We start from the raw sequence: 57,334 nt of genomic DNA, 5'->3' as shown, positions 1-57,334 counted from the left end.
CCACCAGATCCATCAGCGCGCGATCGAGTGAGTCACGACCGGTTCTGGTGGCACGCGACTTCTGCCGCTTCTCGAGGTCCTTGAGCACTCCGGCCGAGCCACGCAGCGCACCCGCCGCACCCTTGCCGGTACCGCCTGCACCGAGAGCCGTCCGCAACTCCTCGGTCTCGGCCTCGTCGCGGGAGGCACTCATTTCCTTGGCCTCGTCCTCAGCGGCCTTCACCAGCTCCTCGGCCGCGAGGTACGCCTGATTGGGCCGGGCTGCAGCCGACGCCAGCGCCAGTGCACGTTTACGACGCGCCCGGGCGTCCTCGTCGGTGGCGAGACGGCGCGCTCTGCCCACGTGGCCGCCACTGATCGACGCGGCCCACTCTGCCGTCTCGGCGTCGAGCTTGTCGCGGGTCTGCAGGACCTGGGCGATCGCCGGCACCGTGGGTGTCACCAGCGAGACGTGCCGGCACCGCGAGCGCAGAGTCACCGAGATGTCCTGCGGATCGACCGACGGCGCACACAGAAGGAACACCGTCTTGGCCGGCGGCTCCTCGACGACCTTGAGCAGCACATTTCCGGCACCCTCGGTGAGCCGGTCGGCGTCCTCGACGACCACCACCTGCCACAGGCCAGTGCTGGGTCGACGCGAGGCGATGGAGACGATGTCGCGCATCTCCTTGGTGCTGATGCTCAATCCCTCGGGCACGACGCGTCGCACATCGCCGTGGGTACCGGCCATGGTCGTCGAGCAGGCCTGGCAGTGCCCGCACCCGGGAGTGCCCTCGGTGGTGCACTGCAAAGCCGCAGCGAAGCACAGGGCAGCGATGGAACGGCCGGATCCCGGTGGACCGGTGAACAGCCACGAATGCGTCATCGCCGACGAGTCGACGCCGGTGCGAGCGGCCACCGCAGCGGCCGTCAGATCGGCCTCGACATCTTCCTGACCGACCAATCGATCGAACACACCCGCCATGCACGCAACCCTAGTGGTTGGGGCCGACAACCCGAACCCGCGAACTCGAAGTTATGCATGGATACGGCACGGAAAACGTCCATAACTTCGAGCTCGGCGGCTACTCGGTGTCGGTCTTCTTCGCTGGTGCCTTCTTGGCCGGGGCCTTCTTCGCGGCAGTGGTCTTGGAGGCAGTGGCCTTGGTGGCCGTCTTCTTGGCAGCAGCTTTCTTTGCCGGAGCCTTCTTCGCTGCGGCCTTCTTGGCCGGAGCCTTCTTGGCGGCGGCCTTCTTCGCCGGTGCCTTCTTCTTCACCGGACCACGAGCGCGCCTGTCCGCCAACAACTCCGACGCACGATCGTCGGTGATCGACTCGACCTCGTCGTCCTTGCGCAGGCTGGCGTTGGTCTCGCCGTCGGTGACGTACGGCCCGAAGCGACCGTCCTTGATCACCATCGGCTTCTCACTGATCGGGTCGACGCCCAGCTCACGCAGCGGCGGCTTGGCTTCGCCCTGACGACCCCGACGCTTGGGCTCGGCGTAGATCTTCAACGCCTCTTCCAAGGTGACGGTGAACATCTGATCCTCGTCGGCGAGCGAGCGAGAGTCGGTGCCCTTCTTCAGGTACGGGCCGTAGCGACCGTTCTGCGCGAGGATCTCTTCCTTGGACTCCGGATCGACTCCGACGACGCGAGGCAGCGAGAGCAGCTTGAGCGCATCCTCGAGCGTGATGGTCGCCAGGTCCATGGACTTGAGCAGAGAACCGGTGCGCGGCTTGGGGCCGGTTGCCTTCTTCGCAGCCGCCTTCTTGGCCGGAGCTTTCTTGGCCGCCGCCTTCTTCACTGCGGTCTTGACGCCACCGCCACCGTCACCGTCGTTGCCGGACGGCACCGGGACGATATCGGGCTCGGGGGGCGTGGGTTCGGGTTCCGGCTCGGGCAGGATTTCGGTGACGTAGGGACCGAAACGGCCTTCCTTCGCGACGATGTCGTGACCGGTCAGCGGATCGACACCCAGCTTGCGCCCCTCTTGCGGTGTGGCGAACAGCTTTTCGGCGAAGTCGATCGTCAACTCGTCCGGTGGAAGATCGTCGGGCAGGTTGGCGCGCTGGCTGATCGGATCGCCGTCGGGATCATCGTCGCTGACGACCATGCGCTCGAGATACGGACCGTAACGGCCCACGCGCACATGGATTTCGCGACCCTCGGAGTCGTCGAACAGACGGATGGAGTTGATGGTGCGGGCGTCGATCTCTTCGAGATTCTGGCCGACCATCTTCTTCAGGCCACCGGAGCGAGCCACCGAGCCCTCGGCACCGGTGTCGCCGCCGAAGTAGAAGCTCTGCAGCCAATTGCCGCGTCGCTCACGGCCTCCCGCGATGGCGTCGAGGTCGTCCTCCATGCCTGCGGTGAAGTCGAAGTCCACCAGACGCCCGAAGTGAGCCTCCAGCAACGCAACCACCGAGAACGCCACCCACGACGGCACCAGCGCACTGCCGCGCTTGTAGACGTAACCGCGGTCGAGAATGGTCTTGATGATCGACGAATACGTCGACGGCCGACCGATGCCCAGCTCCTCGAGCGTCTTGATGAGCGACGCCTCGGTGAACCGCGCGGGCGGGTTGGTGGTGTGACCGTCGGGATCGAGCTGGGTGGCGGTGACGGCCTGGCCCTGAACCAGTGCGGGCAAACGGGATTCGGCATCGTCGGACTGTCCGCCGGCCTGATCGTCGACGCTCTCCACGTAGGCCTTGAGGAAGCCGGCGAACGTGATGGTGCGCCCCGAAGCGGAGAACGTGCACTCCTCGCCGGTTCCGGCCGTTCCGGTGATGCGCAGTGTCAGCGTGGTGCCGCGCACGTCGGCCATCTGCGACGCGACCGTGCGCTGCCAGATCAGCTCGTACAGGCGGAATTCGTCGGTCTGCAGGGCCGAGTGCAACTGACCGGGCGTCTGGAAGACATCACCGGACGGGCGGATGGCCTCGTGGGCCTCCTGCGCGTTCTTGACCTTGCGAGTGTACTGACGCGGCGACGGATGGACGTACTCCGGTCCGTAGAGCTCGGTCGCCTGGGTACGTGCCGCCGAGATCGCCGACGCGGACAGCGTCGTCGAGTCGGTACGCATGTAGGTGATGTAGCCGTTCTCGTACAGCCGCTGCGCGACACGCATGGTGCGCTCGGAGCTGAAGCGCAACTTGCGGGCGGCTTCCTGCTGCAGCGTCGACGTCATGAACGGCGGGTACGGCTTGCGGGTGTACGGCTTGTCCTCGGCGGACGCGACCGTCAGGTCGACGCCTTCGAGAGCCTCGGCGAGGCGTCGGGCACGCGGTTCGTCGAGGACGGTCACCGCATCGGACTTGAGCTTGCCGTCGGCCCCGAAGTCGCGACCGGCGGCGACGCGATTGCCGTCGACATTGACCAGGCGGGCTCCGAAGCTGCGCGGGGTGGCGTCGGCTCCAGCGTCGAGCGTGGCGGAGATGTCCCAGTACTCGGCACTGCGGAACGCCATCCGCTCGCGCTCGCGCTGGACGACGATGCGGGTGGCCACGGACTGCACTCGGCCTGCCGAGAGCTTCGGCATGACCTTCTTCCACAGCACCGGGCTGACCTCGTAGCCGTAGAGACGGTCGAGGATACGACGGGTCTCCTGGGCGTCGACGAGGTCTTGATCGAGGTCACGGGTATCGGCGGCGGCAGCGAGAATGGCCGGCTTGGTGATCTCGTGGAACACCATGCGTCGAACCGGGATCTTGGGGTTCAGGGTCTCGAGGAGATGCCAGGCGATGGCCTCACCCTCGCGGTCGGGGTCAGTGGCGAGATAGAGCTCGTCGGCGTCCTTGAGCAGGCTTTTCAGCTCTGCGACCTTGCCCTTCTTCTCGGGCGAGACGACGTACAGGGCCTCGAAGTCGTGGTCGACGTCCACGCCGAGACGTGCCCAGGGCTCACCCTTGTACTTGGCGGGAACGTCCGCGGCACCGCGGGGAAGGTCGCGAATATGGCCGACGGAGGCCTCGACGACGTAGTTGCTCCCGAGGTACGGGGCGATCTTCTTTGCCTTGGTCGGAGACTCGACGATGACCAGACGACGTGGCTCGGCGGAGCTGTCCCCCGTGCCGTTGTTACGTGCTGCCACCTTGCTGCCGAACCTTCCCTAGTGCGTTTTCACAGGCAGATTTGCCTGTCCCACTACTAACAGACTGACATACGTCGGCCAAATACTCGCAGATCAGTCACAGATCGGCCTACTCGGCGTGGGGCCAATTGGTACGTGCGTCCACGTTCTGTGGAGCCTCGCCGACGTTCTCGGTGAGCCGCAGCAGCCGGCGTCGACCGGTGATTCGGAGGCCCGGATTGGACCCACGCGTGCCGATCAGCGTCGGCGCGATGCCCGCGCGCATCAACGACTGAGCGAGAACGGCGTGAGTTTCCGGCGCGTGGGGATCCAGACCGAGCACGTACCGCTCCCCCTCCGCCTCGGGACGACCCGACGCGAGCACCCAGGCGCGCAGTTCGCGAGAACCCGGTACCCAACCGGGCGGGACGGCCTTGACGGCGCCCTTGGTCCACAGAGACGCCAATGCGGACAGTTCGGGCACCGACGCGGTACGCACCAGAGGCCTGTCCTCCTCCGATCGACCGAGCTCCGGCGTCAGACCGCATTGCTCGATGAGTTCGGCGATGGCATCCGCGCGCCACTGAGCGTCGACCACGACGGAAATTCGGGCCGCACCCGCCGAAGTGACGACATGGCCGGTGGCAGCCAGCAACCCACTGAGATCGGTCACCGCGGGCGGCAACGACTCAGCGGAGAAGAAGGACAGCTGGTTCACAGCATGGACATTAGGACATCGACGCCCGCGCTCACGGCTTTCGGCGCTCCCCGGTGGTTCGTGGAAACGAAACATCCCCCTTTTCGATCGGCCTTGTAGGACCGATGAAAAGGGGGATGACGGTTCTCGACTCCAAAGAGAAGAGAATCAGACTGCGCGAACGCCCGTGGCCTGAGGACCCTTGGTGCCCTGGCCGACCTCGAACTCGACGCGCTGGTTCTCCTCGAGGGTGCGGAAGCCGCTGCCCTGAATCTCGGAGTAATGAACGAAGACGTCAGCGGAGCCGTCTTCTGGTGCGATGAATCCAAAGCCCTTTTCGGCGTTGAACCACTTCACAGTTCCCTGTGCCATGCTTTTCCTTCTCTTTCTAACACCGGATTCGATGGAGCGCACTTTCGGTCCATCGGGCCGGTTCCGACCGCTGCACTTTCTACGAATCCCCCTCAGGATTCCCCCTGACGGACGAGCTCTTCCAGTACCGCGCCCGCAACATTAGATCCTGCGAGCGTAGAACGAACACAGAAGCTGCGACCGCGTCAAGTGAACCATGAACTCCGCGTTCGCAACAGTCGAAAGTCGACCGTTTTCGAACATTTTGTCCGTGTTGTAGAAACGGACAACATCCGACAAGCGAATTGCTGCTCCCACCAGGGCGCGAAGGAGCTGAGCAGGTCCCCGCTAGCATGGGGTTGTCGCGAACAGCCCGACGGCGCTTGTAGATCGAACGAATGCATGGAGGCCCGTGACCGAGAAGAATCCGCTGGGCGGTGCGGATGCCGGGAGCTACGGGCAGCGGTTGCTGGATCGAGTATCGGCGGGATCGCCTGCGAGCGAGAGCCCGTTGACCCACGTCGCCGAACTGCCGGCACGCGCCTCCCAGTTCTCCTCCTGGCCGTCGTGGGTGGGCCCGGAAGTGGTGCAGGTGATCACCTCTCGTGGGATCTCACAACCCTGGACGCATCAGGCACGTGCGGCAACACTCGCCGCCGAGGGCAGTCATGTGGTGCTCTCGACCAGCACCGCGTCGGGTAAGTCGCTGGCGTATCAACTCCCCATCCTCACGACGCTGTCCGCCGACGCCCGGGCCACCGCGCTGTATCTGGCCCCCACCAAGGCCCTCGGTGCCGATCAGCTGCGCACCACGATCTCGATCACCGACGAGTTGCGTTCGGTGTCAGACGAACTCGCCGAGGTGTTCCCGAGTGCGTACGACGGCGATACACCGATCGAGATTCGTCAGTGGGCCCGCGCGAATGCGCGCTGGATCTTCACCAATCCCGACATGCTGCATCTCGGCATCCTCGGCTCGCATGAGCGGTGGTCGCGATTCCTCCGCAACCTCCGCTACGTGGTGGTGGACGAATGCCATTACTACCGTGGCGTTTTCGGATCCAATGTCGCGCTCGTGCTCCGCAGGCTACGACGCCTGTGCGCACGGTACGGAGCATCGCCGGTGTTCGTTCTCGCCAGTGCCACGACCTCCGAACCGGGGCGGGCCGCGAGCCGCCTCATCGGCGCGCCGTGCGCGGAAGTCACCGAGGACGGATCCCCGCACGGAGCCCGCACCGTCGCCCTGTGGGAACCACCGCTGCTGAAAGAAATCACCGGCGAAAACGGCGCTCCGGTCAGGAAATCCGCAGGTGCGGAAGCGTCGCGCATCATGGCCGACCTCCTGGTGGAGGGCGCGCGAACTCTGGCATTCGTGCGGTCCCGGCGCGGAGCCGAGGTGACCGCGCTGGGGACCCAGAGAATTCTCGCCGACGTCGATCCGCAATTGATACGACGCGTCGCCGCCTATCGCGCAGGGTATTTGGCCGAGGATCGGCGCAAACTCGAATCCGATCTGTCCGACGGCACGTTGCTCGGCGTCGCCACCACCAATGCGCTCGAACTGGGCGTCGACATCGCCGGTTTGGACGCGGTGATCGTTGCCGGCTTCCCCGGCACCGTCGCGTCGTTCTGGCAGCAGGGCGGCCGGGCCGGTCGACGCGGGGAGGGCTCGCTACTGGTGCTCGTTGCGCGCGACGATCCACTCGACACATATCTGGTGCATCACCCGGCGGCTCTGTTGGACAAGCCCGTCGAGGCGACCGTCACCGACCCCACCAACCCGTACATCCTGGCTCCGCAATTGCTCTGCGCTGCAGTCGAACTGCCGATCACCCTCGTCGAGGCCGAGGAGCTGAGCGCAGAATCGGTGCTCGAGGAACTCGAACTGAAAGGCTATGTGCGCAAGCGTCCGCACGGGTGGTTCATCACTCCCGAGGGGCAGCAGCTCTCGCCCCACGGTGCGGTGAACATTCGCGGCGGCACCGGGGTGCAGGTGGCCATCGTCGACGGCGAGTCCGGTCGCATGCTCGGCACCGTCGACGGCGGCAGAGCGCCCGCCACCGCCCACCCGGGTGCCGTCCACATTCACCAGGGTGAGTCGTTCGTGGTCGACGACCTCGATCTCGATGCCGGCCTCGCACTGGTGCACGCCGAGCAGCCCGAGTGGAACACCTCGGCCCGCGAGATCACCGACATCTCGATCACCGCGGTGCACGAATCCGTCGACTACGGCGAGGTACGCGTCGCACTGGTGCAGGTCAACGTCACCCATCAGGTCGTCGGATATCTGCGACGCCTCCTCTCCGGCGAGGTACTCGACTCCATCGAACTCGACATGCCCGCACAGACACTCGACACCAGAGCCGTCATGTACACCATCACCCCGGAGTTGCTCGAGCACAGCGGAGTTCCGTACGAACGATTCCCCGGATCACTGCACGCGGCCGAGCACGCCGCCATCGGGCTGCTGCCCCTGGTGGCGACGTGCGATCGCTGGGACATCGGCGGAGTGTCGACGGCTCTGCACCCCGACACCGGCCTGCCTACAGTGTTCGTCTACGACGGATACGACGGCGGAGCAGGCTTCGCCGACCGCGGTCACGTGGCCATCGCCGATTGGCTCACGGCCACCAAAGACGCCATCGTCTCCTGCGAATGCCAGACTGGTTGCCCCTCCTGTGTGCAATCACCCAAATGCGGAAACGGCAACGATCCACTGGACAAAGACGGTGCTGTTCGAGTGTTGACGGCGGTACTGGCGGCCATCACTCGGGAGGGTTGAGTCCGGGGATTCCGATTCAGCGCCGGTCCAGTGATGGTCCAGTGCCGGTCCAGCGATGGGCGCAAACGCGCGCGCATTCGCTGAACGCGTGCAAAATCGGCTGCTGAACGGGGCTATATCGCGCGCATCTGACAAACGCGCGCGCATTCGCGGTCGCTGGGCGCAAGGCGCGAACTCACGGGCGCACAGCGGAATCCGTTACCTGCACAACGACATTCGTAGGTCCGCGGGTACGCGAACATGCGACAGCCGATGCTACGTCGGTTCCGGGCTGTTGCGAATGGACAGGGCCGCAGCGGACGACCGAATGTGTTGTTCGGCCGACTTCATTGCGAGCTCTGCGTCACCGGCTTCGACGGCCGCCAGAATCTGCCGGTGTTCGGTATTCAGCTTGTCGGCCAACGAGTCCCAATCCTCGATCTCCAAGAGCGCGGCGAGGATGGGCGCACGCATCGACTCCCGGATTGCTGCGGTGAGGGACGCGACGAAGTCGTTACCCGAGGCCTCGGCCAAGGCGATGTGAAAGTTCGTGTCGGCGTCGTTGAAGACCTCTCGGGTGACACCCCGCGCTGCCATGATGCCCACTTCGGCCCTCGCCTGCGCAAGCTTGGTCTGATCGGGGGCCACCGCGGCAAGGTGAACACTTGCCCGCTCGAGCGCAACTCGCGTGCTGATCAAGTCGTCGATCCGAAAATTGGTCAGCGCGACGTGCAGGCGAAGGAGACGTGTGAGCGCCGGCCGCGGCAGCGCCGCAACGAAGGTGCCGGCTCCGGGACCCGAACCCGGTGACGACCGGAGGATTCCACTGCTTTCGAGGACGCGCACGGCTTCACGGACCCCGGCCCGGCTGACGTCGAGCTGAGCTGCGAAGTCCCGCTCGGGCGGCAGCGGATCTCCGACGCGGAGATCGCCCGCCATGATGCGCTCCTCGATCGCGTCGATGACCAGTTCGTGCGCCCGTGCGCGCCGGACCGGCTTCCACGAAAGCGTTTCGTTCTGCGTCCGTCCAGCGTCGTCTGCCATAACGATCATCCAACCAGAAGTTGGTCTGTGCCTCGAGCCTCTTGACCCCATCGAGTGTGATCCATATCATTCGTTCTGTGGTCAGACCTCACATACCTTGAAGGTCTTGAATGGAGTAGCTGTGTACACACCCGATCTCGCACCGCTCGCGGACAGCATGGGATTGTCCGCAGCGGTGGCTTGCCTGCCGCTGTTGACGGTCTTCGTCACGCTCGGACTTCTTCGGTGGAAAGCCCACTTCGCCGGTCTGGCCGGGCTCGTCGTCGCATTGGCGGTGGCGGTTCTGGCCTACGACATGCCGGTGAACCTGGCCGGACTGTCGGCAACACAAGGCTTCGCCTTCGGGTTGTTTCCCATCGTGTGGATCGTGATCTGTGCGATCTGGTTGTACGAGTTGACCGTGACGAGCGGACGGTTCGACGACCTGCGCCGCATCATCGATGCCATCTCCGACGATCCGCGTATCCAGGCGATCATCATCGCGTTCGGCTTCGGCGGGCTACTCGAAGCCCTCGCCGGATTCGGTGCTCCCGTCGCCATCACCGGTGTCATGCTTCTGGCCATCGGTTTCGCTCCGATGCGCGCAGCCGTCGTCGTGTTGCTCGCCAACACCGCGCCGGTTGCCTTCGGTGCCATCGGCATTCCGATCCTCACCGCCGGAAACTTGACGGGAATCGACTACCACGAGATCGGCGCGTACGTGGGTCACCAGACCCCGTTCATCGCCCTGTTCGTACCGCTGTTCATCGCGTTCCTCACCGATGGCCGACGCGGCGTCGCCCAGACGTGGCCGGTCGCACTGGCCGTCGGTGTCGTGTTCGCCGTCGCGCAGTGGATCAGCGCAACCTGGATCTCGGTCGAGTTGACCGACATCATCGCCTCACTGGCGGGCATCGCCGCAGCAGTCGTGGTTCTGCGGTTCTGGAAGCCGACCGGATCCGATGAGGCGCGCGAACGCATCCTCCTGGCCCGAGATGCCGACCTCGATTCGGGGAGCTCCGGCACTGCGCCGATCACGCCTGCGCCGGTCGCCACCCGCACCATCGAGGCCGCGCCGCTGACGACCCAACGAGTGTGGCTCGCACTGTTCCCGTACCTGCTCGTCATCGCGGTGTTCTCCGTGGCCAAGCTGTGGTCCCCGGTCGCCGGGTTCCTCGCCTCGACCGACATCGCCGTACCGTGGCCCGGTCTCGACGGCAACATCCTCACCGCCGCCGGTTCCCCCGCAACCACCACCATCTACAAGTTCACCTGGCTGTCCACGCCGGGAACACTGCTCCTGATCTGCGGTGTCATCGTCGCCGCCGTCTACCGCGTCAGCGCTCCCGACGCCGCCCGGCTGTTCGGAAGCACCCTGATCAAACTGCGATTCTCCGCACTCACGGTGGGCGCGGTTCTGGCGCTCGCCTACGTGATGAACCAGTCGGGGCAGACCATCACCATCGGAACCTGGATTGCCGGCACCGGCGCATTCTTCGCCTACCTCTCCCCGATTCTCGGGTGGCTGGGAACCGCGGTCACCGGCTCGGACACCAGCGCGAACGCGTTGTTCGCGACGCTGCAGCAGACTGCAGCGATCAACGCCGGCATCGACCCCACCCTGCTGGTCGCCGCCAACACCTCGGGTGGTGTGGTGGGAAAGATGATCAGCCCGCAGAATCTCGCCATCGCTGCTTCCGCGGTGGGGTTGGTCGGGCGGGAGTCCGAAATTTTCCGAAAAGTCATCGGGTGGAGCCTCGGCCTGCTGCTTGCGATCTGTCTCCTGGTCGGACTCCAGAGTTCGGTACTGGCCTGGATGCTCCCCTGACCCGTCGTCCCCACCACTCACCACAATCAGCCCACAGAATCGAGAACGTGACATGCCCATCACCCGGCAGATGCCCAAAGCTACCGATTTGCGCGAGGTCCTCTCGTTCAAAAAGCCCGATCTGAACCTGCGTCGCCGACGCCTTAGCGCCGCACTCACCATCGACGATCTCCGCACCATCGCCCGACGCCGCACCCCACGCGCAGCGTTCGACTACACAGACGGTGCCGCCGACGCCGAGATTTCGCTCTCCCGGGCTCGTCAGGCCTTCCGTGACGTCGAATTCCACCCCTCGATCCTGCGGGACGTCTCTCACGTCGACACCTCGACGACGGTGTTCGGCGGGCCGTCCGCGCTGCCGTTCGGCATCGCTCCGACGGGATTCACTCGACTCATGCAGACCGAGGGTGAATACGCCGGTTCTGCCGCAGCCGGAGCTGCCGGAATCCCGTTCTGCCTCTCGACCCTGGGCACCACGTCGATCGAGGACGTCAAGGCCACCAACCCGAATGGGCGAAACTGGTTCCAGCTCTACGTCATGCGCAACCGCGACATCTCGTTCGGGCTGGTCGAACGCGCCGCGAAGGCAGGCTTCGACACCCTCCTGTTCACGGTCGACACGCCCGTCGCCGGGTCACGACTGCGCGACAAGCGCAACGGATTCTCCATCCCGCCGCAGTTGACCGCGTCGACGATCGCCAACGCCATCCCGCGGCCCTGGTGGTGGTGGGACTTCCTCACCACGGCCAAGCTCGAATTCGCGTCACTGTCCTCTACCGGCGGCACGGTCGGAGAGCTGCTCAATTCAGCGATGGATCCATCGATCTCGTTCGAGGATCTCGACGTCATCCGGGAGATCTGGCCTGGCAAGCTGGTCGTCAAAGGTGTTCAGTCGGTGGCGGATTCGGTCCGTCTCGCCGAACTGGGAGTCGACGGAATCATCCTGTCCAATCACGGAGGCCGACAACTCGATCGGGCCCCCGTTCCCTTCCACCTGCTGCCTCAGGTGGTGAGCGAAGTCGGCTCCGATTTCGAGGTCGCCGTCGACACGGGAATCATGCACGGTGCCGATATCGTCGCCTCCATCGCGATGGGAGCGTCGTTCACGCTCGTCGGCCGGGCCTACCTGTACGGCCTGATGGCCGGAGGGCGAGCCGGCGTCGACCGCATGATCGAGATCCTGCGCGAAGAGGTAGTGCGCACCATGCAACTGCTGCAGGTCAATTCACTCGCGGAGCTCACACCGGAGCACGTCACCCAACTCACTCGATTCGCTCCTCTACATTCCGGGGCCCGCACCTTCACGACGCGCTGACCGCTGTAGGCCGGGGTTCGTGGCCAGGGTTCGACGCAAACGCGCGCGCATTCGCTGAACGCTCGCGAAATCGCTGGCCAGACGAGGCGAATCCCCGCGCACCTGACCAACGCGCGCGCATTTGCGAATTCGGCCAGCGGGCGAGGCGGACCGGGGCGGGCAAGCGGTCCGATCCTCACCCCGGACCCGCCCGCGCCGAGGCGATGGCGTCGGACATTCCGAAGCGACCGAGGAATACCGGCTGCCCCACCGTCACGATCACGTCCCACTCGTCGATCGTGCACTCTCGCAACACGGTCCCCATTCGCCCCGCCAAACCCCGCGCCGTCTCACACGCATCGGCCACTCCACGATCGAGGGCCCCCGCCCCGGCCAGCGCCGCGAGATCGGCCGCCGACTGCGCCTGATGACGAGCACCCACCGCCGAGCCGACGTGCATCACCATCACCACGACAACGATCAAGGCCGACATCGCCAGCGCCGCCAACACCGTCGCGCCACCTTCGTCATCACGCAGCACCCTCCCGAAAGCGAGCCTCATTCCGCGGCAATCGGTTCCGCAGCAGCAACCGCCTCAGCAGACAACGTCAACCCAGGCAGCGGACTCGCCACTTCCACCCGCGCGACGAAGAACTCCCCGTCCTCGGTCACCGTGATGCGAGCCCCCTCCGGCGCGACCCTCTCCCCCACCGAGACAGCCCGGTTCGTATCCCCTCTGGCCGCCAACCGCGCTGCCTCCCTGGCCGCATCGACGCAGCCGATGTGCATCGTCACCGACACGATCGCCCCGATACACACCACGATCACCGCGACGATGGACGCGATCGCGAACGCCGCCTCCACCGTCACGGCACCGTCGTCATCGGTCAGGCTCAGACGGCTGTGTTCAGCGCTCGATCGATGATCCCCGTCAACGCCGTGACGATGCTGTCGCCGGTCACCACCGTGTACAGCACCGCCCCGAACGCCGCGGCCGCGATGGTCCCGATCGCGTACTCCGCGGTCGACATGCCATCGTCCTCCACGCCGAACAGAACGATTCGAGTCTTCAACTCCTGCAGTGCGTTCTCGATCATCTCGATTCCCCTCCCTGTTCTCCGATGCGGCAGTTCCGCAACGGAATTCTGTGTGCGCAGCGGTCACAGCAGACCGCCGCCCAGTACGTTGCCCGCCAGTCCGATCACCACGGGGATGATGCCGAGGCAGATGAAAGCGGGCAGAAAGCACAGGCCCAACGGCCCGCTGATCAGCACACCCGCGCGATCGGCCGCAGCGGCCGACGCGTCCTCGGCGCGAGTTCGTTGTGTCGCAGCGAGTTCCGTCATCGCCGACGCCATGGACGACCCGGCCCGGGCAGATCGGCGGGCCATCCTGGCCAGCGCCTCGGTCTCGGGATCCTGCGCGACGGCGTCCCACGCGGTCGCGGCGTCGGCACCGAGTTCGAGCAGATCGGCTGCCTTGCGGAGCGCGATACCGAACGAGGTCGGAGCGGAATGTGCTGCTGCCGCAGCGGCGGTCGATATCGGCAAGCCCGACCGCAGACAGGCGGCGAGCAGATCGAAGGTCGTGGCCACCGCGAGCGGGTCGGGTGTCGGCGTATCGACGGTGTCGGTGTCCGCCCGGCGCTCGGATGCCAGCCTGTGCAACCCACCCGAGACCGAGGGCAGCGTGATCGATGCCGTGGCCAGACACAGAACCGCCACCCACATCACGTCGTCACCTTGCCGGTGATCGCATCGGTCCACAGCAGGCCCGCACAGCCCAGCGCCGTGCCGATGAGCAGCAGCATTCCGCCGAGCCCACCGCCGAGCAGAATGTGCAGTGGATCGGCTCCCATCAGCTGACCGAGCGCGACTCCGAGAATCGGTAGACCGGCCAGCACCAGCGCGGTGGCACGGGCACCGGCGAGCGATGCGTCGGTTCGTTCGCGAAACCGTCGGCGTCCCAGCATGTCCTCGCGGACGGCGTCGAGCAGTTCGGCGAGCGCGAGCCCGTGCTCGTCTGCCACTCTCCACGCGGCGGCCAGCCGGCCGAGCTCGGCGTCCAACAACGAATCGGACGAGGCGATACCGTCCGCAGCCATGCCGCCCAGTCGGGAGCGCGATGCCGCACCGCGCAGTGCCGTCGACGCGATGCCGCCGCACTCGTCCGCCGCGACCGCGCTGGCCGTGGCCGGATGGGATCCGACGCGCAGCTCGCCGATGACCACCTCGACTCCGGTTGCGAGCCAGTTCAATTCGTCGGCACGCCGGTCACGTTCGAGTCGCCGGCGATTACGACGCCATCCGGTACCGCCCGCCACCGCTGCTGCGCTCACGGCCCAGATTCCGCCGAACCACCACGCCGCCCCTGCCGCAAACAGAACGCAGCATGCCGGCATCAGCCATCGCGGCGCGGACGAAGCCGCCCGTTCTTCACCAGGCAGCCGACGGAAACTACTCGGCCACAGGGCAACCGCGAGGGCGAGGACCATCACCGCCGCCGTCATCGGGCGTCACCGCAACGGCGGTCGAGCAGTTCGAGGAGCCGACCTTCGCCCGGCGTCGCGTCGGCAGTCACCGACCAGGCCGCCGCGATGTGCACTCGCCCGGCGCGATCGACGTCGACCACTCCGATCTCACGTAGTCGTCGAGTACCGTCGGAACTGCGGTGGACGTGCAACACCACTTGGACCGCAGCGGCGAGTTGGCTGTGCAACGCGTCTCGGCCCATTCCGCCCAGTGCCGCAAGGGCTTCGAGTCTGGCCGGTACCTCGGCCGGGGAGTTCGCGTGAATGGTTCCGGCTCCGCCGTCGTGACCTGTATTGAGAGCCGTCATCAAGTCGATGACCTCGGCCCCGCGCACTTCACCGACCACGAGCCGGTCCGGTCGCATTCGCAGAGCCTGACGCACCAGCTGCCGCACCGATACTTCACCCACGCCTTCGACATTGGGCGCGCGGGCTACCAGCCGGACCACGTGCGGATGTGCCGGGGCCAACTCGGCGGCATCCTCGACGCAGACGATCCGTTCGGCCGGATCCACCTCGCCCAACAGGGCGGCCAAGAGTGTGGTTTTTCCAGCGCCGGTACCGCCGACGACGAGAAATGCCAGGCGGCCGAATACGATTCGACGCAGCAGCTCGTACCCGTCTTCGGTCACGGCTCCCGATGCACGGAGCGCAGCTAGTCCCTGCGTCGCGGGTCGCAACACCCGAAGCGACACACACGTTCCTCCGCTCGCCACCGGTGCCAGCACCGCGTGCAGGCGGACTCCGAAGGCCCCCTGCCCGACGCCCGGCAATCGACCGTCGACCCAGGGCTGCGCGTCGTCCAAACGGCGGCCGGCCGACAACGCGAGTCGCTGCGCCAAACGACGTACGGCAGCCTCGTCGGCGAATCGGATGCCGGTGCGCTCGAGTCCGCGACCACGATCGATCCACACCTGATCCGGTGCGGTGACCAGCACATCGGTCACTCCGGGCTCGGACAGCAGCGGCTCCAACGGCCCCGCACCGGTCAGCTCGGTCTGCAGAACACGAAGGGCCGCAAGCATATCGGTGTCGCCGATCACCCCGCCTGCTTCCGCTCGAATCGCCGCGGCGACGGTCGCGGGAACCGGAGCATCGGCCGATGCCGCCAGGCGATCACGGACGCGGTCGAGCAGATCCGCGGTGACGACGGCGCTCATGCCGCCCACCGCTGACCACCGGGCTTGTGCGCGAACGTATCGAGCACAGCGTCGGCTGCCGCGGCCAGCGGCGAACGTCGGCCCAGCACCAGTCCTCCTCGTTCGAGGCGCTCGGCCAACGCGGGCTCGGCGCGCATCGAGGTCAGCAGCGGAAGACCGAGGGCGACGGCGATGTCGTCTGCCCTCAGCCCACCCGGCGCAGGCCCACGAACGACCAGGCCGACGTTGGCGTTTCGATCCACGACCTGCGCTGCCACCGCCTCAGCCGACGTCACGGCTCGCAGTTCGGCCGGAAGTACCAGCACGACGAGATCCGCCGCGGCGTACAGAGCGTCGGAGACGTCGCTCGGATGGCGCGGAGCGTCGCACACCACCAGATCTCCCGCTGCGCGTCCTGCATCGACCACAGCCGCCACTGCAACGGCCGAGAGTCCGACACCCCGGTCCTGGGATCGGCCGAGCGCCAGCACCGACAACCCGCCGCGGGAAGGCAGCGCCCCGTGCAGAGCGTCGCCGGAGACTCGGCCGCCTTCGACGACCAAGCCGGACCATCGCAGACCCGGAGCGTTCTCCCAGCCGAGTAACAGGTCGAGGCCGCTGCCGTACCGATCACCCTCGACGAGGAGGGCACGTCGGTCCGAGCGGCTGCTGCGGAGTCCGAGTGCGGCGGCGAATGTCGATGCGCCCGCGCCACCGCGAGCGCCGACCACGGCGATCACTCCACCGTCTCCCGACGGCACCGATGCGGGTTCGCCGAGTATGCGCACGAGTGCGTCTTCGTCCTGCGGCAGGGAGAGCACATGCTCGGCACCGAGCGATGTGGCGATGCGCCAGTCGTCGAGTGTCGGTTGCTCGTCCGTGACCAGAATGACGCGCGAGCGTCGCGAAAATCCGGACGCCAATGCCGTCTCTGCGGACTCGAAATCGACCAAAATTGTTCCGGGTCGGTCCCACATCGACCGTGCCGAACCGATACCGACCAGTAAGTTCTGCTCTTCCACAACACAATCCGCGGCCGCGGCTATTCGATAGACGTCCTCGCGGAGTCCGCGAAGTTCGATCGACATCGCCACAGTCGGGTGCGCGATTCGCTGTCGCGGGTCCGTTTCCATGCGCCAAGCCTGCGTGAGAATCTGCTCGAGGTGCGCGCGACTTGGCAAAATGTGGATAGATCGGGGCCTGTGGATGAATACCGGTACTGCTGTACCAGTTTTTGCCCCGACCCGGAAAAGAGGACGACCCTCGCCAGGGGGGGAGGAGGCGAGGGTCGTCTGGTTCAGCCCCGGGGGGTCGGGCTGAACACCGCCCGGAATGAACCGGGCTCATAGCAAATACTACACCCGTGGACTTCCTTGTTTGCAAGTTCAACCGTCGCTTTTTCTCGACGGTTTCGGACCGAGTCCGCCAGTGGCGCCGCGCAACATCCACCGGTCACCACCGGCCACTATGGTGACAAACGTGACCCAGAGCGCGAGCACCGACGACGCCCCGGCCGGCCGACGCGCAGCGCGCGTCGCGGCATTCTTCGACCTCGACAAGACGATCATCGCCAAGTCCAGCACGTTGGCATTCAGCAGACCGTTCTTCGACCAAGGACTCATCAACCGGCGCGCCGTTCTCAAGAGCAGCTACGCCCAGTTCCTGTTCCTGCTCTCCGGAGCCGATCACGACCAGATGGAGCGCATGCGCGCACACATCGCGAGCATGACCGCCGGCTGGGACGTCGAACAGGTACGAGCGGTCGTCGCCGAAACCCTGCACGACATCGTCGACCCCCTCGTGTTCGCCGAAGCCGCCGACCTGATCGCAGACCACAAGCTCCGCGGCCACGATGTGGTGATCGTGTCGGCGTCCGGCGACGAGATCGTGCACCCCATCGCAGAACTCCTGGGTGCCGATCACAGCATGGCCACCACGATGGTGACCGTGGACGGCAAGTACATCGGCAAAGTCGACTTCTACTGCTACGGCGAGGGCAAGGTCGACGCCATGAACTCCCTGGCCGCGCAACATGATTACGACTTGGCGTCGAGCTACGCGTACTCGGACTCGATCACCGACGTGCCGATGCTGCGCGCCGTCGGGCATCCCACGGCCGTCAACCCCGACCGAGCGCTGCGCAAGGAAGCCGCGTCCCGCGGCTGGCCGATCCTCACGTTCTCCAACCCGGTCTCGCTGCGATCACGGATCCAGACCCCGTCCGGCAAGACCGTAGCGGCAAGTGCGGCAGCAGGTTTCAGCGCTCTTGCGGCCGGCGCGATCACCTACGGACTGCTCCGAAGAAAAAGATGACGCTCAACCCCTTGATGTGAGGCGCGTCACGGGGTACAAATGACGTACGGAAGAACGGAAGGCCAAGATCGAATCGGAAGAGAAGATTCGCTCTCCCGACCGCCCTTCCCAGCACGGACACCAGGCACCCACGCGGAGCGGCCACCTAATGGCAGAAGCGCTGTGGGCCTGCGAGATTCGTCGATGATCAGCAAGAACCCTGCACCGGTTGCAGGGATGACCTCATCACCGTCGAACCCTCGCCGAGGCCACGTGGTTTTCCATCACAGCCCACCTGAGCACGCTTGGTAACCAGGCGCTCCGTGCTAACGGGCGGCGAAGTCGACGCAAGTCGGCATCGCCGCCCTTTTATGTGTGGGTTAGACCGCGGCTTCGGCAATCGAAGTCGCCTCTGCCGCACCGGCTTCGAAGGCTCCACAGCACAGGATCACCCAACTCCCGACGCCCGTCGCGGTGCCCTCGGCGAATCCGGTCGCGCCGTCCCGGTAGGCATTTGCTCGACGCATCCAGCTCACTTCCGGCACTCCGAGGTTGTGGGGGTCGAAGCCCGACGACGCCGCCACCAGTCTCGATGCAGCCCGCGCAACGATGCCGTCGGCCGATCCGAAAGCTTTGAGCGTCAACAACTCACCGTGCACCACCGCCGCGATCACCGGAGCGGGTGCAGAGGTTCCACCGGTCACGAGCTGAGCGAGCAGATCGAGTCGCTCGCCGACCCCCGAATCACCGCGCGGACGACCGAGCGCGGAAGCGTCGTCGACGAGATCTGCAGCTGCCAACAAGTGGAGTCGAGCCAGGGTCTGCAGCGGAGCGCGCTTCCACGTCGAGAGCGTGTTCTGCAGGGCGTCGCCATCGAGGGCGGCCGCGACTCGAAGCGCGCCTGCGAGTACGGGGTCGCCTTCTTCGCCCTCGCGGGGGAAATCCATCGACCCGCCCTCGAGTGACGAAGACGAGCGGGCCGCGCGGACCGCGGCCTCGGCCGCGGTGGCCGGCCAGCCACGACGGTTGGCCTTGTGTCGATGCACCGCGCCGAGAGCGTCACGCGCCCGTTCGGCGGAGTCGACAACTCCGGGCAATTCCAGCAGCGGGGCGAGGGGGTCCGTCACGACAGACGACGGTACCCCCTCCCCTCACCCCTACTTTGCCCCTGCCGCCAACAGCTCGGCGCGGGCCTGGCGACGCTTGGCCTGTTCGGCCGGATCGGGCACCGGGACGGCCGCGAGCAACCGCTTGGTGTACTCGTTGGTCGGACGACGCAGAATCTGATCCGTCGTACCGAACTCGGCGAGTTTGCCCTTGTTCAGCACCGCGATGCGCTTGGCCAGTACCTCCACCACAGCGAGGTCGTGGCTGATGAACAGGCACGCGAAGCCGTACTCACGCTGCAGTTCCTTGAACAGCTCGAGCACCTTGGCCTGCACCGACACGTCGAGTGCGGACGTCGGTTCGTCGGCCACCAGCAGCGTCGGCTCCAGGGCGAGCGCCCGGGCGATGCCGACGCGCTGACGCTGCCCACCGGACAACTGATGGGGGTAGCGGTTGCGCATGGTCCGCGACAGGTGAACCCGGTCGAGCAGTTCCTCGACCTTTCGATTTCGGTCTGCAGCACTGTGCTCGGTGTGCAACAGCATCGGCTCGGCAATGGACTGTCCGATCGGCCAGCGCGGGTTCAGCGACGAACCCGGATCCTGGAACACGATGCCGACCTTGCTTCGCACCGACCGCAGTTCACGATTCGACAGGTTGGTGATGTCGACGCCTGCAATCGACAACGAGCCGCCGGTGAGCTTGTTCAGTCCCACCACGGCCTTGCCGATCGTCGACTTGCCCGAGCCGGACTCGCCGACGAGGCCGACCACCTCACCCATCTCGATGTCGAGGCTGACCCCGTCGACGGCCCGGAACACGGTGCGGCCCGGGTACTCGATGACACCGTCGACGATGCTCAGAGCCCGGGTCTCCTCGACGGCACTGGGCTCGGCGATCTTCCCCGCGGTCACGGCCTCGATGCTGCTGCCCAGGTGCGGAACCGAGGCGAGCAACTGCTGCGTGTACGGATGCGACGCGTTCTTGAATATTGTTTGTGCAGCGTCTGTTTCGACGATGACGCCGTCCTTCATCACCGCGATGCGGTCGGCCATGTCGGCCACCACACCCATGTCGTGAGTGATGAGGACGATCGACGCGTCGATGCGGTTCCGGAGATCGCGCATCAGGTCGAGGATCTCTGCCTGCACTGTCACGTCCAGCGCCGTGGTCGGCTCGTCCGCGATCAGCAACGACGGGTCCGAGGACAGCGCCTGGGCGATCATCGCGCGCTGACGCTGACCACCGGAGAGCTGGTGCGGGTAGAAGTTGACCCGCGTCTCCGGATCCGGCATCTCGACGAGCTTGAGCAGCTCGACGGCCCGCGCTTTCGCTTCCTTCTTCGACAGCGAGGTGTGCGCGCGGATGGCCTCGGTGATCTGCCAGCCGATCGAGTACACCGGATTGAGCGCCGTCATGGGCTCCTGGAAGATCACCGCGACGTTCTTGCCGCGGATGGGTGCGAGCTGCTTCTCGGGCAGCCCGACCAGCTCTTTCTCGCCCAGCTTGATGCTGCCGGACACCCGCGAATTATCGGCCAACAGGCCCGGGACGGCCATCGCCGTCGTCGACTTACCGGATCCGGATTCACCGACGATGGCGAGAACTTCACCGGAGGCGACCGTGAACGAGACGGTATCGACCGCCTTGCGCCAGACCTTCTCGACCTCGAACTCGACCGTCAGATCGGTGACGCTCAGAACCGTGTCCTTCTGAATACTCATGTCAGTTCCGTTTCGGATCGAGTGCGTCACGGAGTGCGTCGCCGAGCATGATGAACGCCAGCACCGTGACGGAGAGGAACGCGGCCGGGAACAGCACCAGGTGCGGTGACGTGAGGAACCTGGCTTGACCGAGGTTGATCTGTAGGCCCCAGGAGATCTCGGGGGCTTGCAATCCGATTCCGAGGAACGTCAATGTCGCCTCGGCCGCGATGAACGTACCCACCGAGATCGTGGCGTAGATGATCACCGGGGCCAGCGCGTTGGGCAGGATGTGTCGCACCAGAATGCGGTAGGTCGACGCTCCCAATGCCTGTGCCGCCTGGACGTATTCACTGTTCTTGATGGAGATCACCGACGATCGCACCAGGCGCATCGCCGTCATCCAACCGAAGGCCACCAGGGCCAACGACACGGTGAAGATGGTGCGCTGGGCGGTGACGGTGAGCAGGATCAGAGCACCGAGCAGCAGCGGAATCCCGAAGAACACGTCGGTGAAGCGCGCCAGGATGCTGTCGATCGCACCGCCGAAGTAGCCGGCGAGAGCACCGATGAGGACGCCGATGATCAGCACGCCGATCACCGAGAGCACACCGATCGACAGCGAGATCCGCGCACCGTAGATGACGTTGGCGTAGTAGTCGCAGCCCTGGATGTCGGTGCCGAACCAGTGTGCTGCACTGGGTTTTTGACCGGAATCGGACAGCGAGCACACTCGCGGATCGATGCCGCGGGCGAACAGCTGCGGGAACACCGCCATGACCAACAGCACCAACAGCAGGAACGTGCCGATGATGAAGAACGGGCTCTTGCGCAGGTACTTCCACGCGTTGCCCCACAGGCTGGCCTGACCGACCAGCTCGACGGCCTCGCCGGTGACGACGTTTCCGGGCTGGCCCTCGTCCGCGGCGTGCTGAGCTGCGCTCGAATCTTCTTTATTCATAGCGAATCCTTGGATCGAGAACCGCGTAGAGAACGTCCACCACGAGGTTGAAGAAGATGTAGAAGAACACGAAGAGCGTCACGATGCCGACGACGACGGCACCTTCCTGACGGGCGAGACCGTCGTAGATGGCGCGGCCGAGCCCGGGCAGGTTGAACACCGTTTCGGTCACGATGGCACCGCCCAGCAGACCACCGACGTCGGCACCGATGAAGGTGACAACAGGAATCAGCGAGTTGCGCAACGCATGTCGAACGATGATGCGCCGGTTGCTGATTCCCTTGGATTTGGCGGTGCGGATGTAATCCGCGGCCATCGACTCGGCCACCGAGGTGCGGGTCAGACGAGCCACGTACGCCATCGACAGCGATGCGAGCACCAGGCCGGGAAGCAGGTAACTCGACCAGCCGTCGTTGATGCCGGAGATCGGGAAGATGCCTAGCTTGAGCCCCAGCGTGAACTGCGCGATGAAGCCGAGAACGAACACCGGCACCGACACCAGCAGCGTCGTCGAGATGAGCACCAGGTTGTCGAAGAAGGATCCGCGCTTGAGGGCGGCGAGCACGCCTGCAGCGATACCCATGACGGTCTCGATGACGACGGCCACGATGGTCAATCGGACCGTGACCGGAAGTGCCCGCTCGATGGTGTCGAGAACGGGGCGTCCGGAGAAGTCGGTACCGAAATCGCCCTGGAAGAAGCCGCCGATGTACTTGAAGTACTGCACGAACAGGTTGTCGTCGAGGTTGAACTCGTCTCGCAACTGGGCGACGACGCCCGGGGCGAGGGGGCGATCTCCGGCGAGGGCGCGGATGGGATCACCCGGGAGCGCGTAGACCATCGCGAAGATCAAGAACGAGGAGCCGATCAGGACGGGAATCGTCAGCAGTAATCGGCGAGTGATGTAGCGACCCACTGTGTGTCTTCTCCTTGAACAAGGGACGAACCTGCGCCTCGGGTCTTGCCGGCGCAGGTCGGTGTGGGACGGATGCGCCCCACGGTTGAACGAGACCCGGTGGGTGACAGCCGATCACGCTTGGCTGCCACCCACCTGGGTGTGTCGTCAGCTGACTACGACGTCCTCGAGGATGATGTTGCCTCGGTTGTCGATCTTGACGTCGGAGACGCGATCGGACCACACAGCCTGGTTCAGGCCGTAGAACAGCGGAGTAGCGGGCATCTGGTCGATCAGGATGTCCTCTGCCTTCTGGTAGTCCGCGGTTGCAGCGTCGATATCTGCAGCGTTGTTGCCTTCGGCCAGCGCGGCGTCGAATGCCGGATCGTTGAAGAAGACGTAGTTGCTACCTGCAGGCGGGGTTGCGGCTGCCGAGTACAACGGGGAGAGGAAGTTGTAGATCGACGGGTAGTCCATGATCCAGCCCGAACGGAACGGGCCGGTCATACCCTGAGCGTCCTGCAGCGGCAGGTACTGCGCGAACTGGAGGTCACCGCGCAGTGCGTAGTTCACACCCAGGTTGTCACGCAACTGGTTGCCCACGGCGGTCATCCACGAGTCGTGGCCCGCACCGGCGTTGAACCACAGATCCACCGGCTGGCTGCGGTCGAATCCGGCCTCGTCGAGCAGACGGTTGGCCTCGTCCGCGTTGAGCTCGCAGTTGGCACCGCAGGCGTCCTCGCGGTAGCCGTCGACGACGGGCGATGCGAAAGAACCTGCCGGAGTGCGGGTATCGGTGAAGATCGCGGTCGCGATGGCCTGGCGATCGATGGCCATCGAGAATGCCTTACGCACGTTCGGATCCTGGAATCGCGGATCGTACGTCGGGAAGCCGAGCGAGGTGATGTCGGGACGTGCGCGCTCGCCGTACCGGTCACCGAACGTGTCGCGGGCAGTGGCCCATGCGTCCTCGGGGAGGTCGAGCATGACGTCGAGTCCGCCACCCTGAACGTCGTTGTAGCCGGTGCTCACCTCGGTGTAGACCTTGAAGTTGACGCCTGCGGACTGTGCCGCATTGTCGCCTGCGTAATCGTCGTACTTGGTGACGGTGAATCCCTGTCCGGGAACGAAGTCCTCGTCGGCCTTGAACGGGCCGTTACCGATCGGGCGAGCGCCGTAGGCGTCGGGGTCGGCATAGAACGCCTCGGGCAGCGGGTCGAATGCGGTGTATCCCAGCGTGAGCGGGAAGATCGCGAACGGTCCGTTGAGCTTGACGGTGAAGGTCGTGTCGTCGACGACGTTCAGTCCGCTCAGTTCGGTCGCGACGGGCTCGGCGGTGTCGCTGCCCTGCAGGTCTGCGTAGCCTTCGATGTTCTCGAAGAAGTAGGAGGCACCGAAAGCGTTGGTGCTCAACGCGTTGTAGCTCCAGGCTTTGGTGTAGGACTCGGCCGTGACGGGGGTGCCGTCGTGGAAGGTCCAGCCGTCCTTGAGCTTGACGGTCCAGGTGGTGTTGTCCTCGGACTCGACGGACTCGGCAACTCCGTTGTACTCGACGCTGTTGTCCTCGTCGTTGAACGTGACCAACGGAGTGAAGAGCGCCTCGAGAACCTGGCTGCCCTCGCTCTCGGTGGTGTTGCCCGGAATCAGCGGGTTCTCGGGCTCGCCGATGTAGATGCTGTAGATACCGTCGGCGCTACCGCCGGAGCTCGAGCCACCGCCGCCACAGGCGGCGAGCAGGCTCGCACTCATCAGCACAGCCGTGGTGACTACCGCGGCACGTTTGATACGCAAGAAAATCCTCCATCCAGATGTGAACACGGGGTCGTCCGTGCTCAGTTCCTCGGGCGCGACGCCCGGGGATTCGTGGGCGACCGCATGGCACGGCAGGTGGGCCGTTCCAACGATCTGATGGGATGGACTTTAGACACATCCTGAAACGAACATGTGAACTCCCCCAGATTTTGCTGACCCGTGAGTAAGCCGGAAACATGATCGAAACGTTTCGGCAAGTCGATTTCTCACAGTTCGGACATCGGCGTCGCCCGGGGTGCACGCCGGCGGTCCCGATTACCGCCCAGCGTGCAGAAACTACCGATCACCGCAGATCAGGGGGTTGCAGGCGATTGCAACGGTGCGATTGCCATCACATGTGACTACCCTCACAAGGGGCTCGAGACAGGCACGGAAGTGCAGTTTCATGAGCGAAATGCACCGGACGAAAGTGAGCTATTCGAGATGACGACCAGTACCTCCGGAACCGACGAGACCGCGGTTGCCTCCTACGCGCCCTCGGCCGAGTTCGCCGCTCAGGCCAACGCCGGAGCCGACCTCTACGCCGCCGCGGAGAACGATCGACTCGGCTTCTGGGCCGAACAGGCTCGCCGACTCCACTGGCACACCCCGTTCACCGAGGTACTCGACTGGTCCGAAGCCCCCGTCGCCAAGTGGTTCGCCGACGGCGAGCTCAACGTCGCCTACAACTGCGTCGACCGCCACGTCCTCGACGGTCACGGCGACCAGGTGGCCATCCACTGGGAAGGCGAACCCGGCGACAGCCGCGACGTCACGTACTCCGATCTGCTCGCCGACGTCAGCCAGGCCGCCAACACCCTGACCGAACTCGGCCTCGTCTCCGGCGACCGCGTCGCGATCTACATGCCCATGATTCCCGAGGCCATCGTCTCGATGCTCGCATGCGCCCGCCTCGGCCTGACCCACTCCGTCGTCTTCGCCGGCTTCTCGGCCACCGCGCTGCGCTCGCGCATCGACGACGCCGAGGCCAAGCTCGTCATCACCACCGACGGTCAGTGGCGACGCGGCAAGCCCGCCCCCATCAAGGACACCGTCGACGAGGCCGTCGACGGGGCCGCTGGCAGTGCATTCGAGAACGCTGCCGCGTCAGTCGAACACGTGCTCGTCGTCAAGCGCACCGACTCCGACGTCGCCTGGACCGACGGACGCGACCTGTGGTGGCACGAGACCGTCGCGAAAGCGTCGAAAACCCATGAGGCACAGCCCTTCCCGGCCGAGCACCCACTGTTCATCCTGTACACCTCCGGCACGACGGGTAAGCCGAAAGGCATCATCCACACCTCCGGCGGCTACCTGACGCAGACCTCGTACACCCACCACAACGTCTTCGACCACAAGGCAGGCACAGACGTCTACTGGTGCACCGCCGACATCGGCTGGGTCACCGGACACTCCTACATCGTCTACGGCCCGCTCTCGAACCGCGCCACCCAGGTCGTCTACGAGGGCACGCCCAATTCGCCCGACGAGCACCGGCATTGGAACGTCATCGAGAAGTACAAGGTCTCGATCTACTACACCTCCCCCACCCTCGTTCGCACATTCATGAAGTGGGGCAAGGAGATTCCCGAGGCACACGACCTGAGCTCGATCCGTCTGCTCGGCTCCGTCGGCGAGCCCATCAACCCCGAGGCGTGGCGCTGGTTCCGCGACGTCGTCGGCGGCGGCACCGCACCGATCGTCGACACCTGGTGGCAGACCGAGACCGGCGCGATCATGATCTCCCCACTGCCCGGCGTCACCTCCACCAAGCCCGGCTCCGCAATGACCCCGCTACCGGGCATCTGCGCCAAGATCGTCGACGACGACGCCAAGCCACTCGGCAACGGCGGCAACGGATATCTCGTGCTCGACGAGCCCTGGCCGGCGATGCTGCGCGGCATCTGGGGCGACATGGACCGCTACAAGGACACCTACTGGTCCCGCTACGCCGAAGAAGGCTGGTACTTCGCCGGTGACGGTGCCAAGTACGACGAGGACGGCGCACTGTGGGTCCTCGGCCGCGTCGACGACGTCATGAACGTCTCGGGCCACCGCATCTCCACCTCCGAGGTGGAATCGGCACTGGTCACCCATCACAGTGTCGCCGAAGCCGCGGTGGTCGGTGCCGCCGACGACACCACCGGTCAGGGCATCGTCGCATTCGTCATCCTGCGGGCCGGCGAGGAGAACACCGGCGACGCGTTGATCGCGGAGCTCAAAGCTCAGGTCTCCAAGGAGATTTCACCGATCGCCCGGCCACGCGAGATCTCCATCGTGCCCGAGCTGCCGAAGACGCGATCCGGCAAGATCATGCGTCGCCTACTGCGCGACGTGGCCGAGGGCCGCGAACTCGGCGACGTCTCCACCCTCGTCGACCCGAAGGTGTTCGAGGCGATCAAGAAGGGCCGCTAGCGCTCAGCGCAGGTGAGCGGAAACTCGACCCCTGCTACGAGTTTCCGCTCACGTGCGGCGCAGCCGCTCACACGCTGTCGAGCGACTGATCCCGTGTTTCTTTCATGATGATCAACGAGATCAGCGTCAACGCCGCGGCGATGGCGAGGTAGACGCCCACCCAGCCGACGCCGTAGCTGCTCACCAGCCAGGTGGCGATGAACGGGGCGACTGCGGCCCCGAGGATCGACGCGGTGTTGTACGAGATTCCCGAGCCCGTGTAGCGCACGTTGGTCGGAAACAGTTCGGGCAGAACGGCACTCATCGGTCCGAAGGTCAGACCCATCAGGCCGAGGCCGACGCACATGAACACCAACATCTTGCCTGCCGACGCGGACACCGGATCTGCGAACCAGTGGAACGACAGTCCGAACAGCACGATCGCCGTGGTGATGACGATGAGCGTGGGACGGCGGCCGTACTTGTCGGCGAGCAGTCCGGCGACCGGAATCAGAGCCGCGAAGAACAGCACGGCGATGAGCTGCAGTTCCAGGAAGTCGGTGTACGGAATGGCCAGCTTGGGCCCGTTGACGTCGGAGACCTTGCCCGTTCCGTAGCTGACCACCCACGTGGTCATGATGTAGAACAGCGTGTAGGTGGCGAGCATGACGAAAGTACCGATGATCAGCTGACGCCAGCTGGTCTTGAACACCTGAGCCAGCGGAGTCTTGACCTTCTGCCCACGCTCGACGGCCAGCTTGAACACCGGCGTTTCCTCCAGCTTGAGCCGGACGTACAGCCCGATGATGACCATGATCGCGCTGAGCAGGAACGGGATTCGCCAGCCCCACGTCAGGAACGCGTGGTCGGTGCCGGAGTTCGCAGAATCGTAGCCCGTCGCGATGACGATGAGCAGGAAGATGCCGTTGGCGAAGAAGAAGCCGATGGGCGCGCCCAGCTGCGGGTACATCGCGGCCCAGGCTCGCTTGCCCGGCTTCGCGGTTTCCGTCGCCAGCAATGCTGCACCGCTCCACTCACCACCGAGACCGACGCCTTGGGTGAAGCGCATGATCGCCAGCAGGGCCGGTGCCCACAGACCCACCGCGGCGTACGTCGGCAACAAGCCGATCGCGAACGTCGCGACGCCCATCGTGAGCAGGGAGCCGACGAGGGTCGCCTTGCGTCCGATGCGATCACCGAAGTGGCCGAACAGAATCGACCCGACGGGCCGCGCGATGAACGCCAGACCGAAGGTCGCGAACGACGCCAGCAGCGCCGTGGTGTCGTTGCCCGCGGGGAAGAACAGACGCGGAAAGACGAGTACAGCGGCGGTGGCATAGATGTAGAAGTCGAAGAATTCGATGGACGTGCCGACCATCGAGGCGATCACGATGCGTGACCGCGGCACCTGAGGTGCGGGAATTGCGCCGTCGGGCGCGACGGCGTGTGCTGAACTCACGGATGCTCCTGAAAGGGGGAAGTTCCCTGCAAATTACCTGATGAACACCTGAGAATTTCACGACCCGGGCGTGTCCGGTGCCCGATCGCGCAAGATCGGCGAGTTTGCGGGAGGCGGTACCGAGGTACGCGTCCAAACGAGGGCCGAGCGTCGCTCGCCCTTCGCGGAACAGTTAATCTGCTACCCAGGCACTACTGTCGATACGATCTTCCGCACAACACCGAGCAGAGCGATTACAAGGGGTCGAGAGTTGAGCGTCAGCAATGACAAGGGATACGGAAACGGCGTCCCGAACACGATTTCATCGATACCTCTGACCGATGTCGATGCCCGCACCCCTGGTAGCGCCAGCATCGGAAACCTCGTCAAGGACGCCACCACCCAGGTCTCGACGCTCGTGCGCGCCGAAGTCGCCCTCGCCAAGGCCGAGGTCACCGGTGAGGTCAAGAAGGGTCTGCAGGGCAGCGTCTTCTTCATCATCGCCCTGACGGTTCTGCTGTTCAGCACCTTCTTCTTCTTCTTCTTCGCGGCCGAGCTGCTCGACGTGTGGCTCTACCGTTGGGCCGCATTCCTCATCGTGTTCGCGTTCATGGTGTTGGCTGCGGCGCTGTTCGGATTCCTCGGCTACCGCAGGGTCAAGAAACTGCGCAAGCCCGAGAAGACCATCGACTCGCTCAAGCAGGCGTCGACGGTGCTGCCGAACCAGCACGATTCCATCCCCGGGGTTCCCGGCTACAAGAAGTAGTAGCCCGGGCGAATCGAGCAGTATGAATCAGCCCGATCCGTCCACGGTCCGGTATCCGGGACAGTGGATCCATCGCGACATCCACGCCAACGGAATCCGGTTCCACGTCGTCGAGGTCGGCGAACATGCACCGGACGCACCGCTGGTGGTCCTGCTGCACGGCTTCGCCGACTTCTGGTATTCGTGGCGACACCAACTTGCCGCACTCGCTCGGTCCGGCGTCCGGGCAATCGCCGTCGACCTGCGCGGTTACGGTGACTCCGACAAGCCCCCACGCGGATACGACGGGTGGACACTGGCCGGCGATATCGTCGGACTGGTTCGCGCTCTGGGATACCCGCACGCCACCTTCGTCGGTCACGCCGACGGCGGTCTCGTCTGCTGGGCCAGTGCGGCGTTGCACCCCCGCTTGGTGAGCTCGATGGTGCTGATCAACGCACCGCACCCCATCTCGCTGCGGCGAGCGGTGTTGAAGGATTCGGCGCAACGCGCTGCGTTGCTACCGCATTTCGTTCGCTACCAGGTTCCGCTGCGCCCGGAGAGGCTGCTGACGCGCCGAGGCGGAGCTGCGGTGGGCGAGTTGATGAGCAGCCGCGCCGGGTCCGCGTGGAAGAACACCGAGGACTACGCCGACACCGCAGCCAAGATGAGCTCGGCCATCCGGATTCCGGGTGCTGCGCACTGCGCGCTCGAATATCAGCGCTGGGCATTCCGCAGCCAGTTCCGCGCCGAGGGACGCCGCTTCATGGCCGCCGTGGACGTACGTACCTCGATTCCCGTCGCGCAGATCAGCGGCGACCTCGACCCGTACGTGCTGCCCACCACCCTCGATCGCGATCGGCACTGGGCACCGGGACTGACGCGTCGAACAGTGCGTGACGTGGGGCATTACGTCCACCAGGAAGCACCCGACGTGGTGTCCGAGGAGATCCTGCGAGTCGTGCACGAAATCTGAACGCGCTCGATTACGCGCGGCGGTGGGTCACCGCATGGTGACGACGACCTTGCCGCTTCCCCGCTCGGCCACGGCGTGGGCGTCGGCGATCTGGGCGAACGGCAGAGTGTGGTCGACCCGGGGCAGATAGATTCCGCGTCGGCCCAGCTCGGAAGCGCGCTCCAACAACTGAGACTCGTTGCGAGCGTCGATCTTTCGCGCACCCAGACGTTCGGCACCCTCGGCATCCAGGACGGTCACGACGCGGGCGGGGTCGCCCACCAACGTGATCAGGTCCTCAGGCAGAGATGACGGCGCCGTGTGCACAGCCGCGTCCACCCCGCCCGGCGCGAGGAGGGCGACCCGTTCGGCAAGCCCCGGACCATAGGTGGTCGGCCGTACGCCGAGGCCGATCAGATAGTCGTGATTTCGCGGGCTTCCGGTTCCGATCACCTCGGCCCCCGAATCCCTCGCGAGAACACTCAGGGCGGTGCCCACTGCTCCGGAAGCGCCGTCGATCAGTACGGTCTTCCCTTCCAGACTCCCGAAGACCTCGAGAGCCTCGATGACCGCGGATGCCGTGCTCGAAGCGAGCCCGGCGGCCGCAGCGTGCTCGATGCTCCAATCCGAGGGTGCACTGCTCCACGCGGTGAGTACTGCGTACTGCGCGGTGGTGTCACTGATCCCACCGACGCCGAACACGACGTCTCCGATCTGCGTACCCACAACCCCCGGTCCTACCTCGTCGACCACTCCGGCCGCGTCACGGCCGGGGATGGCGGGCAGATCGAGCGGCACCACATCACTCAACCGACCGGAGCGCAGCAGATAGTCGATGGGGTTGATGCTCGCGGCTCCGACCTCGATGCGAACGGTGTTCGCCTCCGCGTGAGGTTCCGGTGCGTCCTCGACCACGAGTATTTCGGGGCCACCGTAACGGTGGTATCGCGCTGCCTGCATCTGCTTCTCCGTACTACGCATCGGGTGCGAGATTACTTCCCGCGGAAAGCAATCTACCCGAGAATACTTTCCGCAGCAAGCAACGGTATCGTGTAACCCGTGTCCGATGCCCCGCACCTCTCGCCTCAGGAAGACCGAACCTGGTCTCTGCTCGTGGGAGTGATGATGTGGCTACCGGGCGCCCTCGATGCGTACCTCGGCCACGAGCACGGGCTCACACACGCGGAGTATCAGGTCCTGCGTTGGTTGTCGACGAGCGAGGAAAGCGACGTTCACATGACGCAGCTGGCCGCGGGCGCAGGCGTCACGCCCTCACACCTGTCGCGCATCGTGACCAGGATGGAAAAGAAGCTGTGGGTCACTCGACGAAGCGATTCCGGGGACGCACGACGAACATTGGCACGATTGACCGATGCCGGCTCGCAGGCGGTGGACCGCATCGAGCCCGGGTACGTGCAGCAAGTGCGCCGACGGGTGTTCGAGCACCTCGGCCCCGGCCGGATCGACCAGCTCGAGCAGCTGGCCGAGGCGATCCTGACCCCACTCAGACAAGATTGTGTGCATCTGTTGCCCAGCCGGACTTCGCCAGGCCCTGGCGACTAGACGACGCAGTCGCCCGTGCCGACCGGCACCGGGGCAGCGAAGCTCTGTGCAAGTTCGTCGGCGATCTCCGACGCGGTCAACACGAATCCGGTGTCGGGGTCGTCGACGGCAGCGCCGAACACGACTCCGAGTACTTCTCCGGACGAGTTGACCAGGGGTCCACCGGAATTGCCCTGCCGCACCGATCCGCGCACGGTGTAGACCTCACGCTGGATGGTTCCGGTGCGGTAGATGTCCGGCCCGCTGAGGTTGATGATCTCGCGGACACGCGCCGGGCTCGCCGTGTACGGACCGCCGCCGGGGTAACCGAGCACGATGGCGTCGGTACCGGATTCGGCTGGCGTCGGGGCGAAGGTCAGCACCGGTGCCTGCAGCTGTGGAACACGAAGCACCGCAACGTCTTCTTCCGGATCGAACAGCACGACGTCTGCGTCGAGCGGTCCGTTGGGCGAATCGACGGTCACCTCGGAGGTGCCGGCGACGACGTGCGCGTTGGTCATCACCAGATCGGATCCGACGACGAAACCGGAGCCTTCGAGAGCCTTCTGGCAGCTCGGTGCGATGCCGTTGATCTTGATGACACTCGATTGCAGTTGCACCGGAACAGGTCCGGCTGCGATACCGGAGTCGGGCGCGGCGACCTCGGCGACCGGGGTGCGACCGAACGGTCCGATGACGTCCGGCAATCCGGAGGTGTCGAGCAACGCCGAGAATTCCTCGGGTACCTGCCGCAGCCAGTCGGGTGCCACCTGATCGACCTGACCGAGCACCGACGACCCGCGCACCGCACTGGCCACCTCGGGCTGCGAGGACGACGTCAGTGGAATGGCGAGCAGCCACGCAGCGGCGAGCACCGCCACCGCCTGCAGCCCGGCTCCGACCGTGCTGTCGACGGATCGTGCTGCGCGCGAATGTATTCCGCTGCGCAAGGCCCGCCCTAGGACCATTCCGGCGACTTCACCGACGATCACCAACACCACGATCAGTGCGATACCGACGAACACCCGCGTCCGCGCACCGTCGACGTGTTCGAGCACGTGCGGTGCCACCAGAATGCCGGCAACGGCACCGAGGACGACCCCCAGAAACGCCAGCGCCGACGCCACCGCCCCCTGCCGCCATCCCGACGACGCCGCCAGCAGTGCGATGGCGATCACCGCGATATCGACCCACCCTGAACCTGTCACCGATCGAGCCTCGCTCCTACCGCAGTCAAGCTGGCCTCCAGATCGCGTATGTCCCCCGTGTCCCACTCGGGCTCCCAGCCCGATACAGCCAGCAGACCCGCCAGGATACCGCCCGTGAATCCCCACACCAGCATTCCCTGCACAGCGAACGCTGGGCCCTGGTAGCCCGCAGGGTGGCGCACCTGGAATCGATTGTCCGGATCGAGCAACTCGCGCAACGGAACTCGCACCACTCGCTCGGTCTCGCCGGGATCGACGACGCGCACCGGGCTGGGCTGCTGCCAGTACGAGAGCACCGGAACCACATCGAAGCGCGACGGCGGAACGTAGATGCCGGGCATCGTCGCCAGTGGCACGACGCCTGCCGGATCGAGCCCGGTTTCCTCCTGCGCCTCGCGCAGTGCCGTGCCGACCGGGCCGTCGTCGCCCGGGTCGGTGGCTCCGCCGGGGAAGGCGATCTGCCCGCTGTGATCGCGCAACGTCGACGCACGCTGCGTCAGCAGGACGTCGGCGTCGGCGGGCAATCCACCGGGCGAGGTGGGATCTGCGGAGGCGGGGCCGCCGAACAGCACCAGCACAGCGGCGGACCGCGGTCGGTCGGACGGCGGTGCCTGACGCTGCAGCACGGGGTTGATGCCGGTGGTGTCGGTCAGTCCGCCGGCCCTGCCTGCCACGTCGAGCATGCGTCCGAGCCAGTCGGGTGCGCTCACGAGTCGACTCCGAGGTTCACGCGTACGGCGTCGGCGATCTCGTCGACGCTACGGAAAGGTTGTGGCAGCACCTTGGCGACAGTGCCATCCGCAGATATCAAAACGGAAACGGGCAGCACATTGGGTGCTCCGACGGCGGCGACGACGCGGCCGCCGCCGTCCTGAACGCCGGGCAGGGTGACGCCGTAATCGGTCAACCGAGTCAGGCCGTTGGCCTCGTTGGCGTCGTTGTGGACGGTCAGGACCTCGATCTTCTCGCCCGCCCGGTCGGCGTACTGCTGCAGATAGGGCAGCTCTTCGGCGCACGGGCCACACCAGTACGCCCAGATGTTGAGCAAAGCAGGGCGGCCCGCGAGGCTCTGCCCGAGGTCGACGTACGAGCCGTCACCGATGCATTCGAGGGTGATGCCCGTCAACGGGCCCGCGGCGTTGCCCGACGCCGTGGGGCACGCGGCGAGACCGGCGTCCTGACGCAGTGGTGCGAGCGCCTCGGGAGTGTCGACTGCACGACGCTCGTCCGTGCTCGGTATTCGCTGCCCGAGGCCGGGCGAATCCATGGGCTGCGCGGTCGGCTCTTCGCTCCGGGGCCACAGCGCGTAGACCATCCCGACCACCAGGATCAGAGCGACCAGTGACCACCGCAGGGCAGATTTGTTCACGGCACGATTCCGACGAGAGCGAGAAGGTGATCGGTTTCCGGGCCCTTCACCAACGCAGCTGCGGTTGCGGGGTCGGTCGGACCGGTCCCGAACGAGGGGCAGTCCTTGGCGAGGACGCACACCCCGCATGCGGGTGTACGGGCGTGGCAAACGCGTCGACCGTGAAAGATGACTCGATGCGAGAGCAGCGTCCACTCCTTGCGCTCGATGAGTGCGCCGACGGCGTGCTCGACCTTGACCGGGTCCTGTTCCTCGGTCCACTGCCAGCGCCGTACGAGCCGTCCGAAATGGGTGTCGACGGTGATTCCCGGAACATCGAAGGCATTACCGAGAACCACGTTGGCCGTCTTGCGGCCGATCCCGGGGAGTGTGACGAGGTCCTTCAGCGTCGCGGGCACCTCGCCGTCGAAGTTCTCCAGCAACTTCTGCCCGAGACCGATCAGCGAGTTGGCCTTGTTCCGATAGAAGCCCGTGGTGCGGATGAACTCCTCGAGTTCGGTCCGGTCGGCCTCGGCGTAATCACGGGCTGTGCGGTATCTCACGAACAGCGCTGGGGTGACCATGTTGACGCGCTTGTCGGTGCACTGCGCGGACAGGATGGTCGCGACGGCCAGTTCCAGCGGCGTGGTGAAGTCGAGTTCGCAGTACACATGCGGGAAGGCAGTGTTCAACGTCCGGTTCATTCGCCGAGCTCGACGCACCAGCCCGAGGTGCGTCTCCTCGCGTTTGCGCACGTCGGGGCGTTTCGGAGCTGTCGAATCCACTCCACAACTGTACGGACAAGAATGCGTAACGTTCCTCGCGGCAGCAGCGGACCGTGTTTGTATCGAGATCTTTTCGGTGTTAACTGGCCGGTATGCAAGGACTCGCCGTGGTGCTCTTTCCGGTACTACTCATGCTCTTCGCACTCGCGATGGAACGCGTCGAGTTTCGTCTGAGCAAGCTCGGCGTCCGGGAGCAAGAAGTACAGGAATTCCTCGATCAGGCGAGCAAGTCCGAGGTCGCCACTCTGGCGAACGAGGGCTTCCCGCACGCATTGGCCCGGTTCAACACCCGCAAACGCCGCCAGACCCCGCCGCGGACCATCGACACGCGCGACGGCCTGGCCGACCAACGAGCCAGTTGAGCGCGCGTTTCGTCCCATTGGTCGTAATTTGGATGAATTTCGGGTGAACGGGAACACACGCCCGAGTCCTCTGGCAACCTGTGGTGGCGTCGATCACTCGGTTTTCACCGACTCGAAGTAGACTCCCCTGAGGTAATTGTTGTGTTTGATCATCGGATCGGCGTCGACGCCTGAACTGCACCGCAGTTCGGTGCATGGCACGAACTGAGTACAAACGCTTTCGGTGGTGCGGGTTTCCGCGACACCGACATCCCAAAAGGAGCGCAAGTGGACGACGTCCTGGCACGGGCCGGCATCTTCCAAGGAGTCGAACCCTCTGCGGTTGCGGCACTGACGAAGCAGCTGCAGCCTGTCGATTTCCCCCGTGGGCACGTGGTGTTCAACGAGGGTGAGCCCGGAGACCGGCTCTACATCATCGTTTCGGGCAAGATCAAGCTCGGGCGACGCTCCCCCGACGGCCGCGAGAACCTGCTGACGATCATGGGACCGTCGGACATGTTCGGTGAGCTGTCGATCTTCGACCCCGGCCCCCGTACGTCCTCGGCCACCACGGTCACCGAGGTCCGCGCGGTCAGCATGGACCGTGCTGCGCTCAAGGACTGGATCGATCAGCGCCCCGAGATCGCCGAGCAGCTGCTGCGCGTACTGGCTCGCCGGTTGCGTCGCACCAACAACAACCTGGCCGACCTCATCTTCACCGACGTTCCCGGACGTGTCGCGAAGGCGCTGCTCCAGCTGGCCCAGCGCTTCGGCACCCAGGAAGCGGGATCGCTGCGCGTGACCCACGACCTGACGCAGGAAGAGATCGCTCAGCTCGTCGGTGCCTCTCGCGAGACCGTCAACAAGGCACTGGCCGACTTCGCGCACCGCGGCTGGCTGCGTCTCGAAGGCAAGTCCGTGCTGATCTCGGACTCCGAGCGGCTGGCACGCAGAGCTCGCTAGGCCGAGTTCCGTCGAGACAGCTGCTCGCTAGCTCTCGCGGAGGTAGGCCAGCTGCGTCTTGACCGACATCCGCGCAGCCGGCCACAACTTCTTGTCCACGTCGGAATAGACGTGCCGTACCACCTGCATCGGTTTCGCGTTCTCGCCGATCTCGGCGAGCGCCGAGCGAACCTGATCCAGCCGCTGCCGACGGTGGGCGCGATACGCTCGCGCCACCTCGGCGGTGTCCGGCAACTCCGGCCCGTGCCCGGGAAGTACCGTCTTCCCCGCACCGGCCGCCTCGAGCCGGTCCAACGACTGCAGATAGTCCGCGAGCGAACCGTCCTTCGGGTCCAGCACCGTCGTGCCGCGACCCAAGACGGTATCTCCCGTCAGGATCGCGTCGTCCAACACGAAACTCACCGAATCCGCGGTGTGACCTGGCGTGTGCAGAACCTCGATACGCAGCCCGGCTGCCTCGATGACCTCGCCGTGGGCCAGCGTTGCGCCGCCCCCGTGCAGGAACTTCTCCCCTACCGCACGCACCGGCGCCGCCGTCTTGCGGTGGAACCGCTTCAGTCCGCCGGTGTGATCCGCGTGTCGATGAGTGACGAGCGTCAGCACCACCGTGCCCGACGCGGCGGCGGCGTCGAGATGAGCTTTGTCCTTCGGCCCGGGATCGACGACGATGCATTCGTCCGACCCCGGTGCCTGCAGAATCCAGGTGTTCGTCCCGTCGAGCGTCATCTTGCCCGGGTTGTCGGCGAGCAGAACCGACGCGGTGGGCGTCACCTGCCGGAGAAGTCCGTACGCGGGATGCTGGGGGTTCGAGTCGGCCATGAAAGTACTGTAGGTCGCCTGCTCCACGCCGTGTCCAGGAGGACTACCGTCGATATTCATGAAGGTCGGACTCGTCGGAGCTGGGCCCTGGGCCCGTAAGACTCAAGCCCCCTCGCTACTCGCCCATCCCGCCATCGACTTCGCCGGAGCATGGGCACGCAGACCCGAAGCGGCAGCCGAGCTGGGGGCACCGGTCTTCGAATCGTTCGACGACCTGCTGGGTGCCGTCGATGCGGTGGCGTTCGCGGTACCACCGGCCGTGCAAGCCGGGTACGCACTCCGCGCGGTGCAGGCAGGCAAACATGTGTTGCTGGACAAGCCGATTGCCGCAACAGTGGCCGAGGCCGAGGAACTGGCCGCGGCAGTGACGGCCGCAGGCGTCCGCTCGATGGTGACGCTGACGCTCCGGTTCGCCCCGGAGACAAGGCAATTCCTCGACGCGGTCGCCGGGCGACCGTGGGCAGCGGGTTCGGGTACCTGGTTCTCCGGTGCCGTCCTCGGCGGGGCGTACGCGAACTCGCAGTGGCGACACGACGACGGGGCGATCCTCGACATCGGCCCACACGTGTTCGATCTGCTCGACGCCGCACTGGGAACCATTGCGCGCGTTGCCTACTCGCACCGTGAGGTGGCGTCGGACAGTTGGACCGTGGTGCTCGAGCACGAGGGCGGTGCAACGAGCACCGTGCAGTTGTCGCTGCGGACGCCGATCATGCCGTCCCTGATGCGGATCGAGCTCAGCGGCACCGACGGAGTCGAGACCCTCACCGACCGCTCGACCTCGTCGACCGACTGCTTCGCCGTCCTGCTGGACGAATTCCTCGAGTCGGTCGACAAGGGTGTCGATCACGAATGCTCGGTACACCGAGGCCTACACCTGCAGAAAGTGATCAGTGCGGCTGCGCCCCAGTGACATGTGCGGCTGCGCCCCAGTGGCGTGGTTGAGTGCCCCAGAGGGCACCTAGCCACACCACTGCGCGTCAGCGCAGTTCGACGATGAGCTCCACTTCCACCGAAGCACCGAGTGGCAGTTCGGCGACACCCACGGCCGAGCGCGCATGCTTGCCCGCATCGCCGAAGATCTCACCGATGACGTTCGACGCCCCGTTGATCACCCCGGGCTGGCCGGTGAATCCCGGAGCGGAGGCGACGAAGCCGACCGCCTTGATCACTCGGGCCACCGAATCGATGCCGACGAGCGCGTGCACGGCGGCGAGCGCATTCAGGGCGCAGAGGCGCGCCGCTGCGGTGGCGTCCTCAGCGGTGACGTCGCCGCCGACCTTGCCCACCGACGTCAGGTTTCCGTCCACGATCGGCAACTGGCCGGAGGTGTGGACGAGCGAGCCCACCTGCACCGCCGGGACGTACGCCGCCAGCGGCGGGACGACGTCGGGCAGCTCGATGCCCAGCTCGGACAGTCGTTCGCTCCAATTCGCCACGCGCGCTCAGACCTTCGGGCGCTTGAAGTACGCGACCAACGTGTCTCCGCCGTTGGGTCCCGCCATGATCGTGACGAGCTCCCAGCCCTCGGAGCCGTAGTTGTCGAGAATCTGCTTGGTGGCGTGAATCAGGACCGGCGCGGTGAAGTACTCCCAGATGATCTTTTCGCTCATGACTGTTGAGCCTATCGTTCGGTTCCACCGATGCGGTGCCGGAACTACAGTCGTCGCATGGATCGGCTCGATATCAAGGACGCCATCTATCACTTCGCGCGTGACCGCGGTGATTCTCGAGACCAGTTCTCCCTGACGGCGTTCGACTCGGTCGAACGCCCCGCGCCCTCGTTCGACGAGATCGTCGCCCACATGGAGGCCCGGGCACCGCTGGTCCCCGGCCTGGGACTGCGGCTCCGGGAGGCGCCACTGAATCTGGACTACCCGCGATGGGTACCCGATACGTCCCCGCTGTCCGAGCGGATGTCGGATCACGATCTCGGCGGTGCGCCCTGGGCCGACTTCGAGATCTTGATGGGCGACCTGCTCCGCACTCGTCTCGATCTCCGAGAGCACTCCTGGCACCTGCACGTGGTCCGTGGAATCGGTTCTGCTCCGATGATGCAGGGTGCGGTGACGGTGGTGATACTGCAGGTCGGGCACGCCCTGACCGATGGGCTGGGCGTATCGAGGATGGTACGCGCACTGTTCGAGCCAGTGTCCGAGCCAATATCCGCGCCGGGCGCGGCACCGTCGCCGAATCTCACTGCCGAGCGAGAGAATCCCGTTTCGAGCACTCTCGGTGCGGTGGTGCGCGCACCGGTCGATCTCGTTCGATCGCGGTGGGAGGCCCGTCGAGCTGTTCGCGCGTACCGGGGGTCGCAGCCCGGCCCGCCCTCGGTGCCGGCCACGGCGCTGAACCAGGCCGTGGGGCCGTATCGAGTCGTTCGCATAGTGCCGATGCAGAAGACGGAAGTCCGCGCGGGTGCCGCGTCGGTCACGGTGTCCGCTCTGTGTGCCGTCGGCTCGTGCCTCAACCAATATCTCGGCGACGGCGACGGCGACGGCGACGAGCCGCTGTCCGCGACCGGAGGCACCGTCGCGGCGTTCGTCCCGATGGCCCTACCGCGCGACGTGGAGTGGCCGGCAGCGAATCGAGCGGTGGTCGGAACGGTCGACCTCCACGTCGGAGAACCCGATATCGCGAAGCGAGCCGAGCTGATCACTCGGTCGCTCGCGGCCGAACGAGCCAGGGTGACGGCGGCACCGTTGCTCCGCGTCGCGCGCGCGGACGAGCGAGTGCCTGCACCGATCGTCCAATTCGTACAGGGACGCCGATTCCGACAACACGACCGCTCTCCGTCGCACGTCGGTGCCAAGACGACCGTCGTCAGTGTCGACCGTGGCCGCGCGGACCTCGAGCTGTATGGTGCCGTCGCGCGTTTCTCGGCAGGCTTTCCGTTCCTCGAAGACGGCCGGTGTCTCAACCACGGAATCTTCGGCCTGGGCGACGTGGTGACGATCGCGATGGTCGCCTGTCCCGACGCAGTACCGAATCTCGACGCGTACACCCAGGGATTGGTCGACCGACTCCGCCGACACTCCGAGCAGAGTTAGACACTTCGGTCGGACGCCCGGGGACGACCTCTATATGGTCGGGGTGTGGGCATAGCGAACGAAGAGGGATGGCCGGCGAAGGCAGATGCCGCGCGGCTGCATTTCGTATCCGGTAAGGGCGGGACCGGCAAGACGACGGTCGCTGCCGCCTTGGCACTGGCGCTTGCAGCCGGTGGTCGACGGGTGTTGCTGGTGGAGGTCGAGGGCAGGCAGGGCATCGCGCAGCTGTTCGACGTGCCGCAGCTTCCGCCCAAGGAGACACGCGTCGCCTCGGCGGACGGCGGCGGCGAGGTCTACGCACTGGCCATCGACATCGAGACCGCGTTCCTCGAATACCTCGAGATGTTCTACAACCTCGGCTTCGCCGGCCGCGCGATGCGCAAGATCGGCGCCATCGAGTTCGCGACGACCATCGCACCGGGTCTGCGCGACGTGTTGCTGACCGGCAAGGTCAAGGAATGTGTGGTGCGGACCGACAAGAAGGGCAACCGGGCCTACGACGAGATCGTCGTCGACTCGCCGCCGACCGGACGCATCGGAAACTTCCTCGACGTCACCAAGGCCATGGCCGACCTGGCCAAGGGCGGACCGGTTCGTTCGCAGAGCGAGGGCGTGGTGCGGTTGCTGCACTCGGCCGACACCGTCGTGCACCTGGTGACACTGCTCGAGGCGCTGCCGGTGCAGGAGACGGCCGACGCGGTGCGTGAGCTAGAGGCGGCAGATCTTCGACTCGGCGCGGTCATCGTCAATCGCACCGAACCGACCTACCTGCCGGCCGAGTCGCTCGAGGCCATCGCCGAGGGCGAGATCGATGCCGTCGCCATTCAGGACGGTCTCGCCAAGACAGGAATCACGTTGTCCGAGGCGGACTTCGCGGGGTTGCTCACCGAATCGATCGAGCACGCGGCAACGCTCTCGGCTCAGGTGGAGAGCGCAACCACGCTCGACGAACTCGACGTCGCGCGGATGTCGCTGCCGATGTTGGCCGATGGTGTCGATCTCGGCGGGTTGTACGAGCTCGCCGCCAAGCTTGCAGAACAGGGTGTCCGATGACTCGACCAGTAGCAACCGAACTCGATGTCGACCGCATCCTGACCGATCCCACGTCGCGGATCGTCGTCGTCTGCGGGGCCGGCGGAGTCGGCAAGACCACCACCGCGGCTGCGATGGCGCTGCGCGCTGCCGAGCAGGGTAGGCGGGTGGTGGTGCTGACGATCGATCCGGCCCGTCGCCTGGCTCAGGCTCTCGGTCTCGGCGATCTCGACAACAGCCCGCAGCCGGTGAAGTTGGGTGCCGGTGCCAAGGGTGAACTGCACGCGATGATGCTGAACATGCGACGCACGTTCGACGAGATGGTCATCGAGCACTCGACGCCGGAGAAGGCCGAGCAGGTGCTGGCCAATCCGTTCTATCAGACTGTGGCGTCGTCGTTTTCGGGCACACAGGAGTACATGGCGATGGAGAAGTTGGGGCAGTTGTCCCTGGACTCGTCGTGGGATCTGATCGTGGTGGACACTCCGCCGTCGCGCAACGCACTGGACTTCCTCGATGCACCGCAGCGACTCGGCTCGTTCCTCGACGGCCGTTTCATCCGGCTGCTCACCGCTCCCGGCCGCGGCATCACCCGCGTGGTCACCAGCGCGATGAGCTTGGCCATGCGCGGCGTCTCCACCGTGATCGGCAGCCAAATGCTGTCCGACGCATCAGCTTTCGTGCAATCACTGGATTCCATGTTCGGCGGGTTCCGCGAGCGGGCGACGCGTACCTACCAGCTGCTTCGCGAGGACGGCACCAGCTTCCTCGTCGTCGCTGCCGCAGAACCCGACGCGCTGCGCGAGGCGGCCTTCTTCGTGGAGCGCTTGTCTGCGGAGAAGATGCCCCTGGCCGGGTTGGTGGTGAACCGAACGCACCCGACGCTGTCGTCGGTGCAGGCGGATCACGCCGCGACGGCGGCCGATCTACTCGATCGGATCGACGACCCGGGTGCGGATCTGACCGCCGCTGTCCTCCGGATCCACGCTCAGCGCGCCGTCACGGCAGCGCGTGAGGTGCGGTTGCTTCGCCGGTTCACCGGTGCGCACCCCCGCGTGCCTATCGTCGGTGTTCCGTCACTGCCGTTCGAGGTCTCCGACCTCGCCGCGCTGCGTGCAGTGGCCGATCAGCTGACTCGCAAAGGCTGAATCGGCCCTGCCCGGCAGGCGACTAGATGGCTGCTTGCTGCTGACGCTGGGTCTCGAAGAACTCGGACCAGGAGTCGACCTCGGGGTGCTGCTTGAGCAGCGCCCTGCGCTGGCGTTCCGTCATGCCGCCCCAAACACCGAACTCGACTCGATTGTCGAGGGCATCCGCACCGCACTGCATGAGTACCGGGCAGTGCCGGCAGATGGTTGCGGCCTTGCGCTGCGCTGCACCCCGGACGAAGAGCTGGTCCGGGTCAGTGCCCTTGCAACGGGCGTGCGACACCCAGGCGATGCGTGCCTCGGCTTCTTCTACATCGAGTCGCGTCGGCGCGGTTGTCGTGTGCATGCGGATACCCCTTTGCGTTGCGGACGTCCTCGCTGGACGTCCCGGAGGCTCGAAGCAGTTTGTACCTCGTCAGGCGAAGCACAAATTCTAGGAGCTGCCCCACATTCATTATCAAGTGTTATGCGAATCACACCGTGCTCAATAATTTAGGTAAAGCGAGCCCCGAATGCAAGACGGCGGGGTCACATTTCTGGTACGGCCGTCCCGAGCAGGGGCGCAGCACACGGCGCATGCAGGCCTCTGCCGGTCCGAGCCACACCCACGTACGCTGTGCTCTGTGTCAGTTGGAAAAACCGTGGCGAAGCTCGCCGGATGTTCAGCACTCGCCGGTGCATTGCTCGCCGGCGTGATGTTCCCCTTGGCCGGTGGGTTCGGGTACGCCTCCAACCGCGCCGCCGATACCGTCGACAACGTCTCGGCCGAGTTGGTGGAGGGCGCAGTGCCTGCCGTCTCGACGATGACGGACGTCAACGGCAATCCCATCGCCTGGCTGTACGAGCAGCGTCGATTCGAAGTGCCGAGCGACCAGATCTCCAACGAGATGAAGCTCGCCATCGTCTCGATCGAGGACCGCCGCTTCGCCGAACACCAGGGCGTGGACTGGCAGGGCACGCTCCGTGCGTTCCTGACCAACACCACCAGCGGGCAGGTCGAGCAGGGCGCATCCACCATCGATCAGCAGTACGTGAAGAACTACCAGCTGCTCGTGGTGGCCAAGACCGACGCCGAGCGCCGAGCGGCCATCGAGACGACGCCCGCTCGCAAGATCCGCGAGATCCGCATGGCGTTGACGCTCGACAAGGAACTGACCAAGGACGAGATCCTCACCCGGTACCTCAACCTCGTTCCGTTCGGCAACGCGTCCTTCGGCATCCAGGACGCCGCCCAGACCTACTTCGGTATCGATGCGAGCCAGCTCAGCGCCGTCCAGGCCGCGATGCTCGCAGGCATGGTGCAGTCCAGCTCCGCACTCAACCCGTACACCAACGAGGAGGGCGTGCTCGAGCGCCGGAACACCGTGCTCGACACGATGATCCAGAACCTCCCCGAACGCGCCGACGAGCTCGCCGCGCTCAAGTCCGAGCCGCTCGGTGTGCTGCCCGTTCCCCAGACCCTGCCCCGCGGATGCATCGCGGCAGGCGACCGCGGATTCTTCTGCGACTACGCACTGCAGTACCTGGCCGAGGCGGGAATCAGCCAGGAACAGATCGACAAGGGCGGGTACCTCATCCGCACGACGCTCGACCCCGCGGTACAGAACTCCACCAAGGCCGCTCTGGTGGAGAACACCAGTCCGAACCTCGACGGCGTCGCCACCGTCATGAACGTCGTCGCGCCGGGCCAGGACCAGCACCGAGTTCTCGCCATGGGCAGCAGCCGCACCTACGGCCTCAATGCCGACGACGACGAGACGGTGCAGCCACAGCCGCACTCGCTGGTCGGCAACGGTGCGGGCTCGATCTTCAAGATCTTCACCACCGCCGCGGCGATGGAGCGCGGACTGGGAACCAGCGCGACGCTGCAGGTGCCCAGGCGCGTCGAGGTCAAGGGCGTCGGCGACGGCGGTGCACGGAACTGCCCGGCAGCGACCTACTGCGTCGAGAACGCGGGCAACTACCCGGCGTCGTTGTCCATCACCGACGCGTTGGCGCAGTCCCCCAACACCGCGTTCGTCAAGCTGATCGAGTCGGTCGGCGTCACCCCGACCGTCGACATGGCCGTTCGCCTGGGCCTGCGGTCGTACAACGACCCCGGCTCGTCGGGCACCGACCAGTCCATGGCCGATTTCCAGAAGGATCAGAATCTCGGCTCGTTCACCCTCGGACCGACCTGGGTGAACCCGCTGGAGCTGTCCAACGTGGCTGCCACGTTGGCCTCGGGTGGCATGTGGTGCCCGCCCACCCCCATCGACTCGATCTTCGACCGCGACGGCAAGCCCGTTCCGGTTGCTCACCAGGCGTGTGAGCAGGTCGTCGAGCCCGGACTGGCGAACACCCTCGCCAATGCCATGAGCAAGGACGATCAGCCGGGCGGCACATCCGCCGCAGCGGCCGGCTCCGCCGGCTGGACCCTGCCGATGGCAGGCAAGACCGGCACCACCGAGTCGAACAGGTCGTCCGGCTTCCTCGGGTTCACCAACAACTACGCCGCCGCCGTGTACACGTACGGTGACTCACCGACGCCGAGCGAGATCTGTTCGTTCCCGCTGCGGCCATGCAGCTCGGGCAACCTGTACGGCGGTAACGAGCCGGCTCGAACGTGGTTCGACGCCATGACACCGATCGCCACCAACTTCGGACCCGTCGCGTTGCCACCCGTCGACCAGAAGTACGTCCGCGGCTCGGCCAACGGCCAGGTACCCGACGTGACCGGCCAGAGCCAGTCGTCGGCGACATCGACTCTGCAGGGCGCAGGCTTCCAGGTGACGGTGGCCACCACGGCCGACCAGGCGGCTCGCGGCACCGTGGTGTCGACGTCCCCGTCGGGTTCGGCGGTCCCCGGATCGAACATCACTATCTACGTCAGTGACGGTTCGGTTCGACCTGCTCCGGCTCCGGCACCCGCGCTGCCGAACATCCAGATCCCGGACCTACCGCCGGGCATCCAGATTCCGGCGATCCCTGGGATCACGGCACCTCGCTGAGCGGCTCCGCCGCATGTGAGTGGAACCTCGTAGTCCACTACGAGGTTCCACTCACATCGATTGTCACAGGCGGTCTTTGACAGCCTTCGACAGTCGCGATCCGTCGGCTTTGCCTGCGGCGAGTCCCGACGCGATCTTCATGACCTGACCCATCTGCTTCATCGCCGGTCGCTCCCCGAGGTCTTCGGCGACCTGCGCGATCGCGGTGTCGACGATGTTCGCCAATTCCTCGTCGGTCAAGGGCGTGGGCAGGTACTCGTCGATGATCTGAGCTTCGGCGCGCTCGTTCGCAGCGAGTTCGCCGCGGCCGTTCTGCGTGTAGATCTCGGCCGATTCGCCGCGCTTCTTCGCTTCCTTGGCAAGCACTTTGAGAACGTCGTCGTCGGTCAGATCGTGAGCCTCCTTGCCGGAGACCTCCTCGGTCTGGATGGCGGCGAGAATCATGCGCAGCGTTGCCAGGCGAAGCTTGTCCTTCGCCTTCATCGCTGCGGTGAGGTCGGTTCGGAGGCGGGCCTTGAGTTCGGACATGGCGGAAACGCTACGCGGCGCAGTCCTCGGCTCGCACGTCCATATCCGGTTGCTGCCGTATCGTGGATGAGGTGTCCGCACAATTCAGTCCCTCGTTTCTCAGCACGTCGACGCAACTGCGCAGTGCCTCCACACAACTGCGCAGTGCCTCCTCGCAACTGCGCTCCGCCGCAGAGCAGGCGCGCGACGCCGTCAGAGCAGCACCGTTGAAGAGTTCCGTGATCGGAACGGCGGGCGCGGCGGCGTTGGGTCTCGGATACGCCACACTCATCGAACGCAATGCGTTCACGCTGCGTGAGACGTCGATGGCGGTGCTCGAGCCGGGTTCGGCGACGCTGCGCGTACTCCACATCAGCGACCTGCACATGATGCCCGGACAGCGGATGAAGCAGAACTGGTTGCGTGAACTGGACCGCCTCGAACCCGATCTGGTCGTCAACACCGGAGACAATCTCTCGCACCAGCGCGCCGTGCCCAGCGTCGTGCAGGCGTTGGGGCCGCTGCTGGCTCGGCCTGGCCTGTTCGTGTTCGGTAGCAACGACTACTTCGCGCCCAAGCCGAAGAACCCGTTCAAGTACTTCGACAAGAACCACAAGCGCACCACCGGCGACTCGTTGCCGTGGCGCGACCTGCGGGCCGCGTTCTCCGAGCGGGGCTGGCTCGACGTGACGCATGTGCGTCGCGAGCTCGAGGTGGCCGGGGTACGGATCGCGTCGGCGGGCGTCGACGACCCACATCTGAAGCGCGACCGCTACGACACCATCGCGGGCCAGCCCAATCCGCTCGCAGACCTGCGCCTGGGCATCACGCACTCCCCGGAGCCGCGAGTGCTGGACAAGTTCGCTCAGGACGGTTACGACCTCGTCCTCGCCGGGCACACCCACGGCGGCCAGCTGTGCCTTCCGTTCTACGGCGCGCTGGTGACGAACTGTGAGATCGATCGTTCGCGGGTCAAGGGCCCGTCCAAGTGGGGCGCGCACACCCAGCTGCACGTCTCGGCAGGCATCGGAACGTCGCCGTACGCGCCTGCGCGGTTCTGCTGCCGCCCCGAGGCCACCCTGATCACGCTGACTCCGGCCCCGAGAACGGGTCCGAAAAACGTCTCCGACGAGGGCGTTTCGCGTTCCGAGGCAGTCGTGAGTTAGACTTCTCCAGCGGTACACGGGGTGTGGCGCAGCTTGGTAGCGCGCTTCGTTCGGGACGAAGAGGTCGTGGGTTCGAATCCCGCCACCCCGACAGTTGGACCACGAAGAGGGACCCATTCGATTCGATCGAATGGGTCCTTTTTTTCACGCGGTGGACGGCTACTGTGAGTCGACTCTGTCGACCCCGAGCGAACGGATCTCACGACCCATGCCGACCCCCACCCGCGTACACGTCAAGCACCGGTTCGTCTCTCCCCCCGAGGTCGTCTTCGCGGCGTTGTCGGAGCACGAGAACCTCGGCCCGCTCTTCATGGCGAAGATCGGCCGCGTTCGGGACGGTGACACCTCCCGCAACGGCATCGGGTCGACGCGCAGCCTGAAGCTGGGTCCGCTTCCTGCGTTCGAGGAAACCACGATCACCTCCGAGCCCCATTCGCTGATCGAGTACCGCATCACCAAGGGCGGCCCGCTACGCGGCCACTGGGGCGTGCAGAAGTTCACCCCCACCGCCGACGGCGGCACCGAGCTCGACTACACGATCGGATTCGATGCACCCGTCCCCGGCCTCGCCGCGATCGTCGGTAAAGCACTGACGTCGAGCATCTCGAAGAATCTGTCGACCCTGGCTCCGTAACGACGCCACCCGGCGGCAAGTCATACCCGAGTAGGACACCGGACATACTCGGGACCGACGATTCTCGCCGCCGAATGCGGGACCGTCGAGGCATGGACATCGTCAGAACTCACAGCCTCGGCAAGCGCTACGACACCCATACCGTCGTCGACGACGTGAACCTTCGCATTCCTGAGGGCTGCGTCTACGGCTTTCTCGGTCCGAACGGATCGGGCAAATCGACGACCATGAAGATGTTGCTGTCCCTGATCCGACCGACCTCCGGCGAGGTGGAGATCCTCGGGAAGCTCGTGAATCACGAGACCCGCCGCGGAGTGCTCTCGCACATCGGTTCACTCATCGAAGCTCCACCCGGATACGGCCATCTCACGGGTGCGGAAAACCTTCGCATCGTGCAACGCTCGCTCGGATTGCACGCCGAACAGATCGACCGGGCGGTGGCCACCGTCCGGCTGCAGGAGCACCTCGACAAGAAGGTGAAGAACTACTCACTGGGGATGAAACAGCGCCTGGGCATCGCGATGGCGCTCGCGCGCGAACCACGACTTCTGATCCTGGACGAGCCCACCAACGGCTTGGACCCGGCGGGCATCGAAGAGATCCGCGGCCTGCTCCGCCATCTCGCCGAACACGGCGTGACAGTGATGGTCTCGAGCCATCTGCTCGGCGAGATCGACAAGACGGCGAACATGCTGGGGATCCTGAGCCAGGGGCGCTTGATCTTCCAAGGCACCCGCGACGAGCTGTTCACCGCCTCCACTCCGGATGTACTCATCGACGTCATCGATCCAACCTGCGCGCGTTCGGTTCTGCAACAGCGCATTTCGGTCGAGGTCGAGGATCACACGCTGAGACTGTCCGGCATCGACGATCGAGGTGCCGCACAGGTGGTGGCAGAACTCGTCGGAGCGAACGCAGGCGTCTACGGCGTTCGGCGCGACGATCAGTCGCTCGAAGACGTATTCATGAATTTGACGAAGGGTGGCCGATTGTGACGACCGTACGCAACGAGTTCGCCAAACTCAGGCACCTGCACATCGGCGCGATCGCCGCTGTGTCGGTCGCCGCAATCGTCGGCTTGACCTTCGTCGGCGCTCTCACCGCAACAGCGTCGAAGGATTCGACCACGGTCTCCTGGGCACTGCCACTGGCCGGGCTGTCCCTTGCCATCCCCGTCGCATCCCCGCTGCTGCTCGCCGTGATAGCCAGCCGCACCATGGAAGTCGAGCACCAATCCAACGGCTGGCTGCTGAACCGGACCAATGGAGCCGACCGCGGAGCCCTCGTGCGCGCGAAGCTCGTCTCGACGGGCCTCGTCGTTGCCGGCGCGACGGTGGCGGCCAGTGCTGGCAGTGTATTTCTGGGAACCGTCATCGGAGTGACCCAACCCTTGCCTGCCGCCCTGTGGTTGGGCTATACGGCGGCGGCGGTGACGATCAACCTCGTGATACTCGCTGTGCACCTGCTGATCTCAGCGCGAGTGGACAACCAACTGGTCGCGCTGGGAATCGGCATCGTGGGTACCGTCATCGCGATCTGCGCCTCCGGATTTCCCTCCTGGGCAGCACACTTGACGCCGTGGGGCTACTACTCCTTGGCGTCTGCCGCCGACTACCGAGGCGAACAGGTGGTGACGCTGAACCCGTCCTACGCCAGCATCGCAGCCCTCGCAGTTGTCGGGGCAGTGTCGTTCTGGCTCACGACCGTTCGACTCGATCGACAGGAGGTACGAGCATGAATGCGTTCTCGGCCGAAATGATCAAGCTCAGGCGCTCGCAGGCATGGGCGGTCGTCGTTCTCCTTCCGCTGATCATCGCGGGGGTCGGAACCTTCAACACGATCGCGTCGGGCGCAGAATTGGCAGAGGGATGGCGCACATTGTGGTTGCGCACAGTCGTGTTCTGGGGCTTGTTCCCACTCGCACTCGGAGTTGCGGTACTGGCATCACTGGTTTGGAAATCCGAACACCGAGGCGGGAATTGGAATGCCCTGATGAGTGGGCCGGTTCCGTCGGCGCGCATCGTGATCGCCAAGACCGCGGTGGTGGCAACACTGACCGCGGCCATGAACATCGTCATGCTGGCAGCCGTCGTTGTTCTCGGCAAGGTGGTCTTCTCGCTCGACGGAACGCTCCCCTCCGAGCTCCTCGCGACCGGTGCGCTGATAGTGGTGGGGTCACTACCGGTCGCGGCACTGCACACCGCTCTGTCGATGGCTGTCAGGTCGTTCGCGGTGCCGATTGCCATCGCTCTCGTCGGGGCCGGTATGTCGGTGTTCCTCCTCACCGCCGAGGTGACCGGGGCGATCTTCGTGCTGCCCTATGCCCTGGCCACTCGCGCAACCCAGTTGACCTCCGGAACTTTCGGTGACTCGGGTTCGCCGACCACCGGAGCCGCACTCTCGGTCCTGACGGCCACGGCGCTGCTCACTGTCTCGGTTGTCGCATCGGCCGGCAGGGCGCTCGACCGCAAGGACATTCACGTCCAGTGACAGCTCGAGGCCCCGATCGGATGCTCTCGATCGGGGCCTCGTGGAACGTCGGGTCAGCTGGACGCAGCGCGCAGTTTCTCCAACAGCGGGCCGGCAGCCTCGGCGAGGAAGCGCTCCTGGGTCTCGTCGCCCACCTGCACGAGTGCGATGTCGGTGTAGCCGGCCTCCCAGTACGGCTTCACGGCCTCGACGATGGCGTCCAGGTCCGGTCCACACGGAATCGTGTCGGCCACATCCTCTTTGCGGACGAACTTGGTGGCGCCGGCGAAACCTGCCGTCGTCGGCAGATCGGCGTTGACGGCCCAGCCACCGGCGAACCAGCGGAAGCGATCGTGCGCGCGATCGACGGCCGCGTCCTTGTCCGGATCCCAGGAGATCGGGATCTGTCCGATGGACCGCGCCGGGCCCTCGTGGTTGTCGGACCATGCCTTGACCAGATCGGCGTCGGGCTCGGTGGCGATGAGGTGGTCGCCGTACTCGGCGAACCGCGCGACGGCCTTCTCGCCACCGGCTGCGATGCCGATGGGCACGCCGCCCTCGGGCAGGTCCCAGATCCGGGCGGAGTCGACGCGAAAGTGCTTGCCGTCGTAGGTGACCAAGCCACCGGAGTGCAATGCCCTGATGATCTCGAGCGCCTCGACGAACATGTCCTGCCGCTTGTCGATGGACGGCCAGCCCTCGCCGACGACGTGCTCGTTCAGGTTCTCACCGCTGCCGAGGCCGAGGGTGAAGCGTCCGTCGGCCAGAATTTGCAGCGTGGCGGCCTTCTGCGCGACGACGGCCGGGTGGTACCGGATGATCGGGCACGTCACGTATGTCATCAACTCGACGCGTTCGGTGGCCTGAGCCACCGCACCCAGCGTCGTCCATGCGTAGGGCGAGTGACCCATCGACGAGAGCCACGGCGAGTAGTGGTCGCTGGCGACCTCGAAGTCGAAGCCGACCTTCTCGGCTCCGACGGCGTACTGCACCAGCTCCTTCGGGCCGCTCTGCTCGGTCATCAACGTGTATCCGAAATTGGTCATGCTGTTCTCCTAAATTGTTGCGACGGAACCGGCGTCGACTCGGTAGTTCGATCCGTTGACGAAGGACGCGCGGTCCGAGCACAGGAACGTGATCACCGAGGCGACTTCCTCGGGTTCGCCCCGCCGTCCGAGCTCCATGTACGGACGCTCCTCGTCGAGGAAGCTCTCGATGGCACCGTCGCGGTCGGTTCCCTTCTCCTCGGCGCGCTTGTCCATCATCGCGTCGGTCATCGGGGTGTGAATGAACGCGGGAGAGACTGCATTGACCAGCAGTCCCTCGGACGCATAGCTGCGCGAGAGCCCCTTGGCGAGGGCCAGCACGCCGGCTTTGGCTGAGCAGTAGGGCAATTCGTCGTCGTACGGCTGCACGGCGTCCTCGGAGGTCAGCAACACGATGCGTCCCCAGCCACCGCGGCGGAGTGCGGGCAGAAATGCTCGCAGTAGCCGGACCGGTCCCATCAGGTCGATGTCGAGGGTGGAACGCCACCCCTCCTCGTCGATCTCGTGGAACAGCCCCTGCGCTCCGGTCACTCCCGAGGACTGGACGAGAATGTCGATGTCGCCCACTGCCTGCTGCGTCCGTGCTGCCAGGTTCTCGACCGCGTCGGTGTCGGTCACGTCCGCGGCGAACGCGAACAACTGCCCCTCCGCTGCGCCGAGTTTCGCTGCGGCCTCGTCGAGAAAGGTCTGATCCTTGTCGCTGATCACGACGCGAACCCCCTCGGCCAGCAGCATTTTCGCGGTGTGCCAGCCGATACCGGAGTCTGCTCCGGTGACCAGTGCTGTCCTACCGTTGATTCCCAAATCCATCGAATTCCACCTTGTGTATGAGAGTGCGGTCAGGCTGTGGCGTCGTGCGAGCGCGCAATGGTCAGCGCCGCATTCACCAGGGCCAGGTGGCTCAAGCCTTGTGGGAAGTTACCCAGAAACGATCCATCCGAAGCATCGATCATTTCGCTGTACAAACCGACGTCGTTGGACAGCTCCACCAGTTGGTCCATCAGAGCTGCGGCTTCGTCGTCTCGGCCGACGCAGGACAGCGCCGATACTCGCCAGAACGCGCAGGCCACGAAGGTCACCTCTTCCTTCGAGACCCCGCTGTAGCGATACATCAGCGGTCCGGCACCGAGTTCTTCGACGAGCGCATCGATGGTGGACGAAAGACGTTCTCCCCGATCGAAATCCATCTCGGCCGCGAGCAGTACCGACGCATCGAGACCGTCGGCACCCGGGTACGCGAGGTAGGCCTGCCGCTCGTCCGACCAACACTCGGCCTCGATGTAGAGCCGGATGCGTTCCTTCTCGGCCTTCCATCGATCCGGTATCCCCGGGATCTCGCCTGCTTCTGCCAGGTGCACGGCGCAGTCCAGCGCCTGCCAGCAACCGAGCTTGGAGCTGGTGTAGTGCTGTTCGTCCTCGAGCTCCCAGATCCCCGCGTCCTTGCGCTGCCACGAATCGCAGGCCTCGTCGGCGATGGCGGCCAGCAGGCGCCCCGTCTGCGCGTCCAGAATGTTCCCCGCGTCGACGTACTGGCGGATGATCGAGAACAGGTCACCGAAGATCATCAGCTGCAGCTGATCCGCGGCAGCGTTGCCGTTGACCACCGGTCCGATGCCTCGCCAGCCGGGAACGTCGGGTTGTTCCGTGCCACCGGGTAGTTCACCACCGAGGGTGTAGAAGACGTTCACCAACGGATCGTTGACTCGGATCACTTTCAGCAGCCACGCCACTGCAGCATGGATCTCCTCGCGAAGGCCGAACCGTTGCAGCGCACGGATGGTGTACGCCGCGTCGCGCACCCACGCGTAGCGGTAGTCCCAGTTCTTGCCACCGGTCCTGTTCTCGGGCAGAGAGGTGGTCGCAGCGGCGGCGATGGCACCGGAGGGGCTGTGCAGCAACAACTTCAGAGCCAGCGCGCTCCGCGCCACATGCTCCGCCCACGGTCCCTGATACGAGAACTCGTCGGACCACACGCGCCAGTTGGCGATCGTGCGGTCGATCCCCTCGTCGAGGTGCTGCGGATCGGGCAGGGGCAGCGGCTCGTTCTCCGTGCCCACGACGCCCAGCACATGCCGAGAATCCGGGTGGGAGGTGAAGACACCACCGATGTCGCGGTCCGCGACATGCACCTCCTCGATTCCCAGAGTCCGCACGGCCAGGGTCAATCCGTCGACCCGCAACACGGTGCCGTGCTCGGTGTCGTACGCCCACGGCGACGCGATGCCGAGCATGGTGCCCGGTGCCACGGACCACGACAACTCGACGGTGCCGTCGAGACCCTCGACGCGGCGGGCCAACTCCACCCACGGAAGACGCCCGGCGACACCGGTGTTCAACGAGTCGGTGATTCGAACGGTACCGGTGTCGGTACGGAACGTCGTGCTCAGCACATTCGTACCAGGGACGAATTCGCGCTGGACGGTGAACTCCTCCAGCGGCGTCAGCTGGATGTATCCGCCGTTCCCCGCGTCGAGCAACGCTGCGAACGGCGGCGGCGAATCGAGGTTCGGAACCGGAAACCAATCGATCCGGCCGTCGTCGGCGATCATCGCCACGGTGCGGCCGTCACCGATGGCTCCGTAGCTCTCGATGGGGACATAACCGTCGACCCTGGGGTGCGGCTTGCGGAACTCGCTCAAGCACTTGCCTTTTCATCGGAGTAGAAGGGACTGTCCTCGATGTTGGCGAGCAGATCGGCGGGGTCGTCGAACACCGCTACCGCCCCCGCGTCGAGCAATTCTCCGCGCGAGATACCACCGCTCAGTACACCGACGGCTCGTACACCCGCGCGACCGGCCGACTCGATGTCCCAGACGCTGTCGCCGACCATCACCGCCTTGGATGCCTCGACGCCGGCCCGTTCGAGTGCAACCGCGACGATGTCGGGCTCCGGCTTGGCTACGTCGGCGTCCTCGCCGCTCGTCACCACGGCAACAGAGTCCTCGACATCGAGCAGGTCGCGCAACGTCGACAGCTCGCTCTCCGGAGCCGAGGTTGCAAGCACCACGGTGATGCCGCGAGAGTTCAAGTCCGCCAACAGTTCACGGGCACCCGGCAGCACTTCGAGATCCGCCGACGCAGCAGCGTAGTACTCGCCGTGCAGCTTCTTCGCTTCGTGGGCAAGCGCGCTGTCCGAGGACCCGACGAGCGTCTCGAGCAGTTTCGACCCGTCCATCCCGATGCAGCGGTGAACACGCCAGGAAGCAACGGAACCACCGGCCTCACAAAACGCGCGCGACCACGCGTCGACGTGCACGTAGTTGGAATCGACGAGGGTGCCGTCGATGTCGAGCAGAACTGCGTCGACCGTCGGCTTCAAAACAGGCATGGTTTTCGGATACCCGGGGGTGGTGCAGGCAAACAACAGGCCCCCCGCTGTGCGCGAGGGGCCTGTCGGGTGGGAAAACGTCAGCTGGCCTGGGCCTGCCACATCCAGTGCAGCTGCTCGAGACGAGCAGTGATGCCGATGAGCAGGTCCTGGGTCACCGGATCGGCTTCGCCGGTGTCGGCGATGCGTCCGCGAAGACGCTCCACGACCGCGGCGAGGTTGTCGACGACCGCTGGGACGACTTCGCTGTCCTTGGTCCATCCGGCACCGAAGCCCTTGGTTCCTGCCGTCGAGGAGACGGTGGCTGCGCGCCCGTCGGGGCTGACGCCGATAGCGGTGGCGCGCTCGGCGGCCTGGTCGGTGAATTCACGTGCGGCCGTGACCAGCTCGTCGAGCTCGAGGTGCACCGACCGGAAGTTCTTGCCGATCACGTTCCAGTGCGCCTGCTTGGCGATGAGCGAAAGGTCGATGAGATCGACCACGGTTCCCTGAAGCGCGTCGCCGGCAATCTTCTGCTGGCCTGCGTCGAGGGTGCTGGTGATGGGGTTCGTCATGATGTGGCCTCCCTGCCGTTGGACGACGGTATGCATCGCACACCATTATTGTTCTTCCGTCTGTACTACACAACGGCAGGTCGACCCCCGTTGTTCCGGATCGACGTCACATCCGCTGTGACGCCGATCCCAACATCAGACCTTGGCTGCTTCGTCGGCAGGATCGTCGATTGCGCCTGCACCCGTGGTCGGTGCGGTCTCGTTCTGCTGCGACCGAACGCCTTCCTCGACCTTCTTACCGAGCTCGGGATCGACGTTGGTCCAGTACTCGAACACCCGGCTCAGAACTGGCTCGCTGACGCCGTTGAGGACGTGCCCCACGATGTTCCCGACGAGGCGCTCGCGCTGCGCGTCGTCCATGACCTCGCGGACCAGGGCTCCGGCTTGCACGAAGTCGCCGTCCTCGGGGTGCTCGATGTATCCGGTGCGCACGAAGCGGGGCTCGAAGTCCCATGCTCCGTCGTCGCCGTACTTGTTCGTGTCCGCCGACGGGCCGCCGAACGAGTTCGGCGCGTAGACGGGCGTCTCCGGGGAGTTGAACGAGTACCGCATGTTGCCGTCCTTGGAGTACGAGTTGACCTCGGACTTCGGGGCGTTGACCGGCAGCTGCGCGTAATTGGCTCCGATGCGGTATCGGTGCGCGTCTGCGTAGGAGAAGACGCGGCCGAGCAGCATCTTGTCGGGGCTGAAGCCGATGCCGGGCACGGTGTTGGACGGCTCGAACGAGCTCTGCTCGATCTGCGCGAAGAAGTTCTCCGGGTTGCGGTTCAAGGTCATCTTGCCGACCTCGATCAACGGGTAGTCCTTCTGCGACCAGACCTTGGTGAGGTCGAACGGGTTGTACTTGTAGTTCTCGGCCTCGTCGTACGGCATGAGCTGCACCTTGAGGGTCCAGCTGGGGAAGTCGCCGTTCTTGATGGATCCGAAGAGGTCCTGACGGTGGTGGTCGGGGGACGTACCCGCAACCTCGTCCGCCTTGTCCTGCGTCAGGTAGTCGATGCCCTGGTCGGTCTTGAAGTGGAACTTGACCCAGGTCTTGGTGCCGTCCTCGGCGATGAGCTGGTACGTGTGCGAACCGAACCCGTCCATGTGGCGGAACGACTTGGGGATACCCCGGTCGCCCATGAGCCACGTCACCTGGTGCGCCGACTCGGGCGAGAGGGTCCAGAAGTCCCACTGCATGTTGTTGTCGCGCAGACCGGAGTCGGGCATGCGCTTCTGGCTACGGATGAAGTCCTGGAACTTGATCGGGTCCTTGACGAAGAAGATCGGGGTGTTGTTGCCGACCAGGTCCCAGTTGCCTTCTTCTGTGTAGAACTTCAGCGAGAATCCGCGCGGGTCACGCCAGGTGTCGGGGCTGCCCTGCTCGCCCGCGACGGTGGAGAAGCGCGCCAGCATCTCGGTCTTGGCACCGGGCTGCAACGCCTTAGCCTTGGTGTACTTGCTGATGTCTCCGGTGATCTCGAGTTCACCGAACGCGCCTGCGCCCTTGGCGTGCACGACGCGCTCCGGGACCCGCTCACGGTTGAACTGCGCCATCTTCTCGATGAGGTAGTGGTCGTGGAGAAGAATCGGTCCCTGCGTTCCGGCGGTCAGCGACTGATCGTCGCTGGGGACGGGGATTCCCGAGTTGCTGGTGGTCGGTTTGTTGGTGATCGGCTTGGTCATACGAAGCCTCCTGTAGGGCTGAATCGAATTCGGAGAGGGCTGCTCTTCGAAAGATCTGTGAAACCGAGCGGCCGTACGCTGGACCGCAGTGTCAGACGGAATGCCTCGTGCAGTCGCCGCACAAACCCCAGAAGACGATCTCGGCTTCGTCGACGACAAATCCGTGGGTGTTCTCGGGGACGAGACACGGCGCCGCTCCGACGACGCAATCGACATCGGCAACCACATGACACTCTCGGCACACGAGGTGGTGGTGGTTGTCCGCCGTCCGGCTCTCGTACAGCGCGGCCGAACCGGCAGGTTCGATGCGACGTAGCAGACCTGCGTCGACGCAGGCCCTGAGCACGTCGTACACGGCCTGGGTCGACACCGAACCACCGTCCTCCCGGACGGCGGCAGCGATGTCGTCGGCGTCCGAATGCGGTCGGGCTGTGACCGCATTCAGGACTGCAACTCGGGGTCCGGTGACGCGGAGACCGACCGAGCGCAACTGCGCTGCGGGGTCGACGCGTTCGGTGAGCTGCATGCACTCCAGTATGCCCCTAATCTGGACTAAGTCAAGAAAAAGGGTTCAGGGCTGGCCGACCAGGCGCGCTTCACCCGTCCGCATCGAACCGGTCACGATCTGCAAGCCGAAATACGTGCCCGACGGCATCCAGCGACTCAGCGTCGGGCCCTTCGCGTCCACCTCGACGCGGGCCAACCTGGCTTTGCCCTTCAGGCTCGCGGTGGCGATGGCCGAGCCGCCGGACACGGGCTGCGCGAAACCGAGGGAGCCGA

At 65.4% G+C, this 57,334-nt stretch carries 56 protein-coding genes, 1 tRNA gene and 1 pseudogene (2 of these 58 running past the window's edge); 21 read left to right on the top strand and 37 right to left on the bottom strand.

Features of this window, described 5'->3' with window-relative positions; genetic code table 11:
- The 5 genes and pseudogenes from CH291_RS12830 to CH291_RS12815 all read right to left on the bottom strand — a co-directional run.
- Positions 1–913, bottom strand: the 5' portion of a protein-coding gene (locus tag CH291_RS12830; RefSeq protein WP_373454862.1) for a DNA polymerase III subunit delta'. It extends 224 nt beyond the left edge of the window; the window shows 913 of its 1,137 coding nt (coding positions 1–913); its start codon is at positions 911–913; its stop codon lies off the left edge, out of view.
- A pseudogene (locus CH291_RS27410) lies at positions 910–948 on the bottom strand (hypothetical protein). The gene CH291_RS12830 and the pseudogene CH291_RS27410 overlap by 4 nt, the downstream one beginning before the upstream one ends.
- A gap of 116 nt (positions 949–1,064) precedes the next feature.
- Entirely contained in the window at positions 1,065–4,073 is a 3,009-nt protein-coding gene (gene topA / locus CH291_RS12825; protein WP_094687652.1) for a type I DNA topoisomerase, read from the bottom strand.
- Positions 4,074–4,182: 109 nt separating this feature from the next.
- Complete coding sequence (locus tag CH291_RS12820; protein ID WP_037187885.1) at positions 4,183–4,770, bottom strand: hypothetical protein; 588 nt, start codon at positions 4,768–4,770, stop codon at positions 4,183–4,185.
- Between the two features lie 147 nt (positions 4,771–4,917).
- The gene (locus CH291_RS12815; protein ID WP_005248460.1) at positions 4,918–5,121 is read right to left on the bottom strand and encodes a cold-shock protein; all 204 of its coding nucleotides are present in this window, start codon (positions 5,119–5,121) and stop codon (positions 4,918–4,920) included.
- A gap of 391 nt (positions 5,122–5,512) precedes the next feature.
- Between CH291_RS12815 and CH291_RS12810 the strand changes: the two genes are divergently transcribed.
- Positions 5,513–7,882, top strand: a complete 2,370-nt coding sequence (locus CH291_RS12810; RefSeq protein WP_179276525.1) for a DEAD/DEAH box helicase — start codon at positions 5,513–5,515, stop codon at positions 7,880–7,882.
- Positions 7,883–8,137: 255 nt separating this feature from the next.
- On the opposite strand, the gene CH291_RS12805 is transcribed toward CH291_RS12810, so the two are convergent.
- A complete protein-coding gene (locus tag CH291_RS12805; RefSeq protein WP_094687651.1) occupies positions 8,138–8,905 on the bottom strand; it encodes a FadR/GntR family transcriptional regulator in 768 nt (255 codons plus the stop codon).
- Positions 8,906–9,062: 157 nt separating this feature from the next.
- Here CH291_RS12805 and CH291_RS12800 point away from each other — a divergent pair, with 157 nt between their 5' ends.
- Together CH291_RS12800 and CH291_RS12795 are read left to right on the top strand one after the other, a co-directional pair.
- Complete coding sequence (locus tag CH291_RS12800) at positions 9,063–10,712, top strand: L-lactate permease (RefSeq protein WP_218829032.1); 1,650 nt, start codon at positions 9,063–9,065, stop codon at positions 10,710–10,712.
- A gap of 52 nt (positions 10,713–10,764) precedes the next feature.
- On the top strand, positions 10,765–12,027 hold the full coding sequence (locus CH291_RS12795) for an alpha-hydroxy acid oxidase (protein WP_094687649.1): 1,263 nt from the start codon (positions 10,765–10,767) through the stop codon (positions 12,025–12,027).
- A 175-nt stretch (positions 12,028–12,202) separates the two neighbouring features.
- On the opposite strand, the gene CH291_RS12790 is transcribed toward CH291_RS12795, so the two are convergent.
- The 7 genes from CH291_RS12790 to ssd all read right to left on the bottom strand — a co-directional run bounded on the left by CH291_RS12790 (position 12,203) and on the right by ssd (position 16,808).
- Positions 12,203–12,568, bottom strand: a complete 366-nt coding sequence (locus CH291_RS12790) for an Rv3654c family TadE-like protein (RefSeq protein WP_094687648.1) — start codon at positions 12,566–12,568, stop codon at positions 12,203–12,205.
- Positions 12,565–12,876 carry a TadE family type IV pilus minor pilin gene (locus tag CH291_RS12785; RefSeq protein ID WP_068054152.1) on the bottom strand — a complete coding sequence of 104 codons (312 nt, stop codon included), beginning with the start codon at positions 12,874–12,876 and terminating at the stop codon, positions 12,565–12,567. Before CH291_RS12785 ends, CH291_RS12790 begins: the two co-directional genes overlap by 4 nt.
- A gap of 23 nt (positions 12,877–12,899) precedes the next feature.
- Positions 12,900–13,103 carry a DUF4244 domain-containing protein gene (locus tag CH291_RS12780; RefSeq protein WP_068054150.1) on the bottom strand — a complete coding sequence of 68 codons (204 nt, stop codon included), beginning with the start codon at positions 13,101–13,103 and terminating at the stop codon, positions 12,900–12,902.
- Positions 13,104–13,166: 63 nt separating this feature from the next.
- Positions 13,167–13,739, bottom strand: a complete 573-nt coding sequence (locus tag CH291_RS12775) for a type II secretion system F family protein (RefSeq protein WP_256980830.1) — start codon at positions 13,737–13,739, stop codon at positions 13,167–13,169.
- Positions 13,736–14,515, bottom strand: a complete 780-nt coding sequence (locus CH291_RS12770; protein ID WP_068054144.1) for a type II secretion system F family protein — start codon at positions 14,513–14,515, stop codon at positions 13,736–13,738. Before CH291_RS12770 ends, CH291_RS12775 begins: the two co-directional genes overlap by 4 nt.
- Positions 14,512–15,696, bottom strand: coding sequence for a TadA family conjugal transfer-associated ATPase (locus tag CH291_RS12765; protein WP_082899008.1), 1,185 nt, complete (start codon positions 15,694–15,696; stop codon positions 14,512–14,514). The genes CH291_RS12770 and CH291_RS12765 overlap by 4 nt, the downstream gene beginning before the upstream one ends.
- The gene (gene ssd / locus CH291_RS12760) at positions 15,693–16,808 is read right to left on the bottom strand and encodes a septum site-determining protein Ssd (protein WP_094687646.1); all 1,116 of its coding nucleotides are present in this window, start codon (positions 16,806–16,808) and stop codon (positions 15,693–15,695) included. The genes CH291_RS12765 and ssd overlap by 4 nt, the downstream gene beginning before the upstream one ends.
- Before the next feature lie 334 nt (positions 16,809–17,142).
- On the opposite strand from ssd, the gene CH291_RS12755 reads away from it, so the two are divergent.
- A complete protein-coding gene (locus CH291_RS12755) occupies positions 17,143–17,988 on the top strand; it encodes an HAD family hydrolase (protein WP_373454860.1) in 846 nt (281 codons plus the stop codon).
- 359 nt (positions 17,989–18,347) lie between these two features.
- On the opposite strand, the gene CH291_RS12750 is transcribed toward CH291_RS12755, so the two are convergent.
- The 5 genes from CH291_RS12750 to CH291_RS12730 all read right to left on the bottom strand — a co-directional run bounded on the left by CH291_RS12750 (position 18,348) and on the right by CH291_RS12730 (position 24,424).
- A complete protein-coding gene (locus CH291_RS12750; RefSeq protein ID WP_068054137.1) occupies positions 18,348–19,094 on the bottom strand; it encodes an oxidoreductase in 747 nt (248 codons plus the stop codon).
- Between the two features lie 30 nt (positions 19,095–19,124).
- The gene (locus CH291_RS12745; RefSeq protein WP_094638622.1) at positions 19,125–20,798 is read right to left on the bottom strand and encodes an ABC transporter ATP-binding protein; all 1,674 of its coding nucleotides are present in this window, start codon (positions 20,796–20,798) and stop codon (positions 19,125–19,127) included.
- A gap of 1 nt (position 20,799) precedes the next feature.
- Positions 20,800–21,738, bottom strand: coding sequence for an ABC transporter permease (locus CH291_RS12740; protein ID WP_094638621.1), 939 nt, complete (start codon positions 21,736–21,738; stop codon positions 20,800–20,802).
- Positions 21,731–22,654, bottom strand: a complete 924-nt coding sequence (locus CH291_RS12735; RefSeq protein WP_094687645.1) for an ABC transporter permease — start codon at positions 22,652–22,654, stop codon at positions 21,731–21,733. The genes CH291_RS12740 and CH291_RS12735 overlap by 8 nt, the downstream gene beginning before the upstream one ends.
- 147 nt (positions 22,655–22,801) lie before the next feature.
- Complete coding sequence (locus CH291_RS12730; RefSeq protein WP_094670584.1) at positions 22,802–24,424, bottom strand: peptide ABC transporter substrate-binding protein; 1,623 nt, start codon at positions 24,422–24,424, stop codon at positions 22,802–22,804.
- 444 nt (positions 24,425–24,868) lie between these two features.
- Here CH291_RS12730 and acs point away from each other — a divergent pair, with 444 nt between their 5' ends.
- Positions 24,869–26,839, top strand: coding sequence for an acetate--CoA ligase (gene acs, locus CH291_RS12725; RefSeq protein ID WP_094687752.1), 1,971 nt, complete (start codon positions 24,869–24,871; stop codon positions 26,837–26,839).
- A gap of 67 nt (positions 26,840–26,906) precedes the next feature.
- Here acs and CH291_RS12720 read toward each other — a convergent pair whose 3' ends face one another.
- Entirely contained in the window at positions 26,907–28,277 is a 1,371-nt protein-coding gene (locus tag CH291_RS12720; protein WP_176460209.1) for an MFS transporter, read from the bottom strand.
- Positions 28,278–28,527: 250 nt separating this feature from the next.
- Here CH291_RS12720 and CH291_RS12715 point away from each other — a divergent pair, with 250 nt between their 5' ends.
- Positions 28,528–29,022: a phage holin family protein gene (locus tag CH291_RS12715; RefSeq protein ID WP_068054119.1), complete on the top strand. Its 495-nt coding sequence runs from the start codon at positions 28,528–28,530 to the stop codon at positions 29,020–29,022.
- Positions 29,023–29,044: 22 nt separating this feature from the next.
- A complete protein-coding gene (locus tag CH291_RS12710) occupies positions 29,045–29,977 on the top strand; it encodes an alpha/beta fold hydrolase (RefSeq protein ID WP_068054113.1) in 933 nt (310 codons plus the stop codon).
- Positions 29,978–30,004: 27 nt separating this feature from the next.
- On the opposite strand, the gene CH291_RS12705 is transcribed toward CH291_RS12710, so the two are convergent.
- Positions 30,005–30,916 (bottom strand): NADP-dependent oxidoreductase, encoded by a 912-nt coding sequence (locus CH291_RS12705; RefSeq protein ID WP_094670583.1) that lies wholly within the window; start codon positions 30,914–30,916, stop codon positions 30,005–30,007.
- Positions 30,917–31,015: 99 nt separating this feature from the next.
- On the opposite strand from CH291_RS12705, the gene CH291_RS12700 reads away from it, so the two are divergent.
- Positions 31,016–31,519 (top strand): MarR family winged helix-turn-helix transcriptional regulator, encoded by a 504-nt coding sequence (locus tag CH291_RS12700; RefSeq protein WP_218829029.1) that lies wholly within the window; start codon positions 31,016–31,018, stop codon positions 31,517–31,519.
- On the opposite strand, the gene marP is transcribed toward CH291_RS12700, so the two are convergent.
- From marP to nth, 4 genes are read right to left on the bottom strand one after another with little or no spacing between them, the layout of a single operon-like run.
- Entirely contained in the window at positions 31,516–32,706 is a 1,191-nt protein-coding gene (gene marP / locus CH291_RS12695; protein ID WP_094687644.1) for an acid resistance serine protease MarP, read from the bottom strand. The two genes, CH291_RS12700 and marP, sit on opposite strands and share 4 nt — an antisense overlap.
- Positions 32,703–33,389, bottom strand: a complete 687-nt coding sequence (locus CH291_RS12690) for an NUDIX hydrolase (RefSeq protein ID WP_068054125.1) — start codon at positions 33,387–33,389, stop codon at positions 32,703–32,705. The genes marP and CH291_RS12690 overlap by 4 nt, the downstream gene beginning before the upstream one ends.
- Before the next feature lie 23 nt (positions 33,390–33,412).
- The gene (locus tag CH291_RS12685) at positions 33,413–34,021 is read right to left on the bottom strand and encodes a TlpA family protein disulfide reductase (protein WP_094687750.1); all 609 of its coding nucleotides are present in this window, start codon (positions 34,019–34,021) and stop codon (positions 33,413–33,415) included.
- A 50-nt stretch (positions 34,022–34,071) separates the two neighbouring features.
- A complete protein-coding gene (gene nth, locus CH291_RS12680; RefSeq protein WP_256980838.1) occupies positions 34,072–34,758 on the bottom strand; it encodes an endonuclease III in 687 nt (228 codons plus the stop codon).
- A 173-nt stretch (positions 34,759–34,931) separates the two neighbouring features.
- Between nth and CH291_RS12675 the strand changes: the two genes are divergently transcribed.
- The gene (locus CH291_RS12675) at positions 34,932–35,201 is read left to right on the top strand and encodes a hypothetical protein (protein WP_068054099.1); all 270 of its coding nucleotides are present in this window, start codon (positions 34,932–34,934) and stop codon (positions 35,199–35,201) included.
- 267 nt (positions 35,202–35,468) lie between these two features.
- Positions 35,469–36,143, top strand: a complete 675-nt coding sequence (locus CH291_RS12670) for a Crp/Fnr family transcriptional regulator (RefSeq protein ID WP_027494494.1) — start codon at positions 35,469–35,471, stop codon at positions 36,141–36,143.
- A gap of 27 nt (positions 36,144–36,170) precedes the next feature.
- Here CH291_RS12670 and CH291_RS12665 read toward each other — a convergent pair whose 3' ends face one another.
- Positions 36,171–36,962 (bottom strand): MBL fold metallo-hydrolase, encoded by a 792-nt coding sequence (locus tag CH291_RS12665; RefSeq protein ID WP_094687749.1) that lies wholly within the window; start codon positions 36,960–36,962, stop codon positions 36,171–36,173.
- 58 nt (positions 36,963–37,020) lie between these two features.
- On the opposite strand from CH291_RS12665, the gene CH291_RS12660 reads away from it, so the two are divergent.
- On the top strand, positions 37,021–37,875 hold the full coding sequence (locus CH291_RS12660) for a Gfo/Idh/MocA family protein (protein ID WP_176460210.1): 855 nt from the start codon (positions 37,021–37,023) through the stop codon (positions 37,873–37,875).
- A 67-nt stretch (positions 37,876–37,942) separates the two neighbouring features.
- Here the strand turns inward: CH291_RS12660 and CH291_RS12655 are convergent, their stop codons facing one another.
- Complete coding sequence (locus CH291_RS12655) at positions 37,943–38,401, bottom strand: RidA family protein (protein ID WP_068054093.1); 459 nt, start codon at positions 38,399–38,401, stop codon at positions 37,943–37,945.
- A 6-nt stretch (positions 38,402–38,407) separates the two neighbouring features.
- Positions 38,408–38,575, bottom strand: a complete 168-nt coding sequence (locus tag CH291_RS12650; RefSeq protein WP_094638696.1) for a DUF4177 domain-containing protein — start codon at positions 38,573–38,575, stop codon at positions 38,408–38,410.
- A 57-nt stretch (positions 38,576–38,632) separates the two neighbouring features.
- Between CH291_RS12650 and CH291_RS12645 the strand changes: the two genes are divergently transcribed.
- The 3 genes from CH291_RS12645 to CH291_RS12635 are packed head-to-tail and all read left to right on the top strand — an operon-like array spanning position 38,633 to position 42,192.
- Positions 38,633–40,012, top strand: a complete 1,380-nt coding sequence (locus CH291_RS12645) for a wax ester/triacylglycerol synthase domain-containing protein (protein WP_179276524.1) — start codon at positions 38,633–38,635, stop codon at positions 40,010–40,012.
- Positions 40,013–40,057: 45 nt separating this feature from the next.
- Positions 40,058–41,065 carry an ArsA family ATPase gene (locus CH291_RS12640; RefSeq protein WP_068054088.1) on the top strand — a complete coding sequence of 336 codons (1,008 nt, stop codon included), beginning with the start codon at positions 40,058–40,060 and terminating at the stop codon, positions 41,063–41,065.
- The gene (locus CH291_RS12635) at positions 41,062–42,192 is read left to right on the top strand and encodes an ArsA family ATPase (protein ID WP_094638698.1); all 1,131 of its coding nucleotides are present in this window, start codon (positions 41,062–41,064) and stop codon (positions 42,190–42,192) included. The genes CH291_RS12640 and CH291_RS12635 overlap by 4 nt, the downstream gene beginning before the upstream one ends.
- A gap of 22 nt (positions 42,193–42,214) precedes the next feature.
- Here the strand turns inward: CH291_RS12635 and CH291_RS12630 are convergent, their stop codons facing one another.
- Positions 42,215–42,538 (bottom strand): WhiB family transcriptional regulator, encoded by a 324-nt coding sequence (locus CH291_RS12630; protein ID WP_008712729.1) that lies wholly within the window; start codon positions 42,536–42,538, stop codon positions 42,215–42,217.
- A 295-nt stretch (positions 42,539–42,833) separates the two neighbouring features.
- Here CH291_RS12630 and CH291_RS12625 point away from each other — a divergent pair, with 295 nt between their 5' ends.
- Complete coding sequence (locus CH291_RS12625; RefSeq protein WP_094638699.1) at positions 42,834–45,182, top strand: penicillin-binding protein; 2,349 nt, start codon at positions 42,834–42,836, stop codon at positions 45,180–45,182.
- Positions 45,183–45,245: 63 nt separating this feature from the next.
- Here the strand turns inward: CH291_RS12625 and CH291_RS12620 are convergent, their stop codons facing one another.
- Positions 45,246–45,710, bottom strand: coding sequence for a GatB/YqeY domain-containing protein (locus tag CH291_RS12620; protein ID WP_032395267.1), 465 nt, complete (start codon positions 45,708–45,710; stop codon positions 45,246–45,248).
- Positions 45,711–45,916: 206 nt separating this feature from the next.
- On the opposite strand from CH291_RS12620, the gene CH291_RS12615 reads away from it, so the two are divergent.
- The 6 genes from CH291_RS12615 (at position 45,917) to CH291_RS12590 (ending at position 49,979) form a co-directional block, all read left to right on the top strand.
- Entirely contained in the window at positions 45,917–46,855 is a 939-nt protein-coding gene (locus CH291_RS12615) for a metallophosphoesterase (protein WP_231893981.1), read from the top strand.
- 17 nt (positions 46,856–46,872) lie between these two features.
- Positions 46,873–46,946 (top strand) — tRNA-Pro (locus CH291_RS12610).
- A 117-nt stretch (positions 46,947–47,063) separates the two neighbouring features.
- Positions 47,064–47,489, top strand: coding sequence for an SRPBCC family protein (locus tag CH291_RS12605; protein ID WP_094687748.1), 426 nt, complete (start codon positions 47,064–47,066; stop codon positions 47,487–47,489).
- Between the two features lie 92 nt (positions 47,490–47,581).
- A complete protein-coding gene (locus tag CH291_RS12600) occupies positions 47,582–48,484 on the top strand; it encodes an ATP-binding cassette domain-containing protein (protein ID WP_094687641.1) in 903 nt (300 codons plus the stop codon).
- Positions 48,481–49,227 carry an ABC transporter permease gene (locus CH291_RS12595; protein ID WP_094687640.1) on the top strand — a complete coding sequence of 249 codons (747 nt, stop codon included), beginning with the start codon at positions 48,481–48,483 and terminating at the stop codon, positions 49,225–49,227. The genes CH291_RS12600 and CH291_RS12595 overlap by 4 nt, the downstream gene beginning before the upstream one ends.
- Positions 49,224–49,979 (top strand): ABC transporter permease, encoded by a 756-nt coding sequence (locus CH291_RS12590; RefSeq protein WP_094687639.1) that lies wholly within the window; start codon positions 49,224–49,226, stop codon positions 49,977–49,979. Before CH291_RS12595 ends, CH291_RS12590 begins: the two co-directional genes overlap by 4 nt.
- Positions 49,980–50,032: 53 nt before the next feature.
- On the opposite strand, the gene CH291_RS12585 is transcribed toward CH291_RS12590, so the two are convergent.
- From CH291_RS12585 to CH291_RS12550, 8 genes are all read right to left on the bottom strand, one after another.
- Positions 50,033–51,004: an LLM class F420-dependent oxidoreductase gene (locus CH291_RS12585; RefSeq protein ID WP_094687638.1), complete on the bottom strand. Its 972-nt coding sequence runs from the start codon at positions 51,002–51,004 to the stop codon at positions 50,033–50,035.
- 9 nt (positions 51,005–51,013) lie between these two features.
- Positions 51,014–51,814 carry an SDR family NAD(P)-dependent oxidoreductase gene (locus CH291_RS12580; protein WP_094687637.1) on the bottom strand — a complete coding sequence of 267 codons (801 nt, stop codon included), beginning with the start codon at positions 51,812–51,814 and terminating at the stop codon, positions 51,014–51,016.
- Positions 51,815–51,843: 29 nt separating this feature from the next.
- Complete coding sequence (locus CH291_RS12575) at positions 51,844–53,643, bottom strand: glycoside hydrolase family 15 protein (protein WP_094687636.1); 1,800 nt, start codon at positions 53,641–53,643, stop codon at positions 51,844–51,846.
- Positions 53,640–54,332, bottom strand: coding sequence for an HAD family hydrolase (locus tag CH291_RS12570; protein ID WP_094687635.1), 693 nt, complete (start codon positions 54,330–54,332; stop codon positions 53,640–53,642). The genes CH291_RS12575 and CH291_RS12570 overlap by 4 nt, the downstream gene beginning before the upstream one ends.
- 80 nt (positions 54,333–54,412) lie before the next feature.
- Positions 54,413–54,886, bottom strand: a complete 474-nt coding sequence (locus CH291_RS12565) for a Dps family protein (protein ID WP_068054046.1) — start codon at positions 54,884–54,886, stop codon at positions 54,413–54,415.
- 135 nt (positions 54,887–55,021) lie between these two features.
- A complete protein-coding gene (locus CH291_RS12560; protein WP_373454859.1) occupies positions 55,022–56,554 on the bottom strand; it encodes a catalase in 1,533 nt (510 codons plus the stop codon).
- Between the two features lie 91 nt (positions 56,555–56,645).
- Entirely contained in the window at positions 56,646–57,080 is a 435-nt protein-coding gene (locus tag CH291_RS12555; RefSeq protein WP_068054043.1) for a Fur family transcriptional regulator, read from the bottom strand.
- 45 nt (positions 57,081–57,125) lie between these two features.
- Positions 57,126–57,334: the final stretch of an acetoacetate decarboxylase family protein gene (locus CH291_RS12550; protein WP_094638708.1), read on the bottom strand. The gene runs 433 nt beyond the window's last position; the window shows 209 of its 642 coding nt (coding positions 434–642); its start codon lies beyond the right edge, outside the window; the stop codon is at positions 57,126–57,128.

This window comes from Rhodococcus sp. 14-1411-2a (assembly GCF_002259485.1).
Lineage (GTDB): Bacteria > Actinomycetota > Actinomycetes > Mycobacteriales > Mycobacteriaceae > Rhodococcoides.
This window is presented reverse-complemented; position numbering and strand designations above follow the sequence as displayed.

Bases quoted from the DNA above. Each gene is read 5' to 3' on its own strand.
- CH291_RS12815 (WP_005248460.1), bottom strand. From the start codon at position 5,121: ATGGCACAGGGAACTGTGAAGTGGTTCAACGCCGAAAAGGGCTTTGGA.
- CH291_RS12805 (WP_094687651.1), bottom strand. From the start codon at position 8,905: ATGGCAGACGACGCTGGACGGACGCAGAACGAAACGCTTTCGTGGAAG.
- CH291_RS12800 (WP_218829032.1), top strand. From the start codon at position 9,063: ATGGGATTGTCCGCAGCGGTGGCTTGCCTGCCGCTGTTGACGGTCTTC.
- CH291_RS12795 (WP_094687649.1), top strand. From the start codon at position 10,765: ATGCCCATCACCCGGCAGATGCCCAAAGCTACCGATTTGCGCGAGGTC.
- CH291_RS12790 (WP_094687648.1), bottom strand. From the start codon at position 12,568: ATGAGGCTCGCTTTCGGGAGGGTGCTGCGTGATGACGAAGGTGGCGCG.
- CH291_RS12780 (WP_068054150.1), bottom strand. From the start codon at position 13,103: ATGATCGAGAACGCACTGCAGGAGTTGAAGACTCGAATCGTTCTGTTC.
- CH291_RS12770 (WP_068054144.1), bottom strand. From the start codon at position 14,515: ATGACGGCGGCGGTGATGGTCCTCGCCCTCGCGGTTGCCCTGTGGCCG.
- CH291_RS12765 (WP_082899008.1), bottom strand. From the start codon at position 15,696: ATGAGCGCCGTCGTCACCGCGGATCTGCTCGACCGCGTCCGTGATCGC.
- ssd (WP_094687646.1), bottom strand. From the start codon at position 16,808: ATGGAAACGGACCCGCGACAGCGAATCGCGCACCCGACTGTGGCGATG.
- CH291_RS12755 (WP_373454860.1), top strand. From the start codon at position 17,143: ATGGTGACAAACGTGACCCAGAGCGCGAGCACCGACGACGCCCCGGCC.
- CH291_RS12745 (WP_094638622.1), bottom strand. From the start codon at position 20,798: ATGAGTATTCAGAAGGACACGGTTCTGAGCGTCACCGATCTGACGGTC.
- CH291_RS12740 (WP_094638621.1), bottom strand. From the start codon at position 21,738: ATGAATAAAGAAGATTCGAGCGCAGCTCAGCACGCCGCGGACGAGGGC.
- acs (WP_094687752.1), top strand. From the start codon at position 24,869: ATGACGACCAGTACCTCCGGAACCGACGAGACCGCGGTTGCCTCCTAC.
- CH291_RS12710 (WP_068054113.1), top strand. From the start codon at position 29,045: ATGAATCAGCCCGATCCGTCCACGGTCCGGTATCCGGGACAGTGGATC.
- CH291_RS12705 (WP_094670583.1), bottom strand. From the start codon at position 30,916: ATGCAGGCAGCGCGATACCACCGTTACGGTGGCCCCGAAATACTCGTG.
- CH291_RS12690 (WP_068054125.1), bottom strand. From the start codon at position 33,389: ATGCTCGACGTGGCAGGCAGGGCCGGCGGACTGACCGACACCACCGGC.
- CH291_RS12685 (WP_094687750.1), bottom strand. From the start codon at position 34,021: ATGGTCTACGCGCTGTGGCCCCGGAGCGAAGAGCCGACCGCGCAGCCC.
- nth (WP_256980838.1), bottom strand. From the start codon at position 34,758: ATGAACCGGACGTTGAACACTGCCTTCCCGCATGTGTACTGCGAACTC.
- CH291_RS12675 (WP_068054099.1), top strand. From the start codon at position 34,932: ATGCAAGGACTCGCCGTGGTGCTCTTTCCGGTACTACTCATGCTCTTC.
- CH291_RS12665 (WP_094687749.1), bottom strand. From the start codon at position 36,962: ATGGCCGACTCGAACCCCCAGCATCCCGCGTACGGACTTCTCCGGCAG.
- CH291_RS12660 (WP_176460210.1), top strand. From the start codon at position 37,021: ATGAAGGTCGGACTCGTCGGAGCTGGGCCCTGGGCCCGTAAGACTCAA.
- CH291_RS12650 (WP_094638696.1), bottom strand. From the start codon at position 38,575: ATGAGCGAAAAGATCATCTGGGAGTACTTCACCGCGCCGGTCCTGATT.
- CH291_RS12645 (WP_179276524.1), top strand. From the start codon at position 38,633: ATGGATCGGCTCGATATCAAGGACGCCATCTATCACTTCGCGCGTGAC.
- CH291_RS12635 (WP_094638698.1), top strand. From the start codon at position 41,062: ATGACTCGACCAGTAGCAACCGAACTCGATGTCGACCGCATCCTGACC.
- CH291_RS12630 (WP_008712729.1), bottom strand. From the start codon at position 42,538: ATGCACACGACAACCGCGCCGACGCGACTCGATGTAGAAGAAGCCGAG.
- CH291_RS12620 (WP_032395267.1), bottom strand. From the start codon at position 45,710: ATGTCCGAACTCAAGGCCCGCCTCCGAACCGACCTCACCGCAGCGATG.
- CH291_RS12605 (WP_094687748.1), top strand. From the start codon at position 47,064: ATGCCGACCCCCACCCGCGTACACGTCAAGCACCGGTTCGTCTCTCCC.
- CH291_RS12600 (WP_094687641.1), top strand. From the start codon at position 47,582: ATGGACATCGTCAGAACTCACAGCCTCGGCAAGCGCTACGACACCCAT.
- CH291_RS12590 (WP_094687639.1), top strand. From the start codon at position 49,224: ATGAATGCGTTCTCGGCCGAAATGATCAAGCTCAGGCGCTCGCAGGCA.
- CH291_RS12585 (WP_094687638.1), bottom strand. From the start codon at position 51,004: ATGACCAATTTCGGATACACGTTGATGACCGAGCAGAGCGGCCCGAAG.
- CH291_RS12580 (WP_094687637.1), bottom strand. From the start codon at position 51,814: ATGGATTTGGGAATCAACGGTAGGACAGCACTGGTCACCGGAGCAGAC.
- CH291_RS12570 (WP_094687635.1), bottom strand. From the start codon at position 54,332: ATGCCTGTTTTGAAGCCGACGGTCGACGCAGTTCTGCTCGACATCGAC.
- CH291_RS12565 (WP_068054046.1), bottom strand. From the start codon at position 54,886: ATGACGAACCCCATCACCAGCACCCTCGACGCAGGCCAGCAGAAGATT.
- CH291_RS12560 (WP_373454859.1), bottom strand. From the start codon at position 56,554: ATGACCAAGCCGATCACCAACAAACCGACCACCAGCAACTCGGGAATC.
- CH291_RS12555 (WP_068054043.1), bottom strand. From the start codon at position 57,080: ATGCAGCTCACCGAACGCGTCGACCCCGCAGCGCAGTTGCGCTCGGTC.